The sequence below is a fragment of the Aliidongia sp. genome, assembly GCF_035943795.1.
Lineage (GTDB): Bacteria > Pseudomonadota > Alphaproteobacteria > ATCC43930 > CGMCC-115725 > Aliidongia.
Genome location: NZ_DASZBY010000053.1, coordinates 1 through 56073, shown reverse-complemented (window position 1 = coordinate 56073; position 56073 = coordinate 1). Strand labels below are relative to the sequence as shown.

At 66.3% G+C, this 56073-nt stretch carries 51 protein-coding genes and 1 pseudogene; 31 read left to right on the top strand and 21 right to left on the bottom strand.

Features of this window, described 5'->3' with window-relative positions; translation table 11 throughout:
• Window positions 1-166 precede the first annotated feature (166 nt).
• Window positions 167-1141 carry a LysR family transcriptional regulator gene (locus VGV37_RS09520; RefSeq protein ID WP_326879426.1) on the top strand — a complete coding sequence of 325 codons (975 nt, stop codon included), beginning with the start codon at window positions 167-169 and terminating at the stop codon, window positions 1139-1141.
• 80 nt (window positions 1142-1221) lie between these two features.
• Here VGV37_RS09520 and VGV37_RS09515 read toward each other — a convergent pair whose 3' ends face one another.
• Both VGV37_RS09515 and VGV37_RS09510 read right to left on the bottom strand, forming a co-directional pair.
• On the bottom strand, window positions 1222-3756 hold the full coding sequence (locus VGV37_RS09515) for an ATP-binding protein (RefSeq protein ID WP_326879425.1): 2535 nt from the start codon (window positions 3754-3756) through the stop codon (window positions 1222-1224).
• Window positions 3757-4120: 364 nt separating this feature from the next.
• Window positions 4121-5017 carry a LysR family transcriptional regulator gene (locus VGV37_RS09510; protein WP_326879424.1) on the bottom strand — a complete coding sequence of 299 codons (897 nt, stop codon included), beginning with the start codon at window positions 5015-5017 and terminating at the stop codon, window positions 4121-4123.
• A gap of 119 nt (window positions 5018-5136) precedes the next feature.
• On the opposite strand from VGV37_RS09510, the gene VGV37_RS09505 reads away from it, so the two are divergent.
• The 10 genes from VGV37_RS09505 (at window position 5137) to VGV37_RS09460 (ending at window position 14534) form a co-directional block, all read left to right on the top strand.
• Window positions 5137-5907: a glucose 1-dehydrogenase gene (locus VGV37_RS09505; protein ID WP_326879423.1), complete on the top strand. Its 771-nt coding sequence runs from the start codon at window positions 5137-5139 to the stop codon at window positions 5905-5907.
• 71 nt (window positions 5908-5978) lie between these two features.
• Window positions 5979-6398 carry a putative quinol monooxygenase gene (locus VGV37_RS09500; RefSeq protein WP_326879422.1) on the top strand — a complete coding sequence of 140 codons (420 nt, stop codon included), beginning with the start codon at window positions 5979-5981 and terminating at the stop codon, window positions 6396-6398.
• 544 nt (window positions 6399-6942) lie between these two features.
• Window positions 6943-7119, top strand: coding sequence for a hypothetical protein (locus tag VGV37_RS09495; protein WP_326879421.1), 177 nt, complete (start codon window positions 6943-6945; stop codon window positions 7117-7119).
• Window positions 7120-7155: 36 nt separating this feature from the next.
• A complete protein-coding gene (locus tag VGV37_RS09490) occupies window positions 7156-8505 on the top strand; it encodes an LLM class flavin-dependent oxidoreductase (RefSeq protein ID WP_326879420.1) in 1350 nt (449 codons plus the stop codon).
• On the top strand, window positions 8502-9584 hold the full coding sequence (locus VGV37_RS09485) for an ABC transporter substrate-binding protein (protein ID WP_326879419.1): 1083 nt from the start codon (window positions 8502-8504) through the stop codon (window positions 9582-9584). Before VGV37_RS09490 ends, VGV37_RS09485 begins: the two co-directional genes overlap by 4 nt.
• Window positions 9585-9595: 11 nt before the next feature.
• Window positions 9596-10963, top strand: a complete 1368-nt coding sequence (locus tag VGV37_RS09480; RefSeq protein WP_326879418.1) for an LLM class flavin-dependent oxidoreductase — start codon at window positions 9596-9598, stop codon at window positions 10961-10963.
• An 11-nt stretch (window positions 10964-10974) separates the two neighbouring features.
• Complete coding sequence (locus VGV37_RS09475; RefSeq protein WP_326879417.1) at window positions 10975-11820, top strand: ABC transporter ATP-binding protein; 846 nt, start codon at window positions 10975-10977, stop codon at window positions 11818-11820.
• 31 nt (window positions 11821-11851) lie between these two features.
• Window positions 11852-12946: an ABC transporter substrate-binding protein gene (locus VGV37_RS09470; RefSeq protein WP_326879416.1), complete on the top strand. Its 1095-nt coding sequence runs from the start codon at window positions 11852-11854 to the stop codon at window positions 12944-12946.
• Window positions 12943-13761: an ABC transporter permease gene (locus tag VGV37_RS09465; RefSeq protein WP_326879415.1), complete on the top strand. Its 819-nt coding sequence runs from the start codon at window positions 12943-12945 to the stop codon at window positions 13759-13761. Before VGV37_RS09470 ends, VGV37_RS09465 begins: the two co-directional genes overlap by 4 nt.
• A 71-nt stretch (window positions 13762-13832) precedes the next feature.
• Complete coding sequence (locus VGV37_RS09460; RefSeq protein ID WP_326879436.1) at window positions 13833-14534, top strand: ABC transporter permease; 702 nt, start codon at window positions 13833-13835, stop codon at window positions 14532-14534.
• Between the two features lie 97 nt (window positions 14535-14631).
• Here VGV37_RS09460 and VGV37_RS09455 read toward each other — a convergent pair.
• Both VGV37_RS09455 and VGV37_RS09450 read right to left on the bottom strand, forming a co-directional pair.
• Window positions 14632-14931, bottom strand: a pseudogene (locus VGV37_RS09455) (endonuclease/exonuclease/phosphatase family protein); the annotation flags it as partial.
• Window positions 14928-15785: a LysR family transcriptional regulator gene (locus VGV37_RS09450; RefSeq protein ID WP_326879414.1), complete on the bottom strand. Its 858-nt coding sequence runs from the start codon at window positions 15783-15785 to the stop codon at window positions 14928-14930. The gene VGV37_RS09450 and the pseudogene VGV37_RS09455, both read right to left, overlap by 4 nt.
• Before the next feature lie 170 nt (window positions 15786-15955).
• On the opposite strand from VGV37_RS09450, the gene VGV37_RS09445 reads away from it, so the two are divergent.
• Both VGV37_RS09445 and VGV37_RS09440 read left to right on the top strand, forming a co-directional pair.
• Window positions 15956-17500, top strand: coding sequence for an MFS transporter (locus VGV37_RS09445; protein WP_326879413.1), 1545 nt, complete (start codon window positions 15956-15958; stop codon window positions 17498-17500).
• Between the two features lie 145 nt (window positions 17501-17645).
• On the top strand, window positions 17646-18152 hold the full coding sequence (locus VGV37_RS09440) for a flavin reductase family protein (protein WP_326879412.1): 507 nt from the start codon (window positions 17646-17648) through the stop codon (window positions 18150-18152).
• 37 nt (window positions 18153-18189) lie between these two features.
• Here the strand turns inward: VGV37_RS09440 and VGV37_RS09435 are convergent, their stop codons facing one another.
• The 6 genes from VGV37_RS09435 to VGV37_RS09410 are packed head-to-tail and all read right to left on the bottom strand — an operon-like array spanning window position 18190 to window position 25244.
• Window positions 18190-19548, bottom strand: coding sequence for an LLM class flavin-dependent oxidoreductase (locus tag VGV37_RS09435; RefSeq protein ID WP_326879411.1), 1359 nt, complete (start codon window positions 19546-19548; stop codon window positions 18190-18192).
• Between the two features lie 13 nt (window positions 19549-19561).
• Window positions 19562-21310 (bottom strand): ABC transporter substrate-binding protein, encoded by a 1749-nt coding sequence (locus VGV37_RS09430; protein WP_326879410.1) that lies wholly within the window; start codon window positions 21308-21310, stop codon window positions 19562-19564.
• 18 nt (window positions 21311-21328) lie between these two features.
• A complete protein-coding gene (locus VGV37_RS09425; protein ID WP_326879409.1) occupies window positions 21329-22312 on the bottom strand; it encodes an oligopeptide/dipeptide ABC transporter ATP-binding protein in 984 nt (327 codons plus the stop codon).
• Window positions 22309-23358, bottom strand: coding sequence for an ABC transporter ATP-binding protein (locus tag VGV37_RS09420; protein ID WP_326879408.1), 1050 nt, complete (start codon window positions 23356-23358; stop codon window positions 22309-22311). Before VGV37_RS09420 ends, VGV37_RS09425 begins: the two co-directional genes overlap by 4 nt.
• Window positions 23330-24274, bottom strand: a complete 945-nt coding sequence (locus tag VGV37_RS09415; protein ID WP_326879407.1) for an ABC transporter permease — start codon at window positions 24272-24274, stop codon at window positions 23330-23332. Before VGV37_RS09415 ends, VGV37_RS09420 begins: the two co-directional genes overlap by 29 nt.
• Before the next feature lies 1 nt (window position 24275).
• The gene (locus VGV37_RS09410) at window positions 24276-25244 is read right to left on the bottom strand and encodes an ABC transporter permease (protein ID WP_326879406.1); all 969 of its coding nucleotides are present in this window, start codon (window positions 25242-25244) and stop codon (window positions 24276-24278) included.
• Window positions 25245-25391: 147 nt separating this feature from the next.
• On the opposite strand from VGV37_RS09410, the gene VGV37_RS09405 reads away from it, so the two are divergent.
• Window positions 25392-26324 carry a LysR substrate-binding domain-containing protein gene (locus VGV37_RS09405; RefSeq protein ID WP_326879405.1) on the top strand — a complete coding sequence of 311 codons (933 nt, stop codon included), beginning with the start codon at window positions 25392-25394 and terminating at the stop codon, window positions 26322-26324.
• A gap of 246 nt (window positions 26325-26570) precedes the next feature.
• Here VGV37_RS09405 and VGV37_RS09400 read toward each other — a convergent pair whose 3' ends face one another.
• Window positions 26571-27371, bottom strand: coding sequence for a DeoR/GlpR family DNA-binding transcription regulator (locus VGV37_RS09400; RefSeq protein WP_326879404.1), 801 nt, complete (start codon window positions 27369-27371; stop codon window positions 26571-26573).
• A gap of 123 nt (window positions 27372-27494) precedes the next feature.
• Between VGV37_RS09400 and VGV37_RS09395 the strand changes: the two genes are divergently transcribed.
• From VGV37_RS09395 to VGV37_RS09375, 5 genes are read left to right on the top strand one after another with little or no spacing between them, the layout of a single operon-like run.
• The gene (locus tag VGV37_RS09395) at window positions 27495-28262 is read left to right on the top strand and encodes an ABC transporter permease (RefSeq protein ID WP_326879403.1); all 768 of its coding nucleotides are present in this window, start codon (window positions 27495-27497) and stop codon (window positions 28260-28262) included.
• Window positions 28259-29278 (top strand): ABC transporter ATP-binding protein, encoded by a 1020-nt coding sequence (locus VGV37_RS09390; RefSeq protein ID WP_326879402.1) that lies wholly within the window; start codon window positions 28259-28261, stop codon window positions 29276-29278. Before VGV37_RS09395 ends, VGV37_RS09390 begins: the two co-directional genes overlap by 4 nt.
• A 24-nt stretch (window positions 29279-29302) precedes the next feature.
• A complete protein-coding gene (locus VGV37_RS09385) occupies window positions 29303-30385 on the top strand; it encodes an extracellular solute-binding protein (protein WP_326879401.1) in 1083 nt (360 codons plus the stop codon).
• A 13-nt stretch (window positions 30386-30398) separates the two neighbouring features.
• Window positions 30399-31232 (top strand): ABC transporter permease, encoded by an 834-nt coding sequence (locus tag VGV37_RS09380; RefSeq protein WP_326879400.1) that lies wholly within the window; start codon window positions 30399-30401, stop codon window positions 31230-31232.
• Window positions 31219-31836: a hypothetical protein gene (locus tag VGV37_RS09375; RefSeq protein ID WP_326879399.1), complete on the top strand. Its 618-nt coding sequence runs from the start codon at window positions 31219-31221 to the stop codon at window positions 31834-31836. Before VGV37_RS09380 ends, VGV37_RS09375 begins: the two co-directional genes overlap by 14 nt.
• A gap of 92 nt (window positions 31837-31928) precedes the next feature.
• On the opposite strand, the gene VGV37_RS09370 is transcribed toward VGV37_RS09375, so the two are convergent.
• The 5 genes from VGV37_RS09370 to VGV37_RS09350 form a co-directional block, all read right to left on the bottom strand.
• Window positions 31929-33320 carry an aldehyde dehydrogenase family protein gene (locus VGV37_RS09370; protein ID WP_326879398.1) on the bottom strand — a complete coding sequence of 464 codons (1392 nt, stop codon included), beginning with the start codon at window positions 33318-33320 and terminating at the stop codon, window positions 31929-31931.
• Window positions 33313-34968 (bottom strand): acetolactate synthase large subunit, encoded by a 1656-nt coding sequence (locus VGV37_RS09365; RefSeq protein ID WP_326879397.1) that lies wholly within the window; start codon window positions 34966-34968, stop codon window positions 33313-33315. Before VGV37_RS09365 ends, VGV37_RS09370 begins: the two co-directional genes overlap by 8 nt.
• A gap of 63 nt (window positions 34969-35031) precedes the next feature.
• Window positions 35032-35982 carry an aldo/keto reductase gene (locus VGV37_RS09360; RefSeq protein ID WP_326879396.1) on the bottom strand — a complete coding sequence of 317 codons (951 nt, stop codon included), beginning with the start codon at window positions 35980-35982 and terminating at the stop codon, window positions 35032-35034.
• A gap of 41 nt (window positions 35983-36023) precedes the next feature.
• On the bottom strand, window positions 36024-37502 hold the full coding sequence (locus VGV37_RS09355; protein WP_326879395.1) for an MFS transporter: 1479 nt from the start codon (window positions 37500-37502) through the stop codon (window positions 36024-36026).
• Entirely contained in the window at window positions 37499-38569 is a 1071-nt protein-coding gene (locus VGV37_RS09350) for an HlyD family secretion protein (RefSeq protein WP_326879394.1), read from the bottom strand. The genes VGV37_RS09355 and VGV37_RS09350 overlap by 4 nt, the downstream gene beginning before the upstream one ends.
• Window positions 38570-38757: 188 nt before the next feature.
• Between VGV37_RS09350 and VGV37_RS09345 the strand changes: the two genes are divergently transcribed.
• On the top strand, window positions 38758-39381 hold the full coding sequence (locus VGV37_RS09345) for a TetR/AcrR family transcriptional regulator (protein ID WP_326879393.1): 624 nt from the start codon (window positions 38758-38760) through the stop codon (window positions 39379-39381).
• Complete coding sequence (gene mug, locus VGV37_RS09340) at window positions 39378-39917, top strand: G/U mismatch-specific DNA glycosylase (RefSeq protein ID WP_326879392.1); 540 nt, start codon at window positions 39378-39380, stop codon at window positions 39915-39917. Before VGV37_RS09345 ends, mug begins: the two co-directional genes overlap by 4 nt.
• Window positions 39918-39943: 26 nt before the next feature.
• Here the strand turns inward: mug and VGV37_RS09335 are convergent, their stop codons facing one another.
• Both VGV37_RS09335 and VGV37_RS09330 read right to left on the bottom strand, forming a co-directional pair.
• Window positions 39944-40324 carry a nuclear transport factor 2 family protein gene (locus VGV37_RS09335; protein ID WP_326879391.1) on the bottom strand — a complete coding sequence of 127 codons (381 nt, stop codon included), beginning with the start codon at window positions 40322-40324 and terminating at the stop codon, window positions 39944-39946.
• A gap of 128 nt (window positions 40325-40452) precedes the next feature.
• Window positions 40453-40917 (bottom strand): MucR family transcriptional regulator, encoded by a 465-nt coding sequence (locus VGV37_RS09330; protein WP_326879390.1) that lies wholly within the window; start codon window positions 40915-40917, stop codon window positions 40453-40455.
• A gap of 352 nt (window positions 40918-41269) precedes the next feature.
• Here VGV37_RS09330 and larA point away from each other — a divergent pair, with 352 nt between their 5' ends.
• From larA to larB, 4 genes are read left to right on the top strand one after another with little or no spacing between them, the layout of a single operon-like run.
• A complete protein-coding gene (gene larA / locus VGV37_RS09325) occupies window positions 41270-42565 on the top strand; it encodes a nickel-dependent lactate racemase (protein WP_326879389.1) in 1296 nt (431 codons plus the stop codon).
• Between the two features lie 3 nt (window positions 42566-42568).
• On the top strand, window positions 42569-43768 hold the full coding sequence (locus VGV37_RS09320) for a LarC family nickel insertion protein (RefSeq protein ID WP_326879388.1): 1200 nt from the start codon (window positions 42569-42571) through the stop codon (window positions 43766-43768).
• A complete protein-coding gene (locus tag VGV37_RS09315) occupies window positions 43765-44550 on the top strand; it encodes a hypothetical protein (protein WP_326879387.1) in 786 nt (261 codons plus the stop codon). Before VGV37_RS09320 ends, VGV37_RS09315 begins: the two co-directional genes overlap by 4 nt.
• 2 nt (window positions 44551-44552) lie before the next feature.
• Entirely contained in the window at window positions 44553-45209 is a 657-nt protein-coding gene (gene larB, locus VGV37_RS09310; RefSeq protein ID WP_326879386.1) for a nickel pincer cofactor biosynthesis protein LarB, read from the top strand.
• Between the two features lie 21 nt (window positions 45210-45230).
• On the opposite strand, the gene VGV37_RS09305 is transcribed toward larB, so the two are convergent.
• The gene (locus tag VGV37_RS09305) at window positions 45231-47273 is read right to left on the bottom strand and encodes an NAD(+) synthase (protein ID WP_326879385.1); all 2043 of its coding nucleotides are present in this window, start codon (window positions 47271-47273) and stop codon (window positions 45231-45233) included.
• A gap of 253 nt (window positions 47274-47526) precedes the next feature.
• On the bottom strand, window positions 47527-48225 hold the full coding sequence (locus VGV37_RS09300; protein ID WP_326879384.1) for a substrate-binding domain-containing protein: 699 nt from the start codon (window positions 48223-48225) through the stop codon (window positions 47527-47529).
• Window positions 48226-48405: 180 nt separating this feature from the next.
• On the opposite strand from VGV37_RS09300, the gene VGV37_RS09295 reads away from it, so the two are divergent.
• The 6 genes from VGV37_RS09295 to VGV37_RS09270 all read left to right on the top strand — a co-directional run bounded on the left by VGV37_RS09295 (window position 48406) and on the right by VGV37_RS09270 (window position 55518).
• Complete coding sequence (locus VGV37_RS09295) at window positions 48406-51081, top strand: ATP-binding protein (RefSeq protein ID WP_326879383.1); 2676 nt, start codon at window positions 48406-48408, stop codon at window positions 51079-51081.
• Window positions 51082-51109: 28 nt separating this feature from the next.
• The gene (locus tag VGV37_RS09290; RefSeq protein ID WP_326879382.1) at window positions 51110-51985 is read left to right on the top strand and encodes a LysR substrate-binding domain-containing protein; all 876 of its coding nucleotides are present in this window, start codon (window positions 51110-51112) and stop codon (window positions 51983-51985) included.
• 116 nt (window positions 51986-52101) lie between these two features.
• Window positions 52102-52977, top strand: coding sequence for an ectoine/hydroxyectoine ABC transporter substrate-binding protein EhuB (ehuB, locus tag VGV37_RS09285; protein WP_326879381.1), 876 nt, complete (start codon window positions 52102-52104; stop codon window positions 52975-52977).
• A 25-nt stretch (window positions 52978-53002) separates the two neighbouring features.
• Window positions 53003-53662, top strand: coding sequence for an amino acid ABC transporter permease (locus tag VGV37_RS09280; RefSeq protein ID WP_326879380.1), 660 nt, complete (start codon window positions 53003-53005; stop codon window positions 53660-53662).
• The gene (locus tag VGV37_RS09275; protein WP_326879379.1) at window positions 53652-54311 is read left to right on the top strand and encodes an amino acid ABC transporter permease; all 660 of its coding nucleotides are present in this window, start codon (window positions 53652-53654) and stop codon (window positions 54309-54311) included. Before VGV37_RS09280 ends, VGV37_RS09275 begins: the two co-directional genes overlap by 11 nt.
• 40 nt (window positions 54312-54351) lie before the next feature.
• Complete coding sequence (locus tag VGV37_RS09270; protein ID WP_326879378.1) at window positions 54352-55518, top strand: amidohydrolase; 1167 nt, start codon at window positions 54352-54354, stop codon at window positions 55516-55518.
• Between the two features lie 43 nt (window positions 55519-55561).
• Here VGV37_RS09270 and VGV37_RS09265 read toward each other — a convergent pair whose 3' ends face one another.
• Complete coding sequence (locus tag VGV37_RS09265) at window positions 55562-55855, bottom strand: DUF1330 domain-containing protein (protein ID WP_326879377.1); 294 nt, start codon at window positions 55853-55855, stop codon at window positions 55562-55564.
• Window positions 55856-56073: the final 218 nt, after the last annotated feature.

Here is a 56073-nt window from a genome sequence, read left to right as displayed (position 1 = left end):
GATCTTTACCATACTACGCGAAAGATGATTTCCAACTTCCGCGCGCTGTAGTGTCGACGTTACCAAATTCTCATCGAGACACTCCGATCGTTCACATCGGCATTCCGCCCAGGAGTGCGTAATTTTTGCTGGCCGGGTGAGCTTCGAAATACGTGGAGGGTCGATCGTGAACAAACGCCTACCCTCGATAGGATCACTCATCGCTTTCGAAGCCGCCGCCCGGCTGAAAAGCATTACACGCGCGGCGGACGAGGTCGGCATCACCCAAGCAGCGGCCAGTATTCGATTGAAAGGCCTGGAAGAGCATTTGGGTTTTCCGCTTTTCCTGCGCGAAAACGGCCAGGTCCGGTTGTCCGCTGCGGGTGCGCGCTATCAGACGATCGTGCAGGAAATCATCGGCAGCCTGATAGATGCGGCGAGAAGCGCCCAGAGCCCGATTTCGGCGGTACGTCTGACCGTATTCAATGCCTTCGCGCAGCATTGGCTGCTTCCAAGGTTCAATCGCCTGACGGCGGACTTGGGAACGGTCGAGGTGAAATTGATCATCCCCGATGAAAACGATCTCGGCCCCTATGACAACACCGACCTGTCCATTCAGCTGGCGGAGCGGGAGGAGCCCGGAGCAATCAAGCTCATCGACGACGAGTTGATCGCCGTATGCCGGCCCGACTATCAGGCAAAATTCCGCCTGCATCACCCTGTCGATCTGCTTCGCGGCCGACTGCTCCATGAGGGCGGTCAGGACGCGCTCCATACCGGCGGCACCGATTGCGGCGCCTGGATCAGGAAGGTTGGCATCGATGCCAACCGTCTTTCCAATCCGATCGGCTTTTATACGGCGTCGTTGCTGGTCGACGCCGCCCTGCATCGGATCGGCGTCGCACTCGTGCGCCGCTCGCTCGTCGCCGACGAGATTGCCGAAGGACTGCTGGTTACGCCGTTCCGTTACAGCGTGCCGTGCAAGAAGGCGGTGTATCTTGTCCGAGGGGCGACCATCGAACGAAATGCAAACGTGTCGAAGCTACGCGACTGGCTGTTGGCCGAGGTGAGGCCGGCTGATGTCTCGGACGCTCCGGCCAATCTGCGTCAATTTGCGTCGGCCGGCCTCAAAGCAAAGGCGCCGGTCATCCGGACCGTTTAGAAGCTCGATCGAGCCCGTCTGGCTGAGAGACCCTTCGCAGCCGTGGGCGGCGCCGGGCGCCCGTGGTGCCGCTCTTTCCCTTATGCAATGGCCGGGGTTGCCAGGGCACTATCGACCGCCTGATCTTCGCTCAAGGCAGCCCCTTCGGCCAGCAAGATGGCCAGTCTCTCGTTCGAGATCCGTCGCCCGAGCCTGGCACGCGTCGTGTCGCTGATGACTTCGAGCGCGGGTCGGCGCGGAACACCCCTGGAGGCGTAACCCGCGTCGCAGTATCCGAGCAGCCTCGCCGCTTGTTCCGAGCGACCCGAGGCGGCAGCGATCGCGGCAAGGCGATCCAAAAGGGGAAGGAAGGCGACGGGATGGCCGATCTGCCGCCACATCCTCAGCGAGCGAAGGCCGCTGTCGAACGCCGGCTCCCAATCGCCCTTCATGATCAAATAGCCGCTCAACAGGCCCAGCAGGTAGGCACGCAAGCTGCGTTGGCCCGGCTGTCCATTGGCCCTGTCGATCATTTGACGAAAGATCGCGATCCCCTCATCGATTTGATCGCGGCGGAACAGCAGCTCGTGATAGGCGCTCGCGACCAGCTTCGTCGCACCGACCTTGAGGCCGATCTCGATGGCCTGCTCGAAATGGACTTCAACGCGAGAAACCTGTCCCAGCGACCGGGCTGTCCGCGCCATATGCAGATGCCAGAGCGCAAGAGTGCGGGTCGATATCGACGCGTCGATCAGGAGGGACGCTTCACGAAGCAACGCTTCGGCTTCCTGAAGATTATTCGATGCGAGAGCAAATGGTACGCTCGCGATGATGACTCTGCTCAGGAGATACTCGTCTCCCGTCGATTTTGCCAAGCGCAAGACGGTCTGAGCCGTCGGCCAGATCGAGGGGTCGTCATATGGCACCTTCAGCAGACGCATGCGCCCGATGCGGGCCGCGACTTCTGGGGGCATCGCAGGGAGCTTCGCCTCGGCAATCGACAGCCATCGGCCTTCGTCGACGTAACAGCCCGCCATCGACCAGATCATGCCCGAATAGGCGAGAAGCGTCGCGCCGAGCGATGGATCTCCGCCGGCATCGAAGGCCCATTTGAGCGCCGTCTGTATGTTCGCAATGTCGGGTGCATATCGAGCGAGCCATCTTTCGTCGGATGTCACCTCGCGTTCGACCTCCGCCGTCCGGAAGCGGTCGAGGAGCCATCGGGCGAGGCGGGGTCGACAATCGAACTCGTCGGACCCGATGGCCATCCGCTCGGCGTAGTACCTCATCGTCTCCAGCAGATGATAGCGGGGCTCGGAGTGGGTTTGATCGACGACGATCAACGACTTGTCCGTGAGCAGCAGCAGCAGGTCGTCTATGCCGGATTCCGGAAGCAGATCGTCTGCCGTGACGAAACGCGCGGCAGCGGCCGTCCATTCGCCGATGAAGATCGACAGCCGGCGTAAAAGCACCCGTCCGGGTTCGGAAACGGAGTTGTAGCTCCAGTCCATGGTCGCTTCGAGGGTCATCTGGCGCGGCAAGGCGGTTCTGAACCCTTTGGTCAGGAGCGTGAAACGATCGTCGAGATGACCTGCGATCTCGTTCAACCCCATCGTCCGGAAGCGGCTCGCGACAAGTTCGAGGGCAAGGGGAATGCCGTCGAGACGTCGGCAGATTTGAGCGAACGTCGAAGCGTCGCAATCCTTGAGCGTATAGGTTCCGAGCGCTCCCTCGACGCGATCGGCCAGGAGTTCGACCGCGGGATACTTCAAGGCTTCGGCGGCCGAGAGTTCGTCACCGATTTCGGGGGAGGCGAGCACGGAAAGCCAGTAGAGATGTTCTCCGGCAATGCCCAAGGGCTCCTTGCTGGTCGCGAGGACCCGTACGCCGGGCGCGCCGTGGAGAATCGCTTCGGCGGCGGCGGCGACGTCCGAGATCAGGTGCTCGCAATTGTCCAGAACCAGCAATAAATTCTGCTCTCGCAAGCTCTTGATGACGCTCGACAAGGGGTCGCCTTCCGCCGCCATGCCCAGAACCGAGGCGATCAGGCCGGGAATTCGCTCGCCAGACGACAGCGAAGCGAGCTCGACGAGCCATACGCCATCGTGAAATTGCGGCGAGACTGCCTCCGCAACGGCGAGCGCGAGGCGGGTTTTTCCGATGCCCCCCGTTCCGACCAACGTAACGGCACGATGGCTGCTTACCACGGTGGCGACGGCCGCAGTATCGGCCTCGCGGCCGATCAGCCGGGTGATTTTCACCGGGAGATTATGGGCGCTCTTCGGTCGGGACGGCACGACGGCCGGGGTTTTCGGTTGGGTTTCGACCATCGTTACCGGAGCGATGAATCGATACCGCCGCCCGGGGAGTGTCGCGATGAAACGCGGTGGTCGGCTCCTGTCGTCCAGGATTCCCCGGAGTGACGACAGCGCCACGGCCAGGTTATGGTCACCGATCATCGGCAATTCCGGCCAAACCAGGTGCTTCAGTGCATCGCACGTCAACTCCCGACCTTTGACGAGTGCGGTCAGCAGATCAAATACACGCTTGCCGAGCGCTATTGCCTGATCGTCGCGCATCAGCTGCCGTTGTTCAGGAATAAGGACGAAGGGCCCGAAGATAAAACTTTGCGTCATGCCTTCGACACTCCCGAAGTCGTCCGAAAAATGCGCGCGGCCATTTGCCAGCTTTGGTTCGACACATACTGATAGTGCGTCGAAGCAGGCTCGTCACCTGGGCATTACCTTACGGAGAAGAGTGTCCAAAGAAAAGTGGCGACAGCCCGAGGGCTGAGTTGCAGCGGAATCGCCAGGCTTCACTCACCGCAGACCTCCTCGGCAACCGATGCGCGAAATTCACGACGGGAGTAGCGGGAAAGGTCCTGCTGTCCGCACCGATAAGTACACTTAGGAAGCGGGCGAACCTCTAGCGCGCTGCGTGTCGGGAGTACTCGACAAGGTCGGCGCATGGCGGCTTCTGCAGGCTGGACAGATGGCACTCTTATCTGACTCCGGTGACCTTGATCATGTCGATCAGGGCGCGCAGCCCGGCGGATAGGTGGCGGCGGCTCGGGTAGTACAGGAACAGCCCGTCGTCGAAAGCGCACCAATCGTCGAGGCACCGGACCAGTGCGCCGCTCGCCAGGGAGGCGGTTACGCGATCGTCCCAGACATAGGCGAGGCCGCACCCCTGCAAGGCGGCTTCGACCATCAGTTCCTGATCGTCGAGCGTTACCGGGCCGTCGACCTCCACATCGACCACCTTGCCCTGGCGCTGGAACTGCCAGTTGAAGATTGCTCCACCGGGATAGCGGTAGCGGATGCAGGCATGGTCCTCGAGGTCGCCCGGCACCTGCGGCGGCGTGCGGCCGTCGAGATAGGCCGGTGAGCCGACCACGGCAAAGCGCAAGCGCGGCCTGATGCGGACCGCGATCATATCCTGCGACAGGCGCTCGCCGAAACGGACGCCGGCGTCGAAACCATCCTCGACGATGTCGACCAGCCGGTCCGTCGCCACGACGTCCAGTCGCAGGCCGGGATTCTGGCGCAGCAGCGGCCCCATCACGTCGTGCAGCACGAACGGGGCGATCGACTTGGGCACGTTGATCCGCACGGTCCCGAACGGCGTGTCGCGAAAGGAATTGAGGCCGTCGAGCGCCTGGCCGATCTGGTCGAAGGCCGGCGACAGCTCGGCCAGGAACCGTTCGCCGGCTTCGGTCAGCGAGACGCTTCGCGTCGTGCGGTGGAACAACCGCACACCGACCCGTTCTTCCAGGCTGCGGATGGCGTGGCTGATCGCCGACGAGGCGACGTCACGCTCGACGGCGGCCTGCCTGAAGCTCCGGTGCCGGGCGACGACAAGGAATGTGGCCAGTTCTCCGAGCTCGGCGCCACGCATTGATATATTCCATTCATCATCATGATCAGGATTGTGCATCTAATCAGATCTGTTCTGAAACCCAAAATTCCTGACGCCAGCCCTTTCCACGGGCTGGATCGTTTCAGAGGGACCAGGACATGGCACTGCACCCACCCCGTACGCTCGATGGCAAGGTCGCCCTCGTCACCGGCGCCAGTTCCGGCATCGGCCGCGCGGCAGCGCTCGAACTCGCCCGCCGGGGCGCCAAGCTCGTCGCCACCGCCCGCCGGAGTTTGGAAATCGAGGCTCTCGTTGCCGAGATCAGGCGCGAAGGTTTCGAGGCCACCACCGTGGCGGGCGACGTCAACGTCGAGCAGGACGTGGCGGATTTCGTCGCCCGTACCGTCGCGACCTATGGCCGGATCGACGTTGCCTTCAACAATGCCGGCACCGAAGGGGCGTTCACGCCGTTCCTCGACCAGGCGAACGCCGTCTATGACACGGTTTTCAACGCCAATGTCCGGGGCGTGTTCTGGTCGATGAAGCACCAGGCGCGGGCGATGCTGGCGCTGGGGGCGGGCGTGATCATCAACAACGCTTCCATGGGCGGGGTGATCGGCTTCGCCAATGCGGCGCTCTACATCGCCAGCAAGCACGCAGTCCTGGGCCTGACCAAGACGGCGTCGCTCGAATGGTTCAGCCGGGGCGTGCGGGTGAACGCCCTCTGCCCCGGCCTGATCGACACGCCGTTCCAGGATCGCATCTGGCCATCGGAACAGGCCAAGCGGGACTTCGGCGCCGCATCCGTTCCGGGCCGGATGGGCACGCCGGAGGAGATGGCCAAGATCGTGGCGTTCCTTGCCTCCGACGACGCGAGCTTCATCTCGGGCCACGGCCTGCTGGCCGATGGGGGCTACACCGTGACGTGAGCAGCGACGACGGCGGGCGAGCGGGCATTGCCCCGAGTGCTTATCTTGCTGAGAACCGAAGGGAGCCGCTAATGTCATTATTCGAAAATCGTCTCCGGGTCGTCCGGACGCGCAGGACGCTGGTCGTGATCCTGCTGATCGCCGCCGCGATCGGTGCTTGCGCCATCCAGGCGGATGCACAAGAGGCGTCGGCCGGCGGCCCGGTCCGGGTCGTGGCGATCCTCCGCGCGAAGCCCGGCCAGGAGAATGAGGCCAGACGTTCCCTGCTGGCACTGGTATCGCCATCGCGCGCGGAGCCTGGCTGCGTGACGTACGAGATCAACCAGCCGGCCGACGATCAGGCCCTATTCGTCTATTACGAAGTCTGGCGGTCCCGCGCCGACCTCGACGCTCACTTCCAGCGGCCTTATTTCAAGGCCTTGGCCGATCGCCTGGGCGAACTCCTGGCCGAACCGGCGGAGATCAAGGTCCTCACCTCGATCACGCCTTGAAACCGGCGGCGGATCGGCTTCGGGCGATCCGCTGCATGCGGACTTCGGCCCGCTCGGTTCCGTCGCCGTACAGGTCGTTTGAGTTTGAGGATCTTCGGAAATCAAGGCCGTCTTGCCTCCATTCGGGGCCTCTGTTTGCCGATCATCTTCCGGCCGGGCCGTGGAAAGCGAATTTGCCCAGGCCCTGGGGCCAACAACATTGCTTAATTAACATATTTATTTTGTAATATATGCTGCAATGTACGTTTTTGCACGTGAAATAGGTTTGACAGAACGGAAGCGCCCGGCTAGCGTCGGGTCGTTCTCTTCGGAGAGCCGCGGGAATTTGAAGGCCAGCTTGCGCCGCGACATAAAACGCTAAAGCGCCACGGGACGAATTCCCGTGGGCCGATTCTTCGCCCGGGAGTTCACCCATGTTCCATCGCTGTCGATGCTCTTCCAGGGGTCATCAGGCCTAACGCCTGCCGCTGATCCCCACGTCCCTTTTCCATTCGTTGAAAAGCGACGGTCCGACCCTGTGGGGCCGGGCCCGAGAGGAGCCGTCATGTCTGCAGCCTACATCATCGAAGCGGCCGAGTTCAGCGCCGGCATCGTCATTCGCGAGCAAGCGGGCTTTCGCTTCTTCGCCGCGTCGCCGCGGTTCGACGAGTTCGATCGCCGCCTGTTCAAGTCCATCCATGCCGCGGAGCGTGCGGTCGATGGCCTTTCCGCCCGCAAATGACGGTCGCATCCAGAACGAAAATAGAGCGAGGTCTGAATGGCACAGCGACGAAGCGGCCTGAAACTCGGCGCCTTTCTCCAGGCGACCGGGCACCATATCGCGGCTTGGCGGCATCCGGAGGCAGAGGCCAATGCCGGCCATGATTTCCGGCACCATCTCGGACTGGTGCAGGCCGCCGAGCGGGCCAAGTTCGATCTCGTCTTCCTGGCCGACACCAACGGCATTCGCGAACGATCCATCGAACCGCTGAGCCGTTACGGCCAGGTCGTGACGTTCGAGCCGCTGACATTGCTCTCCGCCTTGGCGCCGCTGACCAGCACCATCGGCTTCGTCGCGACGGCATCGACGACCTACAACGAGCCGTTCCACCTGGCGCGCGCCTTTGCCTCGCTCGATCATCTGAGCGGCGGTCGTGCAGGCTGGAACCTGGTGACCTCGTCCAGCGACAGCGAGGCGTTCAATTTCAACCGCGATGCCCATCCGGCCCATGCCGACCGCTATGAACGGGCGCGCGAGTTTGCCCAGGTCGTCACCGGTCTGTGGGACAGCTGGGAAGACGACGCGTTCCTGCGCGACAAGGACAGCGGCGCCTATTTCGACCCCGGCAAGCTTCATGTGTTGAACCACCGGGGCAAGCATTTCCAGGTGCAGGGGCCGCTCAATGTCGCGCGCTCGCCCCAGGGCCATCCGGTCGTGGTCCAGGCCGGCTCGTCCGACGCCGGACGGGAGCTCGCCGCCGAGACGGCCGAAGTCATCTTCACCGCCGCCCAGACGCTGGAGGAGGGCCAGTCCTTCTATGCCGACGTCAAGGGCCGGCTCGCGAGGTACGGCCGGCATCCGAACGACCTGAAGATCATGCCCGGCGTGTTCCCGGTCGTCGGTCGCACCGAAGCCGAAGCGCAGGAGAAGTTCGAGCGGCTGCAGGCGCTGATCCATCCGGTGGTTGGACTGTCGCTGCTGGGCTCGACCCTCGGGGGCGTCGATCTGTCGGGCTACCCGCTCGACGGGCCGTTGCCGGATCTGCCGGAGACGAATGGGCCGAAGAGCCGGCAGAAGCTGCTGATCGATCTGGCGCGGCGCGAGAACCTGACGATCCGCCAGCTCTATTTGTGGATCGCCGGCGCGCGCGGGCATTGGCAGCTGGTCGGCACGCCCGAGCAGATCGTCGACCGGTTGGAGGAGCGCTTTCAGAACGACGCCGCCGACGGGTTCAACATCATGCCGCCCCATCTGCCGGGCGGGCTCGACGATTTCATCGAGCTGGTCGTGCCCGAGCTGCGCCGGCGCGGTCTGTTCCGCACAGAATACGAGGGCCGCACCTTGCGTGAAAACCTCGGCCTTCGGCGCCCCGCGCACCCGGCGCGCCGGGCCGTGGCGGCGGAATGAAGCCGATGCCTATCCGCGCGCTTCCATACATTTTGCCCCTCGTGCTGCTGTCCTGCGCAACGGCGGCCCAGGCCGAGCCCCTGACGATCCGCGTCGGTTTCGCCGGCATCGGCGCCGGCGGCCGGGAAAACGTGTCGGGCATTGCAGGCCTGGTCGCGGCCGAGAAATATCTCGAACGGGAATTCGCCGATCGATCCGACATCCACGTCCAATGGTTCTATTTCCGGGGCGCGGGTCCTGCGACCAACGAGGCGCTGGCGAACGACCAGCTCGATTTCGCCTATATGGGCGACCTGCCGTCGCTGACCGCGCGGGCCATCGGGCTGAAGACCAGGATCCTGATGGCGGCCGGCGGGCGCGACAATCTCTATCTGGTCGTGCCGACCGCGTCGCCGATCCGATCGATCGAGGATCTCAAGGGGCATAAGGTCGCCCAGTTCCGGGGCACCAGCACGCACCTGACAACCGAGCGGGTGCTGACCGCGCGCGGTCTCGCGGACCGGGACTTTCAGTTCATCAACATGGACGACCCGACCGCGCTTGCCGCGCTTGCGGCCGGCGAGGTCGACGGCGGCTTCGGCAAGGCCGTACTCCTGACCCTGGTCGACCAGGGGCTGGCGCGGATCGCGTTCACGACCAAGGGCGACCCCAGCACGGTGACCAGCAACCACCTGCTGGTGACGGAACGGTTCGAGCAGGCCCATCCGGACCTGACCCAGCGGATCGTCACCGCCACCTTGCGCGCGTCGGACTGGGCGTCGGACGAAACCCATCGCGAGGCGCTGTTCGGGATCTGGGCCAAGTCGGGCACGCCGATCGGCGTGTTCCGCGCCGACTACGCGGGCCAGACGCTGAACTATCGGACTTCGCCGCTGCTCGATGACCTGGCGGTCGAAACCTATCGCTACAAGGCGGTGCAAGTGAAGGCGCTGGGCCTGGTCCGGCGCGACGTCGACATCGCCGGCTGGTTCGACACCGTCTATCTCGACCGCGCGCTCAAGGACCTGAAACTCGAAAACCATTGGGCGCGCTACGACGCCGAGGCCGCGATCGTGCCGCCCACGCCCGTCACCCAATAGAGGAGCGAGCCATGGCTCACCCGCCCCGCCAAATGAAGCTCGGCGCCTTTCTGTATCCGACCGGCCATCACGTCGCCGCCTGGCGCCATCCGAATGCGCAGGCCGATGCCGGGGTGAATTTCGCCCATTATGCCGAGGTCGCCCGCAAGGCCGAGGCGGCGAAGTTCGACCTGGTGTTCCTGGCCGACAGCGCCGGTGTTCGCGGCAACGACCTGCCGGCCCTGAGCCGGACGGCCACCCGCTATGTGGCGCAGTTCGAGCCGATCACGCTGCTGTCGGCGCTCTCGGCCGTGACCGAACGCATCGGCCTCGTGGCGACCGCGTCCACGACCTACAACGAACCGTTCCACATCGCGCGGAAGTTCGCCTCGCTCGATCATCTGAGCGGCGGCCGGGCCGGCTGGAATCTCGTCACCTCGTCGAACGAGGCCGAGGCGCAGAATTTCAGCCGGGATGCCCACCCAGCCCATGCCGACCGCTACGAGCGCGCGCGCGAATTCGCCGAGGTCGTGCGCGGGCTATGGGACACCTGGGAAGACGACGCCTTTCCGCGCGACAAGGACAGCGGGATCTATTTCGAGCCCGAGAAGCTTCATATCCTCGATCATAAAGGCCCGCATTTCCAAGTGCGCGGGCCGCTCAACGTCGCCCGCCCGCCGCAAGGCCATCCGGTCGTGGTCCAGGCCGGCGCATCGGACGCAGGCAAGGAACTCGCGGCCGAGACCGCCGAGGTGATCTTCACCGCGACCCCGACCTTGGCCGAGGCGCAGGCATTCTACGGCGACGTCAAAGGGCGGCTCGCGAAATACGGCCGTTCGCCCGATGACCTCAAGATCCTGCCCGGCGTCTTCCCGGTCGTCGGCCGGACCGAAGCCGAGGCGCGGGAGAAGTTCGAGCAGCTGCAGGCGCTGATCCATCCGGTGGTGGGATTGTCGCTGCTGTCGCATCTGTCCGCCGGCGTCGATCTCTCGGCCTATCCGCTCGATGGCCCCTTGCCCGAGCTGCCGGCGACGAATGCCAGCAAAAGCCGGCAGCAGCTGGTCATTGACCTCGCGCGTCGCGACGGGCTGACCATCCGCCAGCTCTACCTGCGGGTCGCCGGCGCGCGCGGCCATTGGCAGGTCGTGGGCACGCCGGAACAGATCGTCGATCAGCTCGAGGACCGCTTCGTCAATGGTGGCGCCGACGGCTTCAACATCATGCCGCCCTATCTGCCGGGCGGGCTCGACGATTTCATCGAGCTGGTCATTCCCGAATTGCGCCGCCGCGGCCTGTTCCGGACCGAGTACGAAGGCCGGACCTTGCGCGAAAATCTCGGCCTGAAACGGCCGGCGCATCGGGCGTGGAGCAGGGCGCCGTCGGTTCAGGCGGCGGAATAGGATCCATCACCATGGCGCAGCAAGGCGATCTCGCGATCCACGATCTCTGCAAGTCATTCCGCGTCGACGGCTCTCCCCTGAAGGCGCTCGACGGCATCGATCTGCAGGTCGGCGCCGGCGAGTTTCTGACGATCGTCGGGGCCAGCGGTTGTGGCAAGTCGACCTTGCTGCGGCTCATAGCCGGCCTCGATGCGGGCTATGACGGCGAGATCCTGCAACAGGATACGCCGATCGTGGGTCCAAGCCTGGAACGCGGCATCGTGTTCCAGGAAGCCCGCCTGTTCCCGTGGCTCACCGTCACCGAGAACATCGCGATCGGCCTGGAAAACTCGCCGCTGGATCGTGCGGCGCGCAAGCGGGCGGTGGCCGAGCACGTGGCGCTGGTCGGGCTCGTCGGTTTCGAGCGGGCCTATCCGCACCAGCTGTCGGGCGGCATGGCGCAGCGGGTCGCGATCGCGCGCGGCCTGGTCAACCGGCCGGCGATCCTGCTGCTGGACGAGCCGTTCGGTGCGCTGGATGCGCTGACCCGGGCCCGGCTGCAAAGCGAGCTGCAGCAGATCTGGGCGCAGGAGCGGATCACCATGATCCTCGTCACCCATGACGTGGACGAGGCGGTCTACCTGGGCGATCGGGTCGTGGTCATGGCGCCGCGGCCCGGCCGGATCGCGCGGATCTTCGATATACCGCTCGAACATCCGCGCGAACGCAGCGACGAACGCTTGCTGCGCTTGCGCAACCAGGTGCTCTCGACGCTCGAAGCGACGGTCGGGGACAAGCCCGCCGTGGCTCTGCTGCCGCCGCGCGTGCCGCGGCGCGACCCGGCGGTGGCGGCGATCGCCTCGGCACGGTCGGCATGATGACCCGAAACCGTCCTCCCGAGGTGCTCCGATGAGCCTGCTCCTCCGTTCCTCCCTGGTGCTGGCGGGAACCTTGCTGGCGCTTGCCGGCGCCGGCGTGCTCAAGGCCAGGGCGGCCGAGCCCGTGACCATCCGCATCGGCTATGCCGCGATCGGCGTCGGCAACGTCCCCTATGCCAACGGCACTTCGGCCGCGACGGCGCGAGCGGGCCAGTTCGTCGAGAAGGAATTCCTGGACGACCCCTCGGTCAAGGTCGAATGGTATTTCTTCAAGGGGGCGGGCCCGGCGGTCAACGAAGCCTTCGCGAACAGCCAGCTCGACTTCGCCTACCAGGGCGACCTGCCGTCGATCATCGGCCGTGCGAACGGGCTGAAGACCCGCATCCTTCTGGCCAGCGGCGCTCACAAGCCGGTGTTCCTGGCGGTGCCGGTGTCGAGCGACATCAAGACGATCGAGGACCTGAAGGGCCGCAAGGTCGCGATCTTCCGCGGCACGAACACCCAGCTCGCGGTCGACAAGGTGCTGGCCGCCCATGGCCTGTCCGAGCAGGACCTGAAGGTCATCAGCCTGGACGACAGTGCGGCGCCGGCGGCCCTCGCCGCCAAGGACATCGATGCGGCCTTCGGCGACACCGAACTGATCGCGCTCGCGCAGACCGGGCTGGCCCGGATCGCCTACACGAGCCAGGGCGACAATCCTGCCTTCGGCCGCTATGCATCGCTGCTGGGCTTGGACGGGTTCACCCAGGCCCATCCGGACCTGACCCGGCGCGTGGTGAAGGCGTTCGTGAAGGCGGCGCAATGGTCGTCGGAGGATCAGAACCACGCTGCCCTGTTCGACCTCTGGGCGCGGTCCGGAACCCCGGTCGACGTGCTCGAGGTCTTCTTCCACGGCGATAGTCTCAACTACCGCAACTCGCCGCTGCTCGATCCCCTCATGGTTCGCCATTATTCGGATCTGGCCCATCAGGCGAGGGCGTTCGGGCAGATCAGGCGCGACGTCGATATCGACGGCTGGTTCGAGCCCGAATATCTCGACGCGGCGCTCAAGGATCTCAGTCTCGAGCATTATTGGCGATCCTATGATGCCGCCGGACGCCAGCAGGCGGCAGCGGCACTCCCGTGATCGCGACCGGCCTGCTCGCGTCCGCGGTCCGTTCCGGTCCGCCCGCCTGGCTGCGTCGGTCGTTCGGACGGGCTGCGCTCGCTATCGTTCTTCCGCTCGCTGTGCTGCTGGTCTGGACGGCGAGCGCCCGCTGGGGCTGGCTACCGCAGCAGATCCTGCCGTCGCCGATCGAGGTCTGGCAGTCCTTCGTCGACCTGGCCGGGAGTGGCGAGCTGCTGCATCACACCGATGTCAGCCTGTTGCGCGTCGTCTATGGCTTTGCCGCCGGTGCCGGGGCGGGCCTGCTGCTCGGCACCGCCATGGGCCTGTCGCCGACGGTCGAAGATTATGTGAAACCGCTGTTCACGGCTCTGGCCCAGGTGCCGACGCTGGGCTGGATCCCCTTGCTGATGCTGCTGGTCGGCATCGACGAGACACTGAAGATCGTCATCATCGCCAAGGCGGCGTTCGTGCCGATCACGATCAACACGGCGGCCGGCATGCGCGCCGTGCCGCGCGGGCTGGTCGAGGTGGCCGAAAGCTTCCGCTTCAGCCGGTTTCAGCTGCTGCGCAAGGTGGCGTTCCCAGCGGCGGTGCCGCAGATCTTCACCGGCATCCGCTATGGCCTGACCCATGCCTGGATGGCGCTGGTCGGGGTCGAACTGCTCGCCTCGTCCGAGGGGCTGGGATACCTGCTGGTCTGGAGCCGGCAAATGTTCTGGCTCGACCAGATGATCGTCGGAATGCTGGTCATCGGGCTGGTCGGCCTCCTGATGGATGCGATCCTCGGCCTAGTCGAGGCGCGGCTCCAGCGCTGGCGCGTGGCGGGGCTATAGGGAGAAATCGGATGTCCACCATGCCCACCCGCCGCCGGCTCCGCGGTTTGGTTCTCCCCGGATTGCTCCTGATGCTGTGGGAAATCACGAGCCATCTCGGCTGGATCGACCCACGCCTGCTGCCGCCAATCGAAGCGGTCGTCCATACGGCCGTCGGCCAGGCGTCGAGCGGTCATCTCGGTGCCGATCTCGCGGCGAGCCTGTTGCGCGACCTGACCGGTTTCGGGATCGGCGGCGCAGCGGGTCTGGCGTTCGGGACGCTGCTCGGACTATCCGGGCTGGCTCGCGGGTTGATCGGGCCGTCGTTCGATGCCGGCAAGCAGATCGCGCTGTTCGCCTGGATTCCGCTGATCTCGATCTGGTTCGGTATCGGCGAGACCGCAAAGATCGTCTTCGTCGCCCTCGCGGCCTTCACGCCGGTGGCACTCAATACGTTCGAGGGCGTGCGCAGCGCCTCGGTCAAGCTGATCGAGATCGGCACCGTGCTGACCTTCAGCCGGCGGCAATTCGTCACCAGGATCTTCCTGCCGTCGGCACTGCCGTCGATCCTGGTCGGGCTGCAGCTGGCATTGATCAATTGCTGGCTCGCGACGATCGCCACGGAATATTTCATGACGGTCGGCCCCGGCATCGGCGGGTTGATCATCGAGGGCCGCGAGCGCTTTCAGATGGATCTGGTCGTGCTGGGCATCCTGGTCCTGGGCTTGGTCGGTTTTCTGTTGAACCGGGGCGGGGTCGCGATCGAGGCGCGGTTGCTGCGCTGGCAGGCTTGAGCCGCCGCCCCTTTGTTACCGACGTCGGGGCGTCCTGCAGGTCGATCCAGGTGGGTGCGTGATCGCTGGCATGCGGCCAGCCGCGCACTTCGCGGTCGACTCCGGCATATGCCAGGCGGGCCGCAATCGATGGGCTAAGCAGGAGATGGTCGAGCCGCAGGCCGGCATCCCGTGCCCAGGCGCTCCTGAAATAGTCCCAGAAGGTGTAGATCCGTTCGTCCGGATGCAGGTGGCGGAGTGCGTCCGTCCATCCTTGGCCGATCAGCCGGCCATAGGCGGCGCGCACCTCCGGCCGAAACAGGGCGTCGTCGCGCCACCGTTCGGGCTTGTATACGTCCAAGTCCGTCGGGATGACGTTGTAGTCGCCCGCCAGGACGGCTCTATCGGCCGCGGTCAACCGGCGGGCGCTCGATGCTCTCGAAAGGCCGCAGCAAGCGTCCGAAGGGCCGCCCGCGAGCGCCGGTCCGTCAGGGATGAATGAAGCACGACTTCGGAGGAGGGAAGCAGGGGAAGCCCAAGCCGCTCCCCGATGTCGACGGTGCCGACGGGCGCGACGCGATACGACAGGGGAGCGACGGCCAAACCCGCCGACACTGCGGCATGGACGGCGGAGGAACCGCCTCCCAGGAACACCTCTGTCCAGCTTATGCCGGCGGCGTCCAGAGCCTGGGTGGCGATGTTGCGGACGCCGCAGGTTGGCGTCAGCGCGGCCAGGCGCAGCGGCTCTCCCTTCCGGTGCTCGAAACCTTGCGTCGCGAACCAGCCGAAGCGCTCGTGCGCCAAGGTCTCTCCGTCGCGGCGATCGTCCTCGCGCTGGATGATCGCGGCATCCAGTCGTCCCTGATCGAACAGGTCCAATAGCCTGCGCGAGCTTTCCAGCTGCACTTCGATGGTCAGATTGGGGTCGTGGGCGTGGAGCCGCGCCAGCAGCGTCGGAACCTCCGGTCCTGCGACATGGGCGGCAATGCCGAGGCCGAAGTGCCGTTTGGGCGAGCTGAGCCCTGCAATCGCGCGCTCGTGTGCGGCGATGAACTCACGGGCTCCTTCCAGAAAGGCAGCGCCTTGCGCCGACAACCGCACGGACCGGGGCGTCCGTTCGATCAGCCGAGAGCCTATGCGATCCTCGAGCCGCTTGAGCCTGACGCTGACGGCGCCCTGCGTCGTACCTAGGGCATCCGCAGCACGCGTGAAGCTTTGGAAATCGGCGATCATCACGAAGGCTCTGACGGCCTCGACGTCGAGCGTCAGCATGGATACATCCAAATTCGTTGTCTCTGAAATCAACATTAATCCCATTATGTTGTGCCCACCACCTTCTTATGTTCGATCCGCATCTGACATGCCTGGCGGCGACAAACCACCTCGGCGGACGTTCTCCCGCCCGTTGCGCCAGCTATCGAATCGGCAGGAAGGCTGGAGACATGACGAGTTCAAAGACCCGAAGGAACGGGATCGCGCTGGCGGCAGTCTGCCTCGCGTCTCTGATGTTCGGGCTGGAGATTTCCAGCGTGCCGACGATCCTTCCCACTTTGGAGACAGTGCTCCACGCCGATTTCCAGCAACTCCAATGGATCATGAATGCCTATACGATCGCCGTTACGACCGTCCTGATGGCGACGGGAAGCCTGGCGGACCGGTATGGTCGAAAAGGCGTCTTCGTCGCCGGCATCATCGTCTTCGGCTTCGCTTCGCTCATTTGCGGCCTGTCCCAGGATGTTCTCGTCCTGATCCTCAGCCGGTTTCTGCAAGGCATGAGCGGCGGGGCGATGCTGATCTGTCAGGTTGCCGTCCTGTCACACCAGTTCAGGGAGGGGGCGGAACGCTCCAGGGCTTTCGCGGCCTGGGGGATCATCTTCGGAATCGGCCTCGGTTTCGGACCCATCATCGGCGCGGCCATCGTCGCGCTCTCCGACTGGCACTGGGTGTTCCTGATCCATGCCGTCATCGCGGTGGTGACCACGATCCTCGCCGGCGTTGGAGTTCGGGAATCCCGCGATCCGGATGCGAAGACCGTCGATCTGGCCGGCATCGTAACGCTGTCGGCATCCGTGTTCTGCGTCACCTTCTACATCACGCAAGGGCCTGACCTGGGCTTTTCCAGTCCGTTGGCACTGGCGATCATCGCGATCGCCGGCGTGAGCTTCGTCGCCTTCGTGCTGGCGGAGCAGCGCAACGCCCGTCCGATGTTCGACTTCTCGGTGCTGCGGATTCGAAATTTCTCGGGCGCCCTGCTGGGATCGATGGGCATGAACTTCAGCTTCTGGCCCTTCATGATCTATCTGCCGATCTTCTTCCGCAGCGCGCTCGGCTACGGAAATGTTGCCGCGGGCTTGGCGCTGCTGACTTACACCCTCCCGACGCTCGTGATCCCGCCGCTCGGCGAACGTCTGTTGCTGCGTTTCGGCGGCAGGATAGCCATCCCGACGGGGCTATTCGTCATCGGCCTCGGCTTCATGCTCATGAGGGCCGGCAGCGGGGTGGAACACCCCGGCTGGCTGACGTTGCTGCCGGGCTGCTTGCTTGCAGGCATCGGGCTCGGGCTGACCAATACGACGGTGACGAACACGACAACCGGGGCGGTGCCGAGTACGCGTGCGGGCATGGCATCGGGTATCGATATGAGCGCACGAATGATCTCGCTGGCGATCAACATCGCCTTGATGGGCTTCATCCTGGTCGCAGGCATCTCCTCGCGGCTGGCCCAATCTCTGCCCGGCGTGCTCGGCGCGACCCGTCTGCAACAACTCGCGGAGAGGATTGCGGGTGGGGCAATCGGCATGTCCGATTTTCCGGAACTGAATTCCCTGCCGTCGTCCGACCTCGCTTTCCAGGCGGCGCTGATGCACGGCTTTGGGCTGGTGATGCTCTACGGAGGCGTGTCCGTCTGGATCCTGGCGTTGTCGAGCTTTCTGGTCTTTGGCCGGGAGGCTCGCCTGCGCGGCTCATCGGCCGCCACGGGACGATGATCACCGCCGGAGCAGGTCATAACCTCGAGGAATGACAGTGCCGGATCATGTCATTCGACAGGTTCCAGCGGATGGCGTTATCTCGATTCGAACGGGAATTCGTTTTTCCAGACCGAATACGCTTCGATCATTTCGAGTAAGAGCCGTGTCCAATACAACCAAAGCCGACCTCGATGTCTTCCGCCAGGCGATGGCTTGCTTTGCAAGCGGCGTCACAGCCATAACGACGCGAGAGGCCGGACTGCCGTCGGGCTTGATCGCAACCTCGGTCTGCAGCCTGTCGACCGATCCCGCGACGATGCTCGTGTGCGTGAACAAGACGGCATCGGCGCACGACGTCATCCTGCGCACGAAAAAATTTGTGGTGAACCTGCTATCGGCAGACCAGGTGTCGGTCGCACGGCGCTTCGCGTCATCGCGCGGCGCGGACCGTTTCGACTCCGCACAGTGGGAAGAGGGCAGGACCGGGTTGCCCACGTTGATCGATGCAGTCGTCGTCTTCGATTGCTGCCTGATCGCGGTGCATGACGGCTTCACGCACAGCATCATGGTCGGCCAGGTTGCAGAGGCTGCTGTCAACGAGGGCCGCGCAACCAGCTGCCTCCTGTGGCATCGCCGCGACTTCGCCCGGAGCATGCTCCGGGCGAAGTAATCCTGCTTGTTGCCATTCTAGCCACCGTTTCGCCGGCTCACTGGCCGACGTCGCCCAAGCCAGACGGTGCGGCTGCGGCATGGCGATTGGTATTCGGCGGCAGGCCGAGGTTTTCCCGCAAGGTCGTGCCCTCGTATTCGGTGCGGAACGAGCCGCGGCGCTGAAGTTCCGGCACCACCAGATCGACGAAATCACTGACGCCGTGGGGCAGATGGGTGGGTGTGAGGTTGAAGCCGTCGGCGGCCTCCTCCGCAATCCACATCTCCATCACGTCCGCGATGTCCTCGGCTGTGCCGTGCAGCGCCAGCCCGCCGCTGCCGGCCGACTTGTGCTGGTAGAACTGGCGGATGGTCATGTTCTCGCGCTGGGCGAGGTGCCACATGTTGTAGGCGATGCTGCGCACGGGGGCGTCGACCGGTTCCGGCACCGGCCCGTCCAAGGGGTAGCCGGACAGATCGCCGAACGATTTGAAAAGGTTGGCCAGACCCACCATCGGGTCGATCAACTCCTGCAATTGATCGAACTTGGCCCGCGCCTCGGCCCGCGTGCGTCCGACGATGGTCGTGACGGCGGGCATCACCTTCAGCAGGTCCGTCGCCCGGCCGTACTTGGCCATGCGCGCCTTCAGTCCGGCATAATAAGCCTTGGCGCCGGCGAGGTCGACCTGGGCAGCATAGACGACGTCGGCGTTGGCCGCGGCGATCTCCTGACCCTGTTCGGCGGCGCCGGCCTGCACCAGGATCGGCCGCCCCTGCGGCGTGCGCGGGGCGCTGAGCGGCCCGCGCACCTGAAAATGCTTGCCGCGGTGATTGAGCACGTGAAGTTTGGCCGGGTCGTAGAATTGGCCCGAAGCCTTGTCGTGGATGAAGGCGTCGTCCTCCCAACTGTCCCACAAGCCGGTGACGACATCGACGAACTCCTTGGCGCGATCATAGCGCGTGTCGTAGTCGAGATGCTTCTCGCGGCTGAAATTCCAGGCTTCCTGCTCCGACCAGGAGGTGACGATGTTCCAGCCGGCACGGCCGCCGCTGATGTTGTCGAGCGAGGCGAACTTGCGGGCGATGTGGTACGGCTCGTTGTAGGTGGTGGAGGCCGTCGAAACCAGGCCGATATGGCTGGTCATCGGTGCCAATGCAGCGAGTAGCGTCAGCGGTTCCAGTTCCACGTTGCGGTTGGTGCGGGCGAGCGATCCGGGGGGATTGTCGTCGGCTCGAACGCCGATGCCGTCGGCGAAGAACACCATGTCGAACTTGCCGCGCTGGGCGATGAGGGCGCTGTTGAGAAAATATTTGAAATCCGTCGCACCGCCGGCGGGGACATCCGGATGGCGCCAGGCGGCGTCGTGATAGCCCAGATATCGCATGGACAGTCCGAGTTTCATTTGGCTCTTGCGCATCGCGCGGGCTCCTTCAGTAAGTATAACCGGCCTTTTCCATGTATTTGCGCGCCAGATCGAGGTCGTAGGCGATCGGCTGCAGCAGGTCATGGTCGTATTCCGGCGCCGACCAGGCCATCGGGACCGTGCCGGGAGCGCCGTAGCCGCCGGCGATTTCCTTGACGATCTGATCGCGCGGCATGGCGTGGCTGATGGCCTGGCGGATATAGGCCGCGGCTTCGGCCGCTCGCGACGGATCGCTTTTGCCGAGCGGGGTTTCGGTGCCGACGCCGAACACCGGGTGCTTGAGGTTGTAGCAGATGTGCTGCCATTTATAGGAATCGAAGGTCACCACCTTGCCCCAGCCCGCATCGATCGTGCTGACCACCGGGCCGATGTCGTACATCGGGTCATGCGCATCGATCTCGCCGGCCTTCAGCGCGCTTAATGCTGCGTCGGTACCATTGATGTTGACGATGTAGAAGGTCTTGACGTTGCCGGTATGCGGCTTCCAGTAGGCCTCGTTGCGCTTGTAGCCATAGGCCTTGCGCGACGGATCGAAGCCCGTGGGGATCCACGGGCCGGTGCCGACGGCGCCGTGCGCGGTGAAACTCTTGCCGTCCGAGGTCTTGACCGTGTAGCTGCCGATCCAGGTGTTGGCGGAATGGCTGCGCAGGGCTTCGGGCTTGATGTCCTTGTAGGCGTGCTCGGGCATGATCGCCAACGCGCCGAGGATGGTGTTGAGGAAATCGAGGCTGTAGGCGGGAAGATCGACGGTGATTTCGTACTTGCCGGTCACCTTGTAGGCGCTCGGGTCGCCGAATACGCGACTGCACGTGGCCTGCATCTGGGAGCTGTAGGCCTTGTTCAACATGGCGTCCCAAGTGAACTTCACATCCGCCGCGGTGAATTCTTCGCCCGAGTGCCATTTCACGCCCTGGCGCAGCGCCACCACCCAATGCTTGCCGTCGTCGGACATGGTGTGGCCGGTGGCGAGCGCGGGGATGAGCGTCTTGTCCTGCCAGCTGCGGTATTCGTAGAGGCGGTTGTAGGCGGGGCCGAAGATGTTCGATTCATGGTAGCTGATCGTGTACATCGGAATGAGCGAGCTGGGCGGCGGCCAGGAGGCGAAGGCCGCGGTCCCATCCGCCCCCGCGCCGTCGATCGTCCAATGCTCGGGCTGCGGATAGAAGGTCGGGTTGTAGGTGGTGGCGTCGAAGCCCGTGAGCTTCGGGTTCACCGCGATGACATCCTGCGGATAGAACAGAATGGTCATCGGCTGGATGTCGTACCAGCGCTTTTCAAAATCATGATAGGCCTGCAGCCGGTCTGAATCATGCAGGCTGTTGGCGACGGCGAGCAGCGATCGGTCGATCTCCTTGTCGCCGACGTAATAGAAATTCTGGCCGCTGGGCGGCATTTCCGTGCTGCCGAACAGCGTGTAGGGCGATGGTTCGATGGAGGGGTAGTAATAGCGCTCCAGATAGCTGTCCCAGCCGCCATCGACATGGGTCTTGCCCTCGCCGCCCGCCCGCCTCGGCGCGATCACGGTGAAGGGTACGAAGCTGGACACCACGTCGATGCCGATGCGCGACATCTGCGCCGCCGCCAGCGTGCCCCACACCATGCGGGCCGGTTGGCTGTTGGGGATCATCAGGTAGAGCTTGAAGAACGGCGTCGCTGCCCGGGCAGGGCCCGCCACGGCCGTGAGCGCGGTGGCGAGTGACGCCTGCAGAACGGTGCGGCGGCTGACAGTGCGTCTCGGCGAGGGTTCCGCGCTCATGGTCGAGCGTCCTTTCGATCAGGTTGGATTGTGGCAGGCGGCCTGGGTGCCCGTGCCCATCCGCTGCAATGTCGGATCCTGCTCGCGGCAGATCGGCAGGGCAGCGGCGCAGCGGGGGTGAAAGGGGCATCCGGACGGGCGGTTCATCGCGCTCGGCACTTCGCCGCGCAGATGCACGCGCCGATCGACGGCGCCGGGGCTCGGTACCGGAATGGCGCTGATCAGTGCGGCGGTATAGTGATGGCGCGGACGCGCGAAGATCTCGTCCACGGCACCGATCTCGACGATGCGGCCCAGATACATCACTGCCACGTGGGTGGAGATGAACCGCACCGAACTCAGATCGTGCGAGATGTAGACGTAGGCTACGCCGAGCCGGTCCTGCAGCGATGCCAGCAGGTTCAGGATCTGCGCGCGCACCGATATGTCCAGCGCCGACACGGGCTCGTCCAGCAGCACCACGTCCGGTTCCACCGCGAGGGCGCGTGCGATGCCGACCCGTTGGCGCTGTCCGCCGCTGAATTCGTGCGGATAGCGCACGCCGTTGCGGGGCTCCAGCCCTACGGTTTCCAGCAGGGCGGCGATGCGCCCGTCCCACTCGCGATCATCCTGCGGCGCGTGCGCCCGGTACGGCTCGCGCAGCGCCTCGTTGATGGTCCAGCGCGGGTTCAGCGACAGGTACGGATCCTGGAACACGTACTGCATCCGCCGGCGCACGGCCAGCATGGCGGCGCGGTCGGTGCCCGCCAGGATCGGGCGGACGTCGGTGCCGTCGAGACGGATTTCGCCGGCATCGGCTTGGACGAGATCGAGGATGCTGCGCGCCGTGGTGGTCTTGCCGCAGCCGCTCTCGCCGACCAGACCCAGCGTCTGGCCCGCCTGCAGCACGAAGGAAACGTCGTCCACCGCGCGCACGGTACGGGTCTGGCGCCGTCCGATCAGCCCGCGCCTTGTGATGGAGTAGTGCTTGCGCAGGCCGCGAATATCGAGCAGCGGGATCATGGCGTGGCTTCTCCCGGCGAGCCGCGGCGCAGGCAGCTGACGGTATGGCCGGGAGCCAGCAGATATTCGCGCGGCATCACGCGGCGGCATTCGGGCTCAGCTTCCGGGCAGCGATCGTGAAAGCGGCAGCCGGGCGGGGCGTGCAGCAGATCCGGCGGCCGTCCGGCGATGCTGGGCAGCACGCGCCGCGCGCCGCTGTAGCTGTGGTCCACCCGCGGCACGCTTTCCAGCAATGCTCTCGTATAGGGGTGCTGCGGCGCGTTGAAGATCGTGGCGGCATCGGCGGTCTCGCAGATGCGGCCGGCATACATCACCGTGATGCGGTCGGCCATGCGGGCCACCACCCCCATGTCGTGCGTGACCAGCACCATCGACATCGCCAGCCGCTGGCGCAGCTCGGCCAGCAGGTCCAGGATCTGCGCCTGGATGGTGACGTCGAGCGCCGTCGTGGGCTCGTCCGCCAGCAGCAGTGCCGGTTCGCACAGCAACGCCCGGGCGATGCCGACGCGCTGCTTCATGCCGCCACTCAGCTCGTGCGGATATTGCTTGAGCCGTGCCGCCGGATCGCTGATGCCCACCAGCGCCAGCAGCTCGGCCGCCCGGTCGAGTGCCGCCCGGTGCGAGGCGCCGGTATGCCAGCGCAGGATTTCGGTCAGCTGCTGGCCGATGCTGAGGATCGGATTGAGCGAGGTGGCGGGATTCTGGAAGATCATCGCCATCCGCCGGCCACGGATCTGCGCCAGCCGCTTGTCGGATTGTCGCAGCAGGTCTTCGCCCTCGAACAGCACCCGGCCGGCCACGATCCGTGCCGGCGGCGGTGCCAGGCGCAGCAGCGTCAGGCTGGAGATGGTCTTGCCGCTGCCGGATTCACCGACGATGCCCAGTGTCTGCCCGGCGCGGACCTGGAAATCGACGCCGTCGACCGCCCGTACCACGCCGTCGCGCGTGGGGAAATGCACCTTCAGGCCTTCGACCGCCAGCAGCGGTGCCGGCTGCCCCATCATCGGGGGCGCGGTTTCAGGAGCGGACACGAGGGTTGACTGCATCGGTGAGGCCATCTGCCAGAAGATTGAAACCGAGCACGGTCACGAAGATCGCGGAGCCGGGCACCAGGCATGCCCAGGGCGCCACCTTCAGAGCCTGGTAGTTGAAGAACAGCATCTGTCCCCAGGAAATCGATTTCGGGTCGCCGAACCCCAGGAAGCTCACCATCGCCTCGGCCAGGATCGCGCCGCCGATCCCCAACGCCACCAGCACGATCAGGGGCGGCAAGGCGTTGGGCAGGATGTGGCGGAACAGGATTTGCCGGCGCGTGGTGCCGATGCAGAGCGCCGCCTCGACGAACTCGGCATGGCGCAGCCGCAGAAATTCGGATCGCGCCATGCGCGCGATCGGTGGCCAGGAGAACAGGCCCAGCAGCAGGATGATGGTCATCAGGTTGAGGTTCGGTATGCGCTCCAGAGCGGTGCCGACGACCATGATGCCGAACAGCCGTACCACGGCCAGGATCACCACGAACACCGGCACGATCATGAAGAACTCGGCGCCGCGCATCAGCGCCTCGTCGGCGAGGCCGCCGAGGTAGCCGGCAATCCCGCCGACCAGCACGCCGATGATGGATGCGATGACCATCGCCCCCAGGCCTACCGCCAGTGCGGTGGGCGCACCGTAGATGCCGCGGCTCAGCACGTCGTAGCCGTTCTGGTCGGTGCCGAGCCAGTTGCGCAGACTGGGGGCCGCGTGTGCGGCGCCGCGCAGCATGGCGGACTGGTCGTTGGGATCGTAGGGTGCCAGGAACGGCCCGACGATCGCCGTCACCACCACCAAGGCGACCAGGACGAGGCCGATCATCCCGGCGCGGTTACGGCGGAAGCGGTGCCATGATTGCCGCCAGACGCCGGAGGGCGGATGCCGGGGCACGGCGGTATCGGCGAGAGGGGAGGAAGCGAGGCCGGTTTCCATGTCAGGCCAGCCGGATGCGCGGATCGATCGCCACATAGGCGATGTCGGTCAGCAAAGTGGCCAGCACGAGCATGACGGTGATGATCATCGTCTCTCCCATGATCACCGGATAGTCCAGTTGCTGGATGGCGGAGATGTAGAGCGCGCCGAGACCGGGCCAGGTGAACACCGTCTCGGTGACCGGCGCGGTGCCGAGCATCAGGCCGAACAGGGTGCCGAGGTAGGTCAGCTGCGGAATGAAGGCGTTGGGCAGGGCATGGTGCAGCACCACGCGCCGTGCCGGCAGTCCGGAGGCCCAGGCGGCGGTGATGTAGTCCTGGCGCAGCACGTCCACCAGCGAGGACCGCATCAGCAAGGTCAGGGTCGCGGTGTTGAACACGGTGAGCATCGCCACCGGCAGAACCATGTGCCGCAACCCGTCGATGACGACGCCGCTCGTGCCCAGGCTGCGGGTGGAATAGGCGCCGTAGGACGGCAGCACGCCCAGCCAGTACGAAAAGATCAGGATCAGCAGGATGCCGACCAGAAAGCCCGGCAGCGAATGGCCGAGCATGGCCGAAGAGACGATGCTGAAATCCGCCCAGCCGTGCTGGCGCATCGCCGCCACCACTCCAGCCGCGGTGGCGATCAGGGTGGACAGCAGGATGGCGGGCAGCTGGATCTTCAGCGTCTCCAGCCCCCATACCCGCAGCAAATCGCCGACCGGCTGGTTGTAGATGATGCTGGTGCCGAAATCGAAATGCAGGATCGCGGACAGCCACGACCAGTAACGGTCGATGAAGTTGCCATCGAGACCGTAGAACTTGCTGAGGGCGGCGACCGTCTCATCCGACAGACCCGGCGTTTCCGCCTGCAGGATCTGGATCGGGTTGCCGATGGCATTGATCAGCGCGAACAGAATGAGGCTGACGCCCAGGATCAGCACGGCGGAAAACGCCAGGCGGCGCAGGATAAAGCGGAAAGTACCCATCTATGGCGCCTTCCCGATCGTTCCGGCGCCGATGACGATCACGGCGGTCTGCATGCGCGTCCTCCTCTCGCTGAAAGATCAGGCTAGACGTTGACCGGCAGAAGGTCGAAGTCGTAATTCTGCGGCATATATTCCTGGAGGTTATGCATGCGACGCCATCTGAGCCTGCGCCAAGTCGAGGCCTTCAAAGCCGTGATCGAGCATGGGACCATCAGCCGGGCAGCGGCCGCCCTGCATGTGTCGCAGCCGGCGATGAGCAAGATGATCGCGAGCCTCGAGTCGGATGCCGACCTCGAGCTGTTCGACAGGGTAAAGGGCCGCCTCGCGCCCACTCAGCGGGGGATGCGCCTCTACGACGAGATCGACCGCATCTTCGCCGGCGTGCAGCAGGTCGAGAACGCGGTCGACGCAATCCGACGCGAGGACCAGGGGCGGATCGCGATCGGAGTGATGCCCGCTTTGTCCGGCAGCTTCGTGCAGCAGGTGACGAAGGGGTTCCTGGAGCGACACCCACAAGCCTTCTGCGTCGTGGAGAGTAGAAGTTCGCCACGGCTCGCGGAATGGCTGGTGACCCGTAAGCTGGATGTCGGCCTGGTCGAGCCGGGCGTCGACAACCCCTATCTGGTGAGCGAGCCGCTGATGGAACATCCGCTGGTCTGCATCATGCCGGCCGGTCATGCCCTCGCCGCCAAGAGCCTCGTTCGTCCGGCCGACCTGGACGGGCTGCCCTTCGTGTCATTCACCCCCGAAGGCTTCACCGGTCAGCGCGTTACCGAGATGTTCGCGGAGTACAGGGTTCGTCTCAATGTCGTGCTGGTGGCGAGCATGGCATCGACGCTCTGCGAGTTCGTCGCGACCGGGCACGGCATTTCCCTGGTGCATCCGGTGATGGTGAAGGCATTCGGCGAACGGCTCGTCGCCCGCCGCTTCGAGCCTGCCATCCCGCTCAACTTCCGGATCTGCCGCAGCAGGGACGGTCGCAACGCCCGTCTGGTCGACGATTTCGTGGCGGTGGCGCACGAGACGGCCCGTCGCGTTCTGACGGATGTCGATGGGGACGGCCCCGGAGGGCTGCGATAGCGGACAACTCACCGGCACGGCGTGCCATGGTGGCGTCTTCGTTCTTCACTCGTGCAGCAGGCCGGTCGTCACTCCCCGCTTCGTCCAGATCGAGACCGTGAAGGGCATATTCTCCGAGGTTATGATCGAGCCCCGGACGGCGGGAAATTACCGATCTGCCGGACGGCGGAAACTGCGGGGATCAGGGTTGCCCCGGCATCCGTGGCAGCGCTCCCTCGGGTGGGTGCCGAGCCTGACGCGCCCTGTTCAGGCGCCGGCAATAATGAGTTCGACGCTGTTCCGCCTCAGATTCTCCGACAGTGCCGACGGCGGTGCGCGATCGGTGACCAGGGCCGCCAGCGCATCGGCCGGGACGATGCGCGCCACCGCGGCGCGCTCGAATTTGCCAGCGTCGCACAATGCCAAGGTCTGACGAGCGCGTGCGACGGCGGTGCGCTTCACGGCGATCTTCTCCAGGTCGAAATCCATGGGTGCGCCATCCCCGTCCCAGCCGGACAGACCGATCAATGCCAGATCGAAGCGTAGGTCCCGCAGGAGCGCGGTCGTGGCGTCGCCCACCAGCGAGCCATCGGCGCCCCGCAAGGTGCCGCCGGTCACCACGACCTCGATCCCGGCGCGACCGGCCAAGTGCATGGCGGACGCGAGACTGTTGGTGAAGACGCGTAGAGCCTGATGTCCGGCCAGGACCCGCGCCGCAGCCTCTACCGTCGTGCCGACGTCCAGGAACACGGTTGCCCCATTCGGCACTCTCGCTGCCGCCGCTGCGCCGATGGCGTCCTTGGCGCCGACCGCCAAGCCCTGTTTTTGCGCATAGCCCAGCCGAACGGTGCCCTCGAGCGCGCCGGCGCCGCCGTGAAAGCGCTGCAGCAGCCCGCGCTCATCCAGGCGGATGATGTCGCGCCGCACGGTCTGGGCCGAGACCTCGAACCGCTCGGCAAGCGCCTCGACGGTCGCGAAACCCTGGGCCTGGACGATTCCCAGCAACGCCGCCTGCCGCTCGTTGAGGAGCTCGACCTCATCATTTGATGGCTTTTCATTTATGGTCATGAGCGTTATCTTACATCAAACTACAAGAATCTGGTCAATCTGAAAGAATCTGTGTCATAAAATGATCATATCTCCATGATATGGCTGTTTTCCGACACAAGCCAGGTAGAGGGAGAGGCGGGCATGCGCTGGATCATGGCGCTCTATCTGACGTATCTGGCAGCGCCCATCGTCCTGCTACTGGTCGGCTCGTTCGGCGAGAGCTGGACGAACAGTCTGCTGCCGAGCGGCATTACCGACCGCTGGTATCTGGAGATCTGGGCCGACGGCACCTTCCGCCGCGCCTTCTCGACCAGCCTTATCGTCTGCGCCGCGACCTGCGTCGCCTCCGTCCTCATCGCCGTGCCCTTCGCCTATGCGATCCATCGTGCCGCCAGCCGCAAGGTCCGCGCCGCCGTGCGCCTGCTCTATCTGTTGCCGGTCGCCGCGCCGCCCCTGGTGCTGGGCTTCGGCTTCATCCTGGTGTTCTCATCCGAGGACCTTCCGTTCCTGGGCGCCTCCTGGCTGCTGATCGCCGGCCATGTCGTGCTGGCGCTGCCCTATCTGATGCAGGTGCTGGTCGCCGACATCCGGCACCTGGACCTCGACACGTTGGAAGCGGCTGCGGAATCGCTCGGAGCCGGCTTCGCCGCCCGCTTCTTCCACATCGTGCTGCCGTCGCTGCGCCACAGCCTGGTCGCCGGCGTGATCATGGTCGCGGCCTTTTCGATCGGCGAGTTTCAGCTGACCAACCTCATTGCGGGCTTCCTCACGCGCACCTATCCGGTCGTGCTGCTGCAGGCGTTCTATGGTGCCACCGGCTTCGCCTGCGCCGGCACGATGGTGCTGCTGGTCTTGGCGGTCCTGGGCGCTACCGGCTCGGCCGTCGCCGGACGGGTGGCGGCCGCATGAGCATCGCGGTCGAAACTCTCTCCTACCGTTATGGCCCGGGTGCCGGCGGCATCGACGGCATTTCGCTCACGATCGGGCCGGGCGAATTCTGCGCGGTCATCGGTCCTTCCGGCTGCGGCAAGTCGACCCTGCTGAAGCTGATCGCAGGCTTCCTCGAGCCCGCCTCGGGCACGATCCATTTGGCCGGCGAGCCGATGGCCGGGCGGCCGCCGCGTGCCCGCGATCTGGGCGTGGTGTTCCAGAACTACGCCTTGTTCCCGCACATGAGTGCCATCGACAATGTCGCCTATCCGCTGAAGCTGCGCGGCACGGCCAAGGCGGAGCGCCGGCGGCTGGCCGGCGAGGCGCTGGAGCGGGCCGGCCTCGGCGGTTTCGGCGCCCGGCTACCGGCGGCGCTGTCCGGCGGCCAGCAGCAGCGGGTGGCGCTCGCCCGTGCGCTGGTGTTCAAGCCACGCGCGCTGCTGCTCGACGAGCCGCTGTCGGCGCTCGATGCTGCACATCGTGCCGCCATGCGCGACGAGATCCGTGCCGTACAGCGCGCGAACAATATCGCCACCCTGCACGTGACCCACGACCAGGAAGAGGCGCTGTCGATTGCCGACAAGGTCGCCGTGCTGCGCGACGGCCGGTTGCTGCAGGTCGCAACGCCGGCAGAGCTCTACGACCGTCCGGCCGACCGGTTCGTCGCCGGATTCGTCGGTGCCGCGAACCTGTTCGACGGCATCGTGCGCGGCGATCGGGTCGAAACCGCGATCGGTCTCCTCGCCTGCGACACGCGGAACCATGCCGATGGCGCGCGCGTCACCGCTTGCTTTCGGCCGGAGGCGTTCAAGCGCGAGGCCCTCGGGCCGAACCAGTTCGCCGGCGAGGTCGCCCGGGACCGGTTCCTGGGCTCGATGCGCCGGCTCGATTTCGCCGTCCCGGGCGGCACGCTGCTGGCCGAAACCGCCTGGCGCGGCGAGGTCGCAGTATTGTCCCTGCCCCCCGAGGCGATCCGCCTCATCCCATCCGCCTGACCCTGGTTTTACGGAGTACCTGGCATGAAGCGTTTGATCCTTGCCGCCGCCGTCCTGATCTCGATACCGACGATCTCGATCCCGGCCCTCGCCCAGACCGTGACGGACCTGCCCGAGCTCTATGGCGGTGAGAAGACGCTCTATGATGCGGCCCAGAAGGAGGGCATCGTCGTTTCGTTCGACACCGGACCGACCTGGGCAAACTGGGCCGCGGAGTTCGCCGCGTTCAAGAAGCGCTATCCGAACGTCGAGATCACCTACAACGACATCGGCTCGGGCGCGACGGTCGTAGCACTCGACAAGGCGCGCAACCGGCCGCAGGCCGACACGGCCTATTACTTCGCGGCCTCCGCCTACGATGCGATCAAGAAGGACGTGGTCGCCCCGTTCAAGCCGGTGAATTTCGAGAAGCTGCCGGACGTGTTCCGCGATCCGGACGGCAAGTGGTTCACCATCCACACGCTGACCATCGCCTTTCTGGTCAACAAGAAGCTGGTCAAGAATGTGCCGCACGGCTGGGCCGATCTGTTGAAGCCGGAATACAAGGGCGACGTGGTCTATCTGGATCCGCGCTCGACGGGCGTCGGCCAGGTCATGAGCTTCGCCGCCAACTTCGGCGCGGGCGGCGACATGAACAACCTCGCACCCGGCTTCGATTATTTCGCGAAGCTGCACAAGGCCGGCAACGTGCTGCGCGTCGAGGGCACCACGCCCTACGCCAAGTTCGTCAAGGGCGAGATTCCGATCTGGATCTCCTACGAGAACGACGGCTTGAAAGCGAAATATGCCGACGGTATGGGCGATGACGTCGAGGTGGTGATCCCGAGCGAGGCGTCGGTCGCGGCCCCCTACGGCATCAGCCTGGTCAAGAACGATCCGAACCCGAACGCCGCCAAGCTGTGGCTCAACTTCATCATGACCGACATGGGCCAGGGCATCTTCGCCCAGGGCTATGTCCGGCCGTCGGTGCCGGGCGTGCAACTGGCACCCGACGTGGCGGCCAAGCTGCCGCCGGCACCCCAGGTGAAGCCGCTCGACGTCGCCGCGGCGGCGGCGAAGAAGGCCGAGGTCGATGCCGGCTGGGCCAAGGCGGCGCTCGGCCAGTGAAGCGGCCGACCCGATGAGACTGACCGAAACGCGCGGGCGCCTGCTGGCCCTGGCTTCGCCGGGGCTGGTGGTGCTCGCATTATTCTTCCTGCTGCCCTTGGGTGCGGTGCTGATCGAGGCGACGCGCGAGGGTGCCGTCGCCCGCTTCTTCGCCGACGGTGGGTTGCTGGACGCGCTCTGGCGCTCGGTGCTGCTGGGCATCGCCGCCGCCATGGTGGCGGTCGTGGTGGCCGTACCGGTGGCGCTCTACATGGCGCGCATGGCGCCGCGTACCCGGGCGCTGATCCAGGTCTTGGTGGCCCTGCCGCTCACCTTCTCCGGCCTGATCGTCGCCTACGGCTTCATCCTGGTGCTGGGGCGCGCCGGGTTCGTGACCCTGCTGCTGGCTCGGCTCGGCGCCGATCCGGCTGTGGTCGCCTCGTTCCTTTACGGGCCGGCCGGGCTGGTGCTGGCCTATGTGTATTACCTCTCGCCACGGGTCGTGCTGGTGCTGCTGCCGGTGCTGGTCAATTTCGACGAACGGCAGTTGCAGGCGGCGCAGTCGCTGGGCGCCGGCCGGTTCCGGGCGCTCGCGGACATCCTGGCGCCCCAGGTCGCGCCGACCGTGTTCGGGGCCTTCTGCCTGGTCTGGGCCGTCGCCGTCGGCACCTATGGGACGGCGCTGGCCCTGGTCGGGACCCAGATCAACATCCTGCCGCTCCGGCTCTACGGTATGGTCTCCGACGCCGGCACGGATTTCGCGCTGGCCGCGGCGACCTCGCTCGTGCTGCTCGTCGTCTGCTCGCTCATCATGACCGTCGCCGAGATCGCGTCGGCCCGTACCGAGGATCGCCATGTTCGTCCTTGACCGCCCACGCAGCATCCTGTTCCACGACGGCCGCGCCTACATGCCGGCAACCCGCAACTGGCAAGCGGCATCGTTGCCGGCTGAAGCGGAACCGGCCGATCCGATCCAGGCGCTCCAGTGGCTGCAGCGCGAGAGCGGCCATCCGCTGAAGGCCCCGATCGGCATCATCGGCCCGAACGAGGCGACGGCGGAGCAAGTTGCGATCGCGGCCGAGGCCGGGGCCATCGTCGGCCAAATGGGCCTGGCCGTGCTGTGCGGCGGCCGGCAGGGTGTCATGGAGGGGGCGGCGCGCGGGGCAGCTGCTGTCGGCGGCATCGCCATCGGATTGCTGCCGCACGGTGATCCGACCCAGGCCAATCGGTTCGTCACCGTCGCGATCGCGACCGGCATCGGCGAGGCGCGCAATGCCGTCATCGCCCAGGCCGGCGCCTGTCTGATCGCGGTTGGCGACAGCCATGGCACCTTGTCGGAAGTTGCACTCGGCCTTCGCCTCGGCAAACGCGTCTTCGGTCTCGCCGGTGCCGCCCGCGTCGATGGCGTGGTGCATCTGGCCACGCCGGAGGAGTTGCCGGCGGCGCTCGCGCGGGAGCTTTTGAAGATTTAGGCAGGCACCCTCCGCTCCGACGACCGCTCGCCGCGTCTGGCGTTGATGACGCGGAGTGCTGCCTGGGTCCCATCAGGCCGTCCCGGAGCTGCCTACCCGTCGTGCTTCAGCACCAGCATCTTCTCCTGGGCCATTTCCTGCATGGTCCAGGGAATGCCGCCGACGCCATAGCCGGATTGGCGGCGACCCGCGAACGGCATCCAGTCGGTGCGGAACGCGGTGTGGTCGTTGATCATGACCGCGGCGGCGTCGAGGCGCCGGGCGGCGCGGAGGGCGGGGCCGATCTCGCTCGAGAACACGCTTGCCTGGAAGGCGACCGGCAGGGAATTGGCGATGTCGATCGCCTGGTCGAGCTCGCGAAACCCGTAGACGCAGGTCAGCGGGCCGAAGACTTCGAGCTGCGAGACCTTGGCGTCGCCCGGCGGCTCGAGCAGGATCGCCGGCTTGAGCGTCGTCGGGGACAGGCGGCCGCCGCCGATCAGTCGCCCGCCGCCGGCCACCGCCTCTTCGATCCAGGACGCCACGCGATCCGCCTCGCGCGGCAGGATCAACGGCCCGACCTCCGTTTCCGGCAGCAGCGGATCGCCGACGTGCAAGGCCGCGACCCGGGCCGACAGCCGATCGACGAATTCCGCCTTGATGTTCTCATGGACGAAGATGCGCTGGACGGAAACGCAGACCTGTCCGGCATGGTAGTAGCCGCCCTTCACGATCGGCTCGATGATCGACTGAAGGTGCGCGCTGCGATCGACGATCACGGGTGCCGCCCCGCCATGCTCAAGCGCGCAGCGGGCGCCGGGGGCGAGCTTGCTGCGGAGCGACCAGCCGACCCGGGCGGAGCCGATGAAGCTGAGGAACGCGATGCGCGGATCGGTCGCGAGCCGTTCCGCCAACGCGTTGTCCCCGGTGATCAGGGTCTGGCACCAGCCGTCGGGCAGGCCGGCCTCGTGCAGCAGCGCCACGAGTTCCAGGCAGCATAGCGGGGTCGGTGCCGCCGGCTTTACGATCACCGGGCAGCCGACGGCGATCGCCGGGGCCACCTGGTGGATGATCAGGTTGAGCGGGTGATTGAACGCCGAGATGGCGGCCACGATCCCGATCGGTTCCTTGGTCGTGAAGGCCCACCGCCCATCGCTTGCCGGTGTCAGGCCCATCGGGATCTCGCGCCCGGCGAAATTGCGCAGCTCTTCCGCGGCATCGCGCAGGCCGTCCACGGCACGGGCCGCTTCGACCCGCGCATCGGTGAGCGGCTTGCCGCCCTCTTGCGCGATGAGCTTGGCGAACACCTGCTGCCGCTGCTCCAGCAGGCCGGCGGCGCGCTGCAGGATGGCGCCGCGCTGATGGGGCTTCAGCCACGCGTCGCGCGTCCGCAGCGTCCGGGCGGCGGTTGCAAGCTTGGCCTCGAGCGCCTTGGCATCGTCGGTCGGGATTTCCCTGACGAGGGCGCGGTCGAAAGCCTGCACGACCTGATACCGGTCAGACATGGTCATCCTCCGGGGTCACGGGCAGCCGCTGCTGCAGCTCGTCGACGAGGACCCGCTTGTTTTCCGAATAATCGATCGGCACGACGACGAGATGGACGCCCCCGCCGGTGAAGGCCGCCTCGAGCGCCGGCCGCAACTCTCCGATCGCGGTCACCCGCGTTCCCTTGGCGCCATAAGCTTCGGCATATTTCACGAAGTCCGGGTTGTCGAAGGTCATGCCGAAGTCGGCGAAACCGTCGACCGCCTGCTTCCAGCGGATCATGCCGTAGGCATGGTCCTCGATGACCAGCACGACCAGGTCGAGCTTCAGCCGGACGGCCGTCTCCAGCTCCTGGCTGTTCATCATGAAGCCGCCGTCGCCGCACACCGCCATGACACGGCGCCCGGGATGGAGCAATGCCGCCATAATCGCCGAGGGCAGGCCGGCGCCCATGGTGGCGAGCGCATTGTCGAGCAGCAGCGTGTTGGCGACCTGGGTGCGGTAGTTGCGGGCGAACCAGATCTTATACATGCCGTTGTCGAGGGCGAGGATCCCGTCCGGGGGCATGACTTGGCGGATGTCGTGGACGAGGCGCTGCGGCGTCGGCCGGTCTTCGGTCGCCCGCGCGGCGATCCGGCTGAGGATGCCGTCGCGCAGCGGCAGCAGGGCCTGGGCATGGGGTATCCGGCCCGCCACCCGGTCGGCGAGGAGCCGGAGCGACGGGCCCAGGTCGCCGATGACCTCGGTCTGCGGGAAATAGACCTGCTCGACGCTCGCCGGCTGATAGCCGATGTGCACGACTTGGGGGCCTTTCGCCCCCATGATGAACGGCGGCTTCTCGATCGTGTCGTGGCCGATGGTGATGATCAGGTCGGCCCGCTCGATCGCCTCGTGCACGTAATCGCGCTCGGACAGCGCCGCCGTGCCCATGTAGAGCTCGGTGCCGCCCGGCACCGTGCCTTTGCCCATCTGCGTCGTGAAATAGGGGATGCGCGACCGTACGACGAACTGGGCGAGGTCTGAACTCGAGCGCGGCCGCGATGCCGCCGCACCCAGCATGACCAGCGGCCGTTCCGCTCTCATGATGAGTTCCGCCGCACGGTCGAGGGCGGCGTCGCTCGCCAGCGGAATCTCGACCGGGTGGGGCGGGATCATGCCGGGGTTGGCGGTTTCGGCGGCCGCGATGTCTTCCGGCAGTTCCAGGTGAACCGGCCCCGGACGCTCCTGCCCGGCGATGCGGAACGCCTCGCGTACGATGGTCGGTATCGTGGCGGGCGAGACGATCTGGCGGGACAGCTTGGTCAGCGGCTTCATCACCGCGAGCATGTCGACGATCTGGAACTGCGCCTGCCGCGACGACAGGATGCCCTTCTGGCCGGTGATCATGATCATCGGCATGGCGCCCAGCAGCGCATAGGCCGCCGCGGTCGTGAGGTTGAGCGCGCCAGGTCCCAGTGTGGTCAGGCACACGCCGGGCCGGCCCGTCAGCCTGCCGTAGGTCGCGGCCATGAAGGCGGCGGCCTGTTCGTGCCGTGTCAGGACGAGTTCGATCGAAGATTTGCTCAGCGCCTCGACGACGTCCAGGTTCTCTTCGCCCGGGATGCCGAAGATGCGATCCACCCCCTCGTTCTCAAGGGCCGCAACCAGCAGGTCAGCGCCTTTCGGCATGACGATCTCCTCATGTGCATGGTGCCGCGTGGATCGCGGCCAAAGGGTGTGTTTACCCAAACATCATTCAGGTCGCTTGCTCCGAGGAATGAATCCCGGCACGCCGGTCTCGACCACTGCGTTGAAGCGGACTCTCGTCGTGACACCGTCACGGATCTCCTGCATCGCGTCGTCAGGCAGGGTCGAGATCTCGAAATTCTCCTGGATATGGCGAGGGGAGGTCGAGGTGGTCAGCAGGGCGGTGCCGCGTTGCACGGCCCAGGCGAGCGCAACCTGCGCCGGCGTCTGGTCGACACGCCGGGCAATGGCGGCAATGACCGGGTCTTCCGTAACTTTCGGCTCCATCGCATGTCCCAGCGCGGCAAAGGCCAGTACGACTATCCCCTGCTGCCGGCAAAAGTCGAGGAGTTCCCACTCGGGAAGATAGGGATGAGATTCGACCTGCACCACGGCCGGCTTGATCCGCGCGATCGCGACGATCTCCTTCAACTGCTCCAAACCGACGTCCGACAGGCCGATCGACCTGCAGCGACCATCGTCCACCAGGCGCTCCAGCGCCCGCCACGTTTCCGCCAAGGTCACGCCGGGGTCATAGACGACCTGTCCATGTTCGTCCCGCGGGTCCTGCTCGTCGCCGGGCTGGAAGGCGAACGGGGTATGGATGAGATAGCAATCGACATAGTCGAGCTGCAGCCGCCGCAGGCTGGCCTCGAAGGCAGGCAGCACCCGCTCCCGGCGATGGTTGTTGTTCCATAGCTTGGTGGTGACGAAGACGTCCTCCCGCCGGATCTTCCCGGCTTCGAACACCTCCTGCATCGCCTCGCCGACGGCGCTTTCGTTGCGGTAGCGCTCGGAGCAGTCGAGATGCCGGAACCCTGCCTCCAAAGCGTCCTTGGTCGCCTGCCTGGTCGCGACGGGATCGGGGATCAGCGTGCCGAACCCGAGCGCCGGCATGGCGCCGGTGCCGTGGGCGAGCGGGATCGTCGTGTAGCGAAGCGTGTCGGGGGTGGCCATCTTATGCTCCTTGTCTGAGCCCGGAGGATCTCGGTTCATCGTCATCGGGCGGGCTTGCGGAGAAACAGGACGAGCGGGCTCACGAGCAGCATGACGATCATCAGGATCTTGAACTGGTCGATGATCGCGACGACCGCCGCCTGACCGGTGATGGTTTCGTTGAGCGCGGCCAAAGCTTGCCGGGAGATGGTGCCGGCGGCGTGGGCGGCGGCGCGATAGGGGGTGAGCCCCTTGGCGAGCGCCAGGTGAATGGCCTGGGTGTTGTCGTAGAAGAAGATCTGGACGACGGCGATGCCGATCGTGCTGCCATAGAGGCGCGACAGGTTGAAGAGCGCGGTGCCTTCCGGGCGGAGCTTCGGATCGAGCGTGCCGAATGCCGCCCTGGAGAGCGCCGGCATCAGGATGCCCAGGCCCGCGCCTTGGAACACGCCCGTCGCGACCACTGGCCGCCAATCCATCGCCGGCGAATAGCCGAGCATCTGCCAATTGGCATAGATCACGGGCGCCATGCCGCCGAGCAGGACCAGCCGGTTGTCGAGGCGCGCCGGAACGAACTTCATCAGCACCAGCGCGCCCGCGAGTGCCACGCCGCGCGGGATCGCCATGTAGCCGGTGGTGTCGACCGGATAGTCGAGCAATTCCTCGAGCATTGGCGAGGTCAAGGCCAGGGTCGGCAGCAGGACGAAGCCGACGGCGAAGAACATGATCGCCGAGAGGACGAAATTGCGGTCCTTGAACAGTGCCTTGTCGAGAAAATGCACTTTCGTCGTCACGACATGGACGAGGAAGAGGTAGAACCCCGACGCCGAGGCGAGCGCTTCGGCCCAGATCTCGGGCGAGGCGAACCATTCCAGGCGCTCGCTGCGATCGAGCAGCATCTGCAGGCCGGTCATGCCGAGCGAGAAGGCCGCGAGGCCGAAGAAATCGAAAGGTGGGTTCTTTTCCGCCCGCTTCTCGGGCAGGGACAGCACCATCGTCAGGAAGATGAAGCCGGTCATCGGCAGGCTGAAATAGAAGATGGACTGCCAGCCGTGATATTCGCTGAGCCAGCCGCCGATGCCCGGTCCGCTGCAGATGCCGAGCAGTCCGCTCACCGTCCAGATCAGGTTGACCCGGGCATGGCGTGTCGGCGGCAGCAGGTCGAGCAGGATCGCGAGCGACAAGGGGGCAAGCGGGCCGCTCGCCATCCCCTGGAGGACCCGGGCGAGCACGAACTGGGCGGGCGTCGTCGCCAGCGTGTCGAGCACGAGGCCCAGCGCGAAGATGGCGAGGGACACCTGGTAGACCGCCTTCCGGCCATAGCGCCCTGCGAGCCAGCGCGTCATCGGCATTACGACGACGCTCGCGGCGATATAGGAGGAAAATGCCCAGCCGACCTCGTCGTTGGCCATCGAGAGCATGCCCTGCATGTGCGGCAGGGCTGCGTTCGGCAGCGAGATGTTGACCGCCTGCATATAGGTCGCCATCAGGGCCGCGACCGTGATCGCGCGATGGCTGCCGGACGCGGGAGCGGCGCTCATTTGGCCATTTCCGTCGCCAGCACCGCCTGGAGCGGATGGCGCAACGTGCGACGATAGCCAGTGTCGATGCGTGCCGTCACGCTGATGCCGGAGAATAGTGGCCGGTTCGGGTCGATCTCGTCGAGCTCGAGGCGCACCGGCAGGCGCTGGACGACCTTTACCCAGTTGCCGGTCGCGTTCTCGGGCGGCAGAACCGCGAAGTCCGATCCGGTGCCTGGGCTCATGCTGACGACATGTGCCCTGATGGGGCTGCCCGGGTAGGCATCCACGTCGATCGTCGCCACCTGGCCCGGCCGCATGTGGGTCAGGTCCGTCTCGCGGAAATTCGCCTCGATCCAGATGTGCCGGCTCGACAACAGCGAGAACAGGGGGGCGCCCGGACTGACGTAGTCGCCAACCTGCAGGTCGTCGACCTTGGTCACGATGCCGTCGTCGGGCGCCAGCACCTGCGCATAGGAGAGATCGAGCTGCGCCCGGTCGAGCCGGGCCTTGGCCGCGCGCACGGTCGGGTGGCGGTCGACGTCGATGGCGGGATCGCCGTTCAAGGCCGCGACGGTGCCGGCAATCTGCTGTTCGACGGACGCGATGGTCTGGCGGGCGATCTTGAGGTCGGTCTCGGCCCGCTCGTAGACCGCCCGCGAGGTGAATTCGGAAGCAACCAGGACCTTCTTGCGATCGTACTCGTGCTCGTAAAAGCTGGTCGAATCCTTGGCCGACTGCAGCTCGGCCTGTTGCTGGCGATATTTCGCCTTCAGCCCGTCGATTTCGAGGCGCGCACTACCCAGGCTCGCGACCGCCTGCTCGACCGCAATCTGGTAGGGCGCCGGATCGATCCGGAACAACAGCTGTCCCTTGCGCACGCGCTGATTGTCCTCGACGGCGATGTCGACGACCTGGCCGGAAACCCGGGCATTGACGGAATCCTTTGCCGCCCGGACGAAGGCGTCGTTGGTCGAGACATAAGGTTCGTCTGCGACATACCCGGCAGCGGCGGCCGCAGCCAGCACGATCGGGAACGCGAACAGCAGCGGCCGGCGTAGCCGATCTCCAAGCGTTCTTCCGGGCATGACGGCGGTCGATGCGGGTATCGGCCGACCGATTATTCCATCGAGTTGCGTGTCCATCTCACGACCTGCCACGACAGTGGGAACGAGGGCCGAAATCGAGCGGCGTTGCGGCTCTTCGTCCCTATTGATTTTTGTACCATATCGCATAAATATGGCTGCAGGATCTCGCAGTCAAGGTTTTATGCGATATGGTACAAAAAAAGAGCGATGCAGCGCCGAAGCGCCGAGGCCGGCCCCGTGCCTATGACCCCCAGGCAGCGCTTCAGCGGGCGACGGACAGTTTCTGGAAGACCGGCTATGCCGGCACGTCGCTCGACGAAATTTCCGCCGCGACCGGCATGAACCGGCCGAGCCTCTATGCGGCATTCGGCGACAAACGCGCGCTCTATCTCGAGGCTCTCGCGCAGTATTGGCAGCTCGCCTTCAGCGCGATGCGCGAGGCATTCGCCGAAGATCTGCCCTTGAAGGAAGCGCTGACGCGCGTCTACGAGGGAGCGCTGTCGATCTATTTCTCGGGAGATGGCCGCCCGCGCGGCTGCTTCGTGATCGGCACCGCCGTCATCGAGGCCGTCGACGATCTCGACATTCGGAACAGCCTGGGGGCGGGATTCCGGACGTTCGACACGGATTTCGAAACGCGCTTTCGAACGGCGATCGAGCAGGGCGAACTGAAAAGGGATGCCGATCCTGCAGCGCTCGCGCTGCTGGCAACCGCCACGATGCATACCATCGCCATTCGCGCCCGTGCCGGTTCCCCGCGCGCCGATTTGACGGAACTGGCGCGCAAGGCGGTCGGCGTAATCTGCGGATGACCGGCGAGCAAACCAGCGGCCCGCTGCCGGACATCATCGCCAGCCACCTTGCCGTGGTCTTCTGCGGAATAAATCCCGGGATGGCCGCGGCTGCGGCGGGGCATCACTTTGTTGGAAGAGGCAATCGCTTCTGGCGCGTGATCCATCTGGCCGGCTTCACGCCGGAGGAAATCCCGCCTGAGAACGATCGCTCGATCCTGCAGCATCGGTGCGGCCTGACCGCAGTGGTCGGGCGGCCGACGGCGCGGGCCGAGCAGCTCTCGGCACAGGAGTTCCTCGCCGCCGCCGCATCATTCGAACGAAAGATCGCGCGGTATGCACCACGCTTCGTCGCTTTCCTCGGCAAGGCGGCTTTTGGCGCGCTGTCGGGTCGGCGGGACGTCGCCTGGGGATCGCAACCGACCACCCTCGGCGGCGCTGCGGTGTGGGTTCTGCCCAATCCCAGCGGGCGAAATCGGTCGTTCGATCTCGATCGGCTGGTCGGCGACTACCGTCAACTCTATCGAGCGGCAGAGCTGGGCGGGCTTGCTACCTGAAAGCGCCTTGGAGCTTCGTACCGATTTCACGCCATCCGCTCGACCCAGCGTGCTCGGGACGGTCCGGGCTCGAACGGGTCGGCGAAGTATTGGGTCTCGTGCGCCACCTTGCCATCCAGGAATTCCATGACGCTCACCGCATAGGTCGGGCGGCCGTCATACGCGAGGATGAATTCCGTGACCCACAGGTCGCCTGTACCGACGATGCGGCGCACCTCGAAACGCTTTGCGTTCGGCTGGGCGGCGCGAGATGCCTGGATGTTGTGCCGCCCCTTGATGCGCTCGCCCGATTGCGGGTACTCGAGCAGCGCGTCCTCCCGGTATATGTCGTGCTCGACGTCGAAGTCATTGGCGTCCGAGGCGGCCCAGTGGCGATCGAGTGCCTTTCGAATCTCGTCCCGGTCCATCCTTCTCGTCCCATACCTGGTCGTTGATGCCCGGACGCATCATGCCCTCGCCCGTCCGCCCTTCACGGCAGCGCGCTCGAGCCCGATGCCGTCGCGGCCCGGCCGGCGGTCGGCGAACGACGGTTCGGTCAGGCCGCCGATTTCTTCGGGCGGCCAGGGCGCCTGGCCGGCACGGCTTCGGCGATCGGGGCAGGCTTGCGGCCGAGCCCGATCGACCGGGCGAGACTGCTGCGCTGTGCCGCATAGGTCGGCGCTGTCATCGGATAATCCGGCGGCAGGCCCCACTTGGCGCGATATTCGTCCGGCGTCAGATTGTAGGTGCTGGAGAGATGGCGCTTCAGCATCTTCAGCTTTTTGCCGTCTTCGAGACAGACGATGTAGTCGGGCGTCACCGACTTCTTGATCGGCACCGCCGGCACCAGCTTTTCCGCGACGGGGGCAAGCTCCGGGGCCGCGACGCCGGACAGCGCCCGATGGACCGACTGGATCACATTCGGTAAATCGGCAATGGCGACGGTATTGTTCGAGAGAAAAGCCGCGACGATCTCGGCGGTCAATCCCAGAGTCCGGGTGACCGTTTCTACGGTCGACATTTCGCTTGTTGCCTGCGAACCATCCTGCATGTTCGTATATCCCTTAAAATACTCCGCTCTTCCTAAATAAAACCGCCGAGCTGGTCAAGAACAGCGCACTTCCCGCGCCGAAGGCGCCGGCGTTCTCGAGAAAACGATCGCCTATGCCCTTCGCCTGCCAAAACCGCCAGGCAGTCTCCGGCTCTGACGAGGTCCGGGCATCGAGCTCAGCCCGATACCGGACGCCGGGCAGGAGGCTTGTCACCGCAAACCCGCGACACGATAATGCAATATCGGTTGCTTCTGGACCGGTTGCATTCGTCCGGGCGAGCCCACGCAGGTGGGGACCGTAGCTTCAAGCGCCGGGGGATTCATGGCACGAGACGACATCGAGATCGCTTACGGCCGCGGGACGCTGCATCTGGCGATGCCGGCCGGGGCCGAGCCGACCGTCATCCGCAAGGCCGTCCTGCCCAAGCTGCCGGACAATGCGGCGGCGATCCGTCATGCCTTCGACAATCCTGTCGACGCCAAGCCGCTGCGCGAACTCGCCCGCGGACGCCAGAGCGCCTGCATCCTGATCTGCGACATTACCCGGCCGGTGCCGAACGGCCTGTTCCTGCGGCCGATGATCGACACCATGGTCGACAGCGGCATCCCGCTCGATCGTATCACTGTCCTGGTCGCCACCGGCCTGCACCGCCCGAACGAGGGCGCGGAATTGGCCGAGGTCGTGGGCGATCCGTGGGTGATGGAAAACGTGCGGATCGTGAATCACTTCGCCCGCGACAGCCACGACCATGTCGACCTCGGCCGAACCACGACGCGCGGCACGCCGGTCAGCATCAACCGGATCCTGATCGAGGCCGACCTGCGCGTCGCCACCGGCCTGGTCGAGCCGCATTTCATGGCCGGGTGGTCCGGCGGCCGCAAGGTGGTGGCGCCCGGCGTGGCCGGCCATGAGACGATCCGGACCTTCCATTCCGCGCGCTTCATGGAGGATCCGCTCGCCGTCCAGTGCAATCTGGTCGGCAACCCCCTGCATGAGGAACAGCTCCAGATCGTCGGCATGGTCGGCGAGCTCTATGCGTTGAATACCGTGATCGACGAGGACCGCGACCTGGTCCACGTCAGCTTCGGCGAGATCATCGCCAGCCATCTGGCCGCCGTCGCGTTCATCCAGGATGCGACGCGCATCAAGGTCGGCCGGCGCTTCAAGACCGTGGTGACATCCTCGGCGGGCTATCCGCTCGACAAGACCTACTATCAGACGGTCAAGGGCATGGTGACGCCGATCGACATCCTGGAGCCGGGCGGCACCCTGATCATCGCGTCGCGCTGTTCGGAGGGTTTCGGCTCGCCGGAATTCCGGGCGGCGCAGGCGAAGCTGGTCGACCTCGGGGCCGAGCGTTTCCTGGCGACGCTCACGGCGAAGTCCCTGGCCGAAGTCGATGAGTGGCAGACCGAAATGCAACTGAAGCCGATGCGCGTCGGCCGTATCCAGCTCTATACCGAGGGCCTGGATGCGGAGGAACTGCGCATCACCGGCGTCGAGATCATCGCGTCGGTCGATGCCGCGATCGCGGCCAGCCTCGCGCGCCATGGCGACGATGCGCTGGCGATCATCCCGGAAGGCCCCTATGTGGTGCCGGTCCACGAGACCGCCTGACCCATGGCCGGCATTCACCTCGATGCGGTCGGCGGGATCGCCGGCGACATGTTCGTGGCCGCCCTGCTGGATGCCTTCCCCGACCTGCGGGACCGCGTGCTGGCCGATGCCCGGGCCGTCCTGCCGGACGGCTATGGCGCGCGGCTGATCGAGAGCCGTAACGGCGCGCTGCGTGGGCTGAGCTTCGGTCTCGCAGAACCCGCCCACGATCATGAGGGCCACCATCATCACGGGCATGAGGGCGGGGCCGGCAGCTTTCTCGACATGGTCGGTCGCATCCGGTCGGCCGCGCTAAGTCCCGGCACGTCGGAACAGGCGGTCGCCATCCTGACCCTCATCGCCGAGGTCGAGGCGGCGATCCACCAGGTCCCGGTCGAGACCGTGCATTTCCACGAGATCGCCGACTGGGATTCCCTGCTCGACGTCGTGGCCGCCGGCAGCATCGCCGCGGCGCTGTCCGGTTCGCACTGGACGGTCTCGCCGCTGCCGCGCGGCGGTGGCCTGGTCGAGACCCAGCACGGCCTGCTGCCGGTTCCAGCGCCGGCGACCGTCGCGCTGCTGACCGGCTTCGCCTGGCGCGACGACGGCGTCGGCGGCGAGCGGGTGACGCCGACCGGGGCGGCGATCCTGCGCCACCTGATCGGCGGTGAGGGCAGCGGAGCCACCCTCTCCGGACGGCTCGCCGCCGTCGGCACGGGGGCGGGCACCCGGACCTTGCAGGGCATTCCCAACGTGCTGCGCGCGCTGGTGTTCGACGCGGCCCCGGCGCCGGCGCCCCGGCAGCGCGTCACGACCGTCGGCTTCGAGATCGACGACATGACCGGTGAGGAAATCGCCGTCGCCGCCGATCGGCTGCGCGCGGTCGAGGGCGTGCTGGATCTCACCGTCGGTCAGGTCCAGGGCAAGAAAGGTCGCGTCATGCAGTCATTCCGGTTGCTGGTCCGGCCGGATCGAACCGATGCCGCCATCGAACGTTGCCTGCTGGAAACCTCGACCATCGGCCTGCGGGTCGGCGAGGACCAGCGCGTCGTGCTGCCCCGCCGGCTTTCGACGGCCGAGGCCGACGGGGCCGTCATCGGCATCAAGACCGTCGAGCGCGCCGGCGGTTGGACCCTCAAGGCCGAAAGCGACGATCTCGCGGGCGACAGCCTGGAGGCGCGCCGCCGCCTGAAGCATCTGGCGGAACGGGGGATCGATCGATGAGCGAGGCAGCCCTCGCGGCACGGCTGGCCCGGCATGCCCACCTCGCCATCGCCGTCAGCGGCGGGGTCGACAGCATGACGCTCGCCGCCTTCGCGCATCGGCTGCGGACGGACGGTGCCGGCGGCTCGCTCGAAATGATCCACGCCGTCTCGCCTGCGGTTCCGCCAGCGGCGACCGAACGCGTCCGGGTGCGGGCTTCGCTCGAGGGCTGGGCGCTTACGGTGACCGGGACCGGGGAGTTTTCGGACCCCCGCTACCGGGACAACCCGGTCGACCGCTGCTATTTCTGCAAGACGAACCTCTACGACCGGATCCGCGCCATCACGCCTGCCGCCATCGCATCGGGCGCCAATCTCGACGATCTCGGCGACTACCGGCCGGGCCTGCTCGCGGCCTCGGAACACGAGGTCGTGCACCCCTATGTCGAGGCTGGCATGGACAAGTCGGCGGTGCGCGCGCTCGCCCGCCGGCTCGGCCTCGGCGAGGTGGCGGAGCTGCCGGCCCAGCCGTGCCTCGCCAGCCGGGTCGAGACCGGAATCGCGATCGATCCCGACGACCTCGTCTTCATCGACCTGGTCGAGACCCGCTTGGCCGCGCTGGCGCCGGCCGGTGCCGTGCTGCGCTGTCGCGTGACGCACGGGGGCATCGCCATCGAGATCGGCGAGGGCATCGGCAACGAAGACGCGCTGGCGGCGCTGGCCGGGTCCCTGTGCCGCGACCATGGGCGTCGGCTTGCCGGCGTCGGCCCCTATCGGCGCGGCGCCATGTTCGTGCACGGCTGATCTTGGATTCCCCCGAATTCCAGCTCGATTGGGATCGCGAACGCCGGACCGGTGTGGCCGAGGCGGTATTTTGCCAAGGCAAGTCGCCGGATCAGATCGAGTGCATCGTCGAAGCTGCCCTTACCGACGGCCGGCGGCTGCTGTTGACCCGCCTGTCCGGTGCTGCCCACGCAACCTTGCGGACAGGGACGCAAGATGTCCTCGATTACGATCCGTCGTCGTCGACCGCGGTGCTGGGCGGCGGGATCGCGCTGGCGGCGACCGGCATCGGCATCGTCGCGGCGGGGACGTCCGATATGGCAGTCGCGCGCGAGGCGCAGCGGACCTTGGCCTTCGGCGGGCATCGTGCCGAGATCATCGCCGACGTGGGCGTCGCGGGCCTCTGGCGGCTGCTGGCGCGCCTGGATGAATTGCGGGCCTGCCGGGTGCTGATCGCCGTGGCGGGAATGGAAGGCGCCCTGTTCAGCGTGCTGGCCGGCCTGGTTGCCGCACCGGTCATCGCGGTGCCGGCCTCCGTCGGCTATGGCGTCGCAGAGGGCGGCAAGGCCGCACTGTCTTCAGCGTTGGCGAGCTGCGCGCCCGGGCTGGTCGTGGTCAATATCGACAATGGCTTCGGTGCCGCCGCAGCGGCGATCAAGATGCTGCGCGCGGCCGGGTAGCAACGCTAGGCTCGCCTGCCATCACGCCTGCGGCACGTTGCGGCGCAGTTCCTCGAGCCAGGCCGCGGCATTGCCGTCTGACGGCGCCCGCCAGTCGCCGCGCGGGGACAAGGCGCCGCCCGACGAGACCTTCGGCCCGTTCGGCAAGGCGGAGCGCTTGAACTGGCTGAACGCGAAGAACCGCTGCAGGAACAGCTCCAGCCAATGCCGGATCTCGGCGAGCGGGAATGCCGGGCGCCGATCCTCGGGAAAATGCGGGGGCCACGCGCCGCGGGCCGCGTCCGACCAGGCATGCATCGCCAGGAAAGCGATCTTCGACGGGCGGAAGCCGTAGCGGAGCGTGTAGTACAGGTGGAAATCCTGCAGCGCGTAGGGACCGATCTTCGCTTCCGTACTTTGCGGGGCGGCGCCTTCCTCGACCGGGACCAGCTCGGGCGAGATTTCCATGCCCAGGATCGCCTCCAGCGTCTCGCCGACCTCCGGGGCGAATTGGCCGGTACGGCCGACCCACCGGATCAGGTGCTGGATCAGCGTTTTCGGCACGCCGGCATTGACGGCGTAGTGCGACATCTGATCGCCGACGCCATAGGTGCACCAGCCGAGCGCCAGCTCCGACAGGTCGCCGGTGCCGATCACGATCCCCCCGTTCTGGTTGGCCAAGCGGAACAGATAGTCCGTGCGCAGGCCGGCCTGGACGTTCTCGAACGTGATGTCATAGACCGGATCGCCGCCGGCGAACGGGTGGCCCATGTCGCCCAGCATCTGCCGGGCGGCGGGCCGGATGTCGATCTCGCGCGCGGTGGTGCCCAGGCTGCGCATCAGGCGCCAGGCATTGCCCTTGGTTTCCGCGCCGGTCGCGAAGCCGGGCAGGGTGAAGGCCAGGATGTTGCTGCGGGGCAAGCCCAGCTGATCCAGCGCCTTGGCCGCCACGATCAGCGCATGGGTCGAATCGAGGCCGCCGGAAATGCCGATCACTACGTGCTTGGCACCGACCGACCGCAGCCGCTGGACGAGCCCGGCGACCTGGATGTTGTAGGCCTCGTAGCAATCCTGCTCCAGCCGCTCGGGATCGGACGGCACGAACGGAAAGCGCTCGATCGGGCGTTGCAGGCCCAGATCGCCGGACGGTGGATCCAGTCGGAAGGCGATCGTGCGGAAGTCGCCGGCGGCATCGGCGTGGGTGCGGCGATTGTCGTCGAACGTGCCCATCCGCATCCGCTCCTGGCGCAGCAGGTCGAGATCGACGTCGGCGACGATGAATTGGCCGTCGGCCGGAAAGCGCTCGGCCTCGGCCAGGCGCACGCCGTTTTCGTAGATCATCACCTGGCCGTCCCAGGCGACCTCGGTCGTGCTTTCGCCTGTCCCGGCGGCGGCGTAGAGGTAGGCGGCGAGGCACCGGGCGGAGGCGGATTGGGCGAGCAGGCGGCGACTGTCGGCGCGGCCGATGGTGATGGGACTGCCGGACAGGTTGGCCAGCACGGTGGCGCCGGCCAGCGCGGCCACGGCACTGGGCGGGACCGGGACCCACATATCCTCGCAGATTTCGGCATGCAGCACGAAGCCGGGCAGGTCTTCGGCGGCGAACAGCAGGTTGTTGCCGATGGGGGCGCACTGACCGGCGACGGTGATCTCTCCGCGCAACAGGTCGCCCGCCGCGATCTGGCGCCGTTCGTAGAATTCGCGATAGGTCGGCAGGTAGGATTTGGGCACGACGCCCAGCAGTCGGCCCCGGTGGATCACCAGCGCGGTGTTGTAGACGCGACCGGCATGGCGCAGCGGCGCCCCGACGACCAGCATGGGGCGGAGGGCGGTGGACCGTTCCAGCACCGTCGCCACCGCCTGCTCGACGGCATCGAGCAGCACGTCCTGCAGCAGCAGGTCCTCGATCGAATAGCCGGACAGGGCCAGCTCGGGAAAGACCGCCAGTGCTACGCCCTGCCGGTCCAGGTCCGTGGCCATGGCCAGTACGGTCCGGGCGTTGGTGGCCGGGTCGGCCAACGCCGTCCGGTGGCTGCAGGCCGCGACGCGCGCGAAACCATGGGCATAGATCGAATGGAAGTTCATGCCAGACACATCTCCGAGCTCGAGGACCGCATCATAGCCGCAGTCCACGCCGGAGGCCTACGGTCACCATGTCGCGAAACAGGTCGGCAGGGATCGCTAAATTTCGGACGATAATGCAGAAATTGGATGCCAAGCCCGCTTAGCACCGGCGACGCGATGGCCCCGACCTTGCTGCCGGACAGGGGCCTCACCAGCCGGACGTGATTGTCCTGCAGTCGGCGCCCGACCATGTCGCCCTGTCGCAGCTGACCGATCAGCCACCTTCGGCCGGCACCAGGCCCGCATCCTGATACGCGCGCCGGGCTTGCGATGACCGAAGATGCCGCAGGAAGGCTTCGGCGCCCTCGCGATTGCCGGCCCGGCGCAACCGGGCGGCGCTGAAAGGCGTCGGCGATTGATATTCCGCGGGGAAAGGGCCGACGACATCGATCCCGTCCACCACCATCAGCTCGCTGATCAATTGCACGGCCAGATCCGCCTCGCCGGTCGGCAGGCGCTCGGCGGTAAAGCCCACCGGTACGATCGTCGCCCGGGAGCCGACCGTATCGGCGAGCCCGATCCTGCCGATCAGGCCGGCGAAATAGAGGCCGCTCGCACCATTCTGTGAATAGGCGACCGACCGCGCGTCGATCAGGGTTCGCCTGAACGCGTCGGCGGTAGAAATGTCGGGGCGGGCGGCACCTGCTTTCACCGCGACGCCGAGCAAGGCGACGGCGATGGCGATCCGGCTCGCGGGGTCGACCAGATCGCCCTCCTCCAGCCGGTCCATGGCATCGTCGGTCACCACGACGACATCGGCCAAGCAGCCTCGTTCGATGGACTTCAACAGGAGGGCGGTCGGATTCCATTCGGCTTCGACCGTGGCGCCGGCCGATCGCTCGAAGGCCGGCAGCACGCTCGTCTCGAAGGCGCCGCGAACGGCGAGCGTGCTCAGGATGCGAAGGGTGGCCATGCCGTGCTCCCAAGTCCAGGGTAGATGTCGATCGCTCCGGTAACTAGCATGAATTCCGCATTTGGGGCCGGTGTGTTATCCGGGCGGGCGACCGGCGCGCGGTTTCGAACCGCTCTGGACGCTTGACCGCGCATCGCTTCTTGGGCGGTGTAAGGGACGAACCGCACCTGGAAAAATTGGATGCCCGATCCTGACCGCGCCTTTCGCTTTGGTCCCTTCGCGCTGGCGCCGGATCGCCGGAGGCTGACCTGCCGGGGACAGGTCGTGCCGTTCGGCGGGCGGCCGTTCGACCTGCTGGCAGCGCTGGTCGAACGCGCCGGCCGGGTCGTGCCCAAGGAGGAACTCAAAAGCCTGGTATGGCCCGACGCGGCGATCGTCGAGGATCATACCCTGGTCGTGACCATCGCCTCGGTCCGCAAGGCGCTGAGTGTCGAGTTGGGCGATGCGAAGGTGATCGCCACGATTCCCGGCCGGGGGTACCAGTTCCTTCCGCCGGTGCAGCCCGGCGATGCGGTCGACGAGCTGGCCGGTGTCGACCGTGCCGCGGTGGATCCGGCCGGCCGCCTGCCGGTGCCGCCGGATCGGCTGGTCGGCCGGGAAGACGAGTTGGCGACGCTGCTCTCCCGCCTGCCCGAGGCCCGGCTGCTGACCTTGTGGGGCGCCGGCGGGATCGGCAAGACCCGGCTCGCCCTGGCACTCGCGGCGGAAGCCGCGCGGCACTACCCGGATGGCGTCTGGCTGGTCGAACTGGCGCCGCTCGCCGATCCCAGGCTCGTCGCCGAGACGACGGCCGCCATGTTCGATCTCGCGGTCCTGGGCGGGCGCTCGGCGCTCGACACCATCACGACCTTCCTGCGTCGCAAGCGGCTGCTGATCGTTCTCGACAATTGCGAACATCTGATCGAGGCGAGCGCGACGCTCGTCGATGCGATCATCCGCCATTGCGCAGGCGTCACGGTGCTGGCCACCAGCCGCGAACGGCTGTCGATCGCCGGAGAGGCGGCCCATCGCGTCAAGCCGCTCACCACGCCCGACGACGGCCGGCCGATCACAATGACGCAAGCGCTTCGCTTCAGCGCCGTATGCCTGTTCGTCGAACGGGCCGACGCGGTGCTGGGTACCGCCATGCTGACGGAAGAGACGGTGTCGGCCGTCGTCGAGATCTGCCGTCGCCTCGACGGCTTGGCCCTTGCGATCGAACTGGCGGTTGCCGGGCTCGAACTGCTGACGCCGGCGGAACTGCTGGCCCGGCTCGACAGCCGGTTCCGGCTGTCGGTCCAGAGCGGCCGCGCGCGGCCGTCGCGCCACAGGACGCTGCGCGCGATGATCGACTGGAGCTACGACCTGCTGAGCGAGCCCGAGCGGACGCTGCTGCGCCGGCTGTCCTTGTTCGCCGGCAGCTTTACGGTCGCCGCCGCGCGGGCCGTGGCGCGCGACGATCCCGCGGTGGAGGCGGATGCGGTCCACCTGCTGCTGGGCCTGATCGACAAGTCGCTGGTCGTCCCGCTGGCGACGGCCGACGAAGAGCGCCGCTTCCGGCTGCTCGAATCGACTCGCGCCTATGGGCAGGAAAAACTGTCGGCCCCGGAGCGTAGCCGGTACTTTCGCGATCTGGCCCGGTATCTGGGCGATTTCTACGAACAGGGCGACCACCTGTGGGCGACCACGCCGACCGAGGATTGGCTCGCTGCCTACGAGCCCCACCTGGAGACCCTGCGAACCGTCCTGGACTGGGCCTTCGGTTCCGACGGCGATGCAGCGCTGGGGCTGCGGCTCGTCGCCCACGCTCAGGAACTATGGGCCGAACTCTCGTTGTTCGAGGAACGGCGCCGCTGGCTGGAGTGTGCCGAGGTGCGGGTCGATGCCGCGACTCCGCCGGCGGTCCTGGCGCGTCTGCGGCTGGCGATCGGCCGCAATGCGCATCCGGGCGATCCGAAATACTTGAACGCGACCCTGGAGGCGTTGGCCCTGTTCGGCCAGATCGGCGACCCGCTCCAGATGGCCGTGGCGACCGACCAGGCCGGCAGGCTGTCGATGAAGCCGGGCGATGTGGCTCAGGCCCAGCCCTATCTTCAAGAAGGCCTCGCCCGCCTGCGGGCGCTCGGGCCGACCAAGTTCCTGGCCGCGGCCCTGTTCAACATGGTCGTCACCTGCTGGTTCACGAACGACATGGCCGGCGCGCAAGCCCATCTGGACGAGCTCGACCCGATCGCGCTCCGCCTCGGCGATACGCGGATGCTGCAGATGGTCACCATGATGCGTGCCGAACTCGATTTCGCTACGGGGCGGCCCCACGCGGCGATCGACCGCGCCCGCGCCGCCCAGGCCCGATGGCGGGCGGAAGGCCATGCGAACGCACTGGCCAACATATCCCGCAATCTTGCGAGCTATCTCGCCGCCACGGGCGACGCCGCGGGCGCGAGCGAGGCGGCACGCGAAGCGATCCGGCTGTCGTCAGCGCTCGGCAAAAGCCTCAGCGTCGTGTTCTGCATCCAGCATCTGGCGCTGGCATACGCGATCGAGGGGCAATCGGTCGATGCCGCGCGCTTCGCCGGCTACAGCGATGCGTATTTCCGGGCGAAGAAGCGCACACGGGAAAGGATCGAGCAGATCCTGTGGGACGAACTGGCCGGTCGCCTGGACCAGGCGCTGCCGCCTGCCGACCTTTCCGCTCTCCAGGCGGAAGGCGCTGCCTGGAGCGAGGAGCAGGCCGTGACCGCAGCACTCGCCGAGTCGCCGTCCCAGGGACCCGGTCCGACGGCGCCCCAGAGCTGGCTCGGCCGCGCCGACGGGCATGCGGACCCGCTGCATGGCGACCGCGGCGAAGCCATCCGGCCAAACCCGATCCGGCGCTAGACGATCGCGGGATGGGAGCCCTTCGCCGGTGAACTATCGTCAGATCGAGATCTTTGCCGCCGTGGTCAAATCCGGCACGGCGTCCCGCGCGGCGGAATTGCTGGGCATCACGCAGCCGGCGGTCAGCCGGGCGTTGGCCGAGCTCGAACGGCTGCTCGGCTTCGCGCTGTTCGATCGGGTGCGCAATCGCCTGGTGCTGACGCCCGAAGGCAAGCTGTTCTATCGGGACGTCGAAGTTTCCTTTCGCGGCATCGACACGCTGCGGGCCAGTGCCGCGCGCATCCGGGACCAGGGCGCCGGCGAGATCCGCGTCGCGTCGCTGTCGGCCTTGGGCAGTGCGCTGGTGCCGAAGGCGATCGCGAAATTCAACCGGAAGCATCCGAAGATCCGCGTGACGTTTCATGTGATGTCGTCGCGCGACGTGCGGCGATGCGTCGTTTCCGGCCAGTTCGACATCGGCCTGACTTCGGACGAGATCGACGTGGCCGGCGTACTGCATCAGACCTTCGTCACGGCCAGGGCGATGTGCGCGCTGCCGCTCGGTCATCCGCTGTGCGACCGCGCGGTGATCACGCCCGCCGATCTCGACGGCGTCCCGCTGGTCGGGTATGTGCCCGAAGATCGCACGCGCCAGCGGATGGAGCTGATCTTCACCGATGCGGGGGTCGTACCGCAGTTCATCGTGGAAACGATCTACGGCGCCTCGGTCTGCGCGCTGGTTTCCGAAGGCGTCGGCATCGGTCTGGTCACCTCCTACGCCATCGGGGGGATCGACGTCTCCCGCCTGGCTTTCCGCCCCTTCGAACCGCCCCTGTTCGCGCGATCATTGCTGATCCTGCCGCTGGATCGGCCGAAATCGAGGCTGGTGCGCGATTTCATCAGCTGCCTGCTCTCGTCGCGATGAGGTGTGGAAAGCAGGTCGAAGCATAACTTCAGGGCATCAAGCTATGTCCTGGGCTCGATTGTGCCGATCCGCACGAGTGCTATCGTCATCGGCGATCGATTTCCAAGGGGTGCGGCATGACATCTCCTTCCAGGCTGTTGCGGCTCAGGCTCGCAATGATCGGCGTCGGGCTCGGCTTGCTGGGCTCCGTCGCGTGGGCACAGGCGCCGTCGAGCAGCCTCAGCGGCAAGACCCTGATCGTCGGCATCCATAATCGCGCGCCCTGGGGCTATCGGGATGCCAAGGGCGACGTCGTCGGCTTCCATCCGGATGTGATCCGCGCCGCCCTGGCACCGCTGGGCGTGAAGCTGGAATTCACCGTCGCCGATTTCGGCGCGCTCATCCCCGGCCTGCTGGCCGACCGCCTCGACGCCGTCGCCTCCGGCGTGGCCATCACCCCGGCCCGGTGCAAGCAGGTGATCTTCGGCGAGCCCGATCTGGCCGCCGGCGACGGGCTGCTTGTCCCGGCCGGCAATCCGGCGAACCTGCACAGCTATGCCGACATCGTAAAGAACCCGAAGATCCGGCTGGGCGGGGACCGCGGCACCGAGAACGTCAAGAACGCGCTCGCCGCCGGCGTTCCGGAAGCCCAGATGCTGCTGTTTCCCAACAGCGAGGCCACGGTCAGCGCCCTGCTGGCCGGCCGGATCGACGCGATTACCATTTCGGCGCCGACGGTGGCCTCGCTGATCGACAGCGGCGCGCTTAACGGCATCGATCGTGCCCTGCCGTTCACCGGCTACATCAAGCCGGACGGCCAGCCGGCCATGATGGAAACCGCCGTCGTGTTCCGCACCGAGGACGCGGCGCTGCGCGACGCCTATGACGCGCAACTGGCCAGGCTGAAGGCCGACGGCACCTTGCAGCAGATCATGGCGAAATATCATTTCAGCGCCGCGGAAACAGCGCCGCCGACCATCACGACCGCGGATATCTGCGCAGGCCGCGGCTAGGCCGGGCGCGACCCCGGAACGGCCCATGAGCTTCCTGCAGATCCTGCACGGCATCCTCGAAGGGTTCCGGGTGACCGCCCTGGTCACCCTGCTGGGCATGCTCTATGCCGTGCCCTTCGCCTTCGTGGCCGGGGTGACGCAGCATTGCAGCAAGGGCTGGCTGCGGGCGGCGACCACCGCCGTCATCGAGTTCTGGCGCAGCACGCCGGTCATCATCCTGCTCTACGCGTTCTACTACATGCTGCCGGGCTTCGGCATCCGGCTGCCGGGGCTGGTCGTGGCGTCCCTGGTGCTGGGCCTGAACATCGGCGGCTATGGCAGCCAGGCGGTCCGGGCCGCATTGCAAACCCTGGATCGCGGCCAGGAGGAAGCCGGCCGCGCGCTGGGGCTGCGGCCCTGGCAGGTCCTGCTGAAGGTCGAACTGCCCCAGGCGCTCGTCGCCATGATGCCGACCTTCGTCAACCAGTTCATCCAGCTGGTGAAGGGCACGGCGCTGGTGTCGCTCATCACCCTCGACGACATGACGTTCAAGGCAAAAGAGATTGCACAGCTGACCTACGATCCGGTCAGCGTCTATTCGGGCCTGCTGGTGGCCTATTTCATCCTGTGCTATCCGGCGACCATCGTCGGCCGCTGGCTGGAAAAGCTGGTCGGCGCCGGCCAGAGGCCCGTCCATGACGTTTGACCTGGGCTTCGCCGCATCACTCCTCCCGGTGATTGCCCGGTCGCTCGGCACCACGCTCGCCGTCACCGTCGCGAGTTGCATCGGTTCCGCCCTGCTGGGCTTCGTGCTGGAGATCGCCCGCCGCACCGGCCGCCCGATGCGGTTCTCCATGCGGCTGGTCATCGATTTCATCCGTTCCACCCCTGTGCTGGTGCAGCTGTATTTCCTCTACTACGTGCTGCCCATCTATGGCGTCCGGCTGCCGGCGCTGGTCGTGGGCGTGGCCGCGCTCAGCACCTATTACAGCGGCTATCTGGCCGAGGTGTTCAAGGCCGGGATCGACGGCATTCCGGGCGGGCAGTTCGAGGCGGCGCGCTCGCTCGGGCTGTCGCGGCCGACGATCCTGCTCCGCGTGATCGCCCCGCAGATGCTGCACAACGTGGCGGCACCCACCGGCACCTATTTCATCTCGGTCTTCAAATCGACGCCCTATCTCGCCGTCATCGCCGTGCCCGAGGCGTTCGGTTCGGCCCTGGATGTGGCATCGGACACGTTCCGCTATGCGGAGCCGATGGTCGTCGTCGGCGCCCTGTTCCTGGCCATCGCGGTCGCCTTCTCGAGCCTGCTCCATCGCCTCGAGCGACGGCTGGCCCGAGCCGGCCAGCGATGACGGCTCGCTTTCCTTCATCCGCTTCGTCGAGGACATCATCATGGACCAGGCCCTGCTCGAAAAAGTCACCGCATGGCGCCGTCACCTGCACGCCCATCCCGAGCTGTCGCATGAGGAACGGGGCACCGCCGCGTTCGTGCAACAGAAGCTGACGGAGCTCGGCATCCCGTTCACCGGCGGGATCGGCGGCCACGGTATCGTGGCCACGCTGCATCGCGCGGGATCGGACCGTTCGGTCGGGCTGCGGGCGGACATGGATGCGCTGCCGATCCACGAGACGACCGATCTGCCTTACGCGTCCGCGACGCCCGGCGTGATGCACGCCTGCGGCCACGACGGCCATACCGTGGCCTTGCTCGCGACCGGCGCGCTCCTGGCCCAGGACGACAGTTGGCACGGCACGGTTCAGCTGCTGTTCCAGCCGGCCGAGGAAAACGGCGCCGGCGCGCGCGCGATGATCGACGACGGGCTGTTCGAGCGCTTTCCCATGGAGCGCGTCTTTGCCTTCCATAATTGGCCGGGGCTCGAGGCCGGCACGGTCGCGGTCCATCACGGACCGGTCATGGCCGCCGGTGGCCGATGGTCGATCACGTTGCACGGGCTGGCCGGCCACGCCGCGATGCCGCATCTGACGCGGGACCCGATCGTCGCGTCGGCGCATCTCATCGTCGCCTTGCAGACCATCGTCGCCCGCAACGTCGACCCGATCGATTCCGTCGTGCTCTCGATCGGATCGATCCATGGCGGGATGGCGGGCAATCAGATCCCGGCCAGCGTCACCCTCGTCGGCACGCTCCGGACCTATCGGCCGGAGGTGCGCGAGATGGTGATGGAGACGATGCGGCGCATCACCGCCGGCGTCGCCGAGACGTTCGGCATGCGTGCCGAACTGGACCTGTCGCCGAGCGGCCGGGCGACGATCAACACGCCGATGGAGGAGGATCTCGCCGTCTCCGCCGCCACCGCGGCGGGGCTGGCCGTGCGGCGCGACATTCGCCCCAGCGCCGCCGGCGACGATTTCGCCTTCCTGCTCGAGCAGCGCCCGGGTGCGTATGTCTGGGTCGGCAACGGCCATGTGGCCAAAGAAGGCGAATTGCACAACGCCAACTACGACTTCAACGACGCGATCCTGCCGGCCGCGGCCGGCTGGATGTCGACCGTCGCCCGCCTGGCCCTGGCCGGCGACCGTTCCAACAAGGCGCCGTGAAGCCGGCGACCGAGGTGCCCGGTCGGGGCGCCTCGGCGCAGGTTCAGCCCTCGTAGCCTTCGATCACCAGCAGGTCGGCGGTCGAGGCGGAGGTCCGCAACTTCATGACCTCCTGATATTCCGGCGAGCGCCAGCACGCGAGTGCGGTCTCGTAGGACGGGAATTCGATCACGACGTTCCGGTCCCGGCTCGTGCCCTCCAGCGTCTCGGAGCGGCCGGCGCGCACCAGGAACTTCGCGTCGAACTTGGCAAATGCCGGCCCATTCGCCGCGACGTATTTCTTGTAGGCTTCGGGATCCGTGATATCGACCCGCACGACCCAATATCCTTTTGCCATTTTTCCTCCCCTGAGCTGTTCGATCGTCAGCCAGTGTATGCCACCTCGTAGTGGTAGGCGACCTCGTCGAAGGCGGATGTGGCTAGCTCGTGAAGTGTCCGGCGTACGTAGCTCGTGAAGTGACCGGTTTTATGTTGTGCCTGATTGGGGGGCGCGCATGGACCGGGCACGGCTCAACGAAGGCATACGCAGGATGCGATTTGAAGATTTGCTGGCGC

Coding starts and splice junctions, on each gene's coding strand:
- VGV37_RS09515 (WP_326879425.1), bottom strand. CDS start 3,756: ATGACGCAAAGTTTTATCTTCGGGCCCTTCGTCCTTATTCCTGAACAA.
- VGV37_RS09510 (WP_326879424.1), bottom strand. CDS start 5,017: ATGCGTGGCGCCGAGCTCGGAGAACTGGCCACATTCCTTGTCGTCGCC.
- VGV37_RS09505 (WP_326879423.1), top strand. CDS start 5,137: ATGGCACTGCACCCACCCCGTACGCTCGATGGCAAGGTCGCCCTCGTC.
- VGV37_RS09500 (WP_326879422.1), top strand. CDS start 5,979: ATGTCATTATTCGAAAATCGTCTCCGGGTCGTCCGGACGCGCAGGACG.
- VGV37_RS09495 (WP_326879421.1), top strand. CDS start 6,943: ATGTCTGCAGCCTACATCATCGAAGCGGCCGAGTTCAGCGCCGGCATC.
- VGV37_RS09490 (WP_326879420.1), top strand. CDS start 7,156: ATGGCACAGCGACGAAGCGGCCTGAAACTCGGCGCCTTTCTCCAGGCG.
- VGV37_RS09485 (WP_326879419.1), top strand. CDS start 8,502: ATGAAGCCGATGCCTATCCGCGCGCTTCCATACATTTTGCCCCTCGTG.
- VGV37_RS09480 (WP_326879418.1), top strand. CDS start 9,596: ATGGCTCACCCGCCCCGCCAAATGAAGCTCGGCGCCTTTCTGTATCCG.
- VGV37_RS09475 (WP_326879417.1), top strand. CDS start 10,975: ATGGCGCAGCAAGGCGATCTCGCGATCCACGATCTCTGCAAGTCATTC.
- VGV37_RS09470 (WP_326879416.1), top strand. CDS start 11,852: ATGAGCCTGCTCCTCCGTTCCTCCCTGGTGCTGGCGGGAACCTTGCTG.
- VGV37_RS09460 (WP_326879436.1), top strand. CDS start 13,833: ATGCTGTGGGAAATCACGAGCCATCTCGGCTGGATCGACCCACGCCTG.
- VGV37_RS09450 (WP_326879414.1), bottom strand. CDS start 15,785: ATGCTGACGCTCGACGTCGAGGCCGTCAGAGCCTTCGTGATGATCGCC.
- VGV37_RS09445 (WP_326879413.1), top strand. CDS start 15,956: ATGACGAGTTCAAAGACCCGAAGGAACGGGATCGCGCTGGCGGCAGTC.
- VGV37_RS09435 (WP_326879411.1), bottom strand. CDS start 19,548: ATGCGCAAGAGCCAAATGAAACTCGGACTGTCCATGCGATATCTGGGC.
- VGV37_RS09430 (WP_326879410.1), bottom strand. CDS start 21,310: ATGAGCGCGGAACCCTCGCCGAGACGCACTGTCAGCCGCCGCACCGTT.
- VGV37_RS09425 (WP_326879409.1), bottom strand. CDS start 22,312: ATGATCCCGCTGCTCGATATTCGCGGCCTGCGCAAGCACTACTCCATC.
- VGV37_RS09420 (WP_326879408.1), bottom strand. CDS start 23,358: ATGCAGTCAACCCTCGTGTCCGCTCCTGAAACCGCGCCCCCGATGATG.
- VGV37_RS09415 (WP_326879407.1), bottom strand. CDS start 24,274: ATGGAAACCGGCCTCGCTTCCTCCCCTCTCGCCGATACCGCCGTGCCC.
- VGV37_RS09410 (WP_326879406.1), bottom strand. CDS start 25,244: ATGGGTACTTTCCGCTTTATCCTGCGCCGCCTGGCGTTTTCCGCCGTG.
- VGV37_RS09405 (WP_326879405.1), top strand. CDS start 25,392: ATGCGACGCCATCTGAGCCTGCGCCAAGTCGAGGCCTTCAAAGCCGTG.
- VGV37_RS09400 (WP_326879404.1), bottom strand. CDS start 27,371: ATGACCATAAATGAAAAGCCATCAAATGATGAGGTCGAGCTCCTCAAC.
- VGV37_RS09395 (WP_326879403.1), top strand. CDS start 27,495: ATGCGCTGGATCATGGCGCTCTATCTGACGTATCTGGCAGCGCCCATC.
- VGV37_RS09390 (WP_326879402.1), top strand. CDS start 28,259: ATGAGCATCGCGGTCGAAACTCTCTCCTACCGTTATGGCCCGGGTGCC.
- VGV37_RS09385 (WP_326879401.1), top strand. CDS start 29,303: ATGAAGCGTTTGATCCTTGCCGCCGCCGTCCTGATCTCGATACCGACG.
- VGV37_RS09380 (WP_326879400.1), top strand. CDS start 30,399: ATGAGACTGACCGAAACGCGCGGGCGCCTGCTGGCCCTGGCTTCGCCG.
- VGV37_RS09375 (WP_326879399.1), top strand. CDS start 31,219: ATGTTCGTCCTTGACCGCCCACGCAGCATCCTGTTCCACGACGGCCGC.
- VGV37_RS09370 (WP_326879398.1), bottom strand. CDS start 33,320: ATGTCTGACCGGTATCAGGTCGTGCAGGCTTTCGACCGCGCCCTCGTC.
- VGV37_RS09365 (WP_326879397.1), bottom strand. CDS start 34,968: ATGCCGAAAGGCGCTGACCTGCTGGTTGCGGCCCTTGAGAACGAGGGG.
- VGV37_RS09360 (WP_326879396.1), bottom strand. CDS start 35,982: ATGGCCACCCCCGACACGCTTCGCTACACGACGATCCCGCTCGCCCAC.
- VGV37_RS09355 (WP_326879395.1), bottom strand. CDS start 37,502: ATGAGCGCCGCTCCCGCGTCCGGCAGCCATCGCGCGATCACGGTCGCG.
- VGV37_RS09350 (WP_326879394.1), bottom strand. CDS start 38,569: ATGCCCGGAAGAACGCTTGGAGATCGGCTACGCCGGCCGCTGCTGTTC.
- VGV37_RS09345 (WP_326879393.1), top strand. CDS start 38,758: ATGGTACAAAAAAAGAGCGATGCAGCGCCGAAGCGCCGAGGCCGGCCC.
- mug (WP_326879392.1), top strand. CDS start 39,378: ATGACCGGCGAGCAAACCAGCGGCCCGCTGCCGGACATCATCGCCAGC.
- VGV37_RS09335 (WP_326879391.1), bottom strand. CDS start 40,324: ATGGACCGGGACGAGATTCGAAAGGCACTCGATCGCCACTGGGCCGCC.
- VGV37_RS09330 (WP_326879390.1), bottom strand. CDS start 40,917: ATGTCGACCGTAGAAACGGTCACCCGGACTCTGGGATTGACCGCCGAG.
- larA (WP_326879389.1), top strand. CDS start 41,270: ATGGCACGAGACGACATCGAGATCGCTTACGGCCGCGGGACGCTGCAT.
- VGV37_RS09320 (WP_326879388.1), top strand. CDS start 42,569: ATGGCCGGCATTCACCTCGATGCGGTCGGCGGGATCGCCGGCGACATG.
- VGV37_RS09315 (WP_326879387.1), top strand. CDS start 43,765: ATGAGCGAGGCAGCCCTCGCGGCACGGCTGGCCCGGCATGCCCACCTC.
- VGV37_RS09305 (WP_326879385.1), bottom strand. CDS start 47,273: ATGAACTTCCATTCGATCTATGCCCATGGTTTCGCGCGCGTCGCGGCC.
- VGV37_RS09300 (WP_326879384.1), bottom strand. CDS start 48,225: ATGGCCACCCTTCGCATCCTGAGCACGCTCGCCGTTCGCGGCGCCTTC.
- VGV37_RS09295 (WP_326879383.1), top strand. CDS start 48,406: ATGCCCGATCCTGACCGCGCCTTTCGCTTTGGTCCCTTCGCGCTGGCG.
- ehuB (WP_326879381.1), top strand. CDS start 52,102: ATGACATCTCCTTCCAGGCTGTTGCGGCTCAGGCTCGCAATGATCGGC.
- VGV37_RS09280 (WP_326879380.1), top strand. CDS start 53,003: ATGAGCTTCCTGCAGATCCTGCACGGCATCCTCGAAGGGTTCCGGGTG.
- VGV37_RS09275 (WP_326879379.1), top strand. CDS start 53,652: ATGACGTTTGACCTGGGCTTCGCCGCATCACTCCTCCCGGTGATTGCC.
- VGV37_RS09270 (WP_326879378.1), top strand. CDS start 54,352: ATGGACCAGGCCCTGCTCGAAAAAGTCACCGCATGGCGCCGTCACCTG.
- VGV37_RS09265 (WP_326879377.1), bottom strand. CDS start 55,855: ATGGCAAAAGGATATTGGGTCGTGCGGGTCGATATCACGGATCCCGAA.